Origin of the sequence: Dyadobacter sp. CY323 (genome assembly GCF_021390245.1) — a bacterium.
Taxonomy (GTDB): domain Bacteria; phylum Bacteroidota; class Bacteroidia; order Cytophagales; family Spirosomataceae; genus Dyadobacter.
This window is the reverse complement of record NZ_JAJUXH010000002.1, coordinates 576,715-634,385: the sequence shown is the minus strand read 5'-3', so window position 1 is coordinate 634,385 and position 57,671 is coordinate 576,715. Positions and strand designations below refer to the sequence as shown.

The window sequence follows — 57,671 nt, the reverse complement described above, 5'->3', positions numbered from 1 at the left end:
GTGGGCTGGACTTATGCCGGTGAAATCGCAGGGCAAAAAGACCCGGCGGTCATTTCAATGCTGGACTGGCCAGGGCCATTTTCGCAGTACCACGCTTCCAACTCACAGCCACACTGGATCACCGAACTGATGGTAACCGGAAAAGAGCCATTTAACGCAGAAAGGCTGCTTTTGTCGACCGGGATAACTGCGTACAATATGGAATCAAACTGGGAAAACGGCAAGTATTCCGCCGTCGGACGCCGCATTGAAACGCCGTTTATGAATATCAAATACCGCTCGACGCGAGGAGCGCAATTTAGTAAAGGAGAACGTCCACCCAATGTTCCCTATATGCGGGGTTTTGCTGAATGATTGAATCTTCAATCATTATTTACATTGACACAAAACACAAATCTTACGACGATAAATAGCGAATGAAACGCAGAGACGTTCTAAAATCCCTGACCCTTTTGCCGGTTGCCGGTACTATTATTTCAAAACAATCCCTTTTATCCGTTCCTGTTTCTGGAAATAAACCCTTACCCGACCTGCATCGTGATGCATTTGTGATGGATGGGCATACGCATGTCATGAGCCGCGAGCTGGTGATGAAAACGGATATCGGGCAGCGTTATCCGGATGGGACTGTCGATCTGCCACGTGCAAAAGAAGGCGGACTGGATGCGATGTTCTTCTCGGTTTACACGCCTGAGAATTATTATCCGGGAAGGTTCGAAACCAAGAATACATTCCGTGTGGTAAACCTTGCCTTGGACCAGATCAAAAAGAATCATGCGATGATCGAGCTGGCACTCACGGCTTCGGATATTCAAAGGATTAATAAAAAAGGTAAAATGGCCGCCTTCCTGGATCTGGAAGGTGGTTATGACCTTTATGGTGATCTTGATTTGCTGCGCTCGCTTTACAAGCTCGGCCTGCGCTCGATGCAGCTGACCGCTCACAGTACCACAAATGCATTTATCGATGCCTGCAACGATGTGTACACCTGGGGCGGTATTAATGAGCACGGAAAGGCGGTGATCAAAGAAATGAACGATCTTGGGATGATCATCAATGTGGCCCACGCGTCCAACGACGCCATTATGCAGTCGGTTGCAGCCAGCCGTCATCCCGTGATTTATAGCCACGGCGGTTTTCATAAAATTGTGGATCATCCCCGGTGCATTACCGACGAAGCTGCGAAAGCAATCGCCGCAAAAGGCGGTGTGATCGGCGTGCATTTTGGCAGCCTTTTCAACAATCCAAAATATTGGGCATGGCAGAAAGCAAACAATCCGATTAAAGTGCAGCCCAGTCCGCAGCCTAAAATACCGCGGATCCTCACATCCCAGGTTACCACGCAAACCATTGAGGATGTGGACAAAGAGTTTGCACGCGAGCTTCCATTTACATTCAAAGGGACCATTCCGGATGAGTACTGGATGCATGTGGACCAGCTGGCCAAAGTAATTGATTACGGCGTAAAACTCGTTGGCGAGGATCACATTGCGCTGGGTTCCGATCTGGACGGCGGCCCGGAATTGCCACGTGAGATCAAAGACATCAGTGACTTTCCGCAGATTACTATGGCCATGCAAAAGCTGGGCTACACTGATCAGCGGATCAAAAAGATACTTGGCTTAAACTGGCTCCGGGTAATTCGGCAGGTGACAGAAGGGAAATAAATGGAGCCGATTACCAGGGACTAATTCCTGTTTCCGGCGCGTTGTCATCACTAAAAAACTGACTTGTCGGCCCATCAGATCCTAATGTCGCCGCTTTTACCAATCGGGCTGCTGCGTCTTCAACGGTTCCCGGTCCGCTGTGATGGTTGAAGTCTGTGGCGGTGTAACCAGGATCTACCACGTTTACTTTGAAAGCCGTGTCGCGCAGCTCGTAAGCCAGTACGATCGTGTAGGCGTTCAATGCAGCTTTGGAAGATGTGTAAACCGCACCTTTGACGTGATAGTACTTCCAATCAGGATCATTGTGCAGGGTAAGTGACCCCAATCCAGAGGTTACGTTGACAATCCGAGGCTCCGAAGAATTTTTGAGCAGGTCCAGAAAAGCCTGTGTTGTTTCAATCGCGCCGAAAAAATTGGTCTCGAATACCTGGCGAAAATTGTCAGTATCTGACTCAGCAGCTGTTTGAGGGAAGCTTCCGCTGATCCCTGCATTATTAATCAGCACATCCAGCGATTTGATTTTACTGCCCAAAGTCTGGCGTGCGGCTTTAATGGAATCCGGGTTATCGACGTCGATGACAATGGCTTCGACCTGGTCATATCCTTCTGATTTCAGCTGTTCCGCTGCCTGCTCGCCTTTTTGCCGATCGCGGCTGCCGAGGTATATAAAGTAGCCCATTTGTAACAATTGGCGGGCGGTTTGGAAGCCAATGCTTTTGTTGGCACCTGTGATCAATGCGGTTTTCATAGTTCATCTGTTTTTTGTTGGGACAAAATTAGATTGTCCCGCACCGTCAGATGATATACATTGCGCAGCATCACTGGTACATTTCGCGGGTGAGCGCGCGGTACTCGGCTGGTGTCATGCCGACTTCCCTTTTAAAGAACCGGCTGAAATAGGAAGCGTCCGAAAAACCGAGGTCGAAACCGATTTCTTTTAATGAATATTCGGTGTGGAACAGCATCCGCCGCGCTTCGAGCACCATTCGCTCCTGGATATGCGCGATAGCCGGCTTCCCGCTCTGGCCTTTTACGACCTCCCTCAAATGCCCGGGCGACACATAGAGCAATGCCGCATATTCGCTTACCTGGTGTATTTCGCGGAAATTCTCATCAATCGCTGTCCGATATTTTTTCAACAAAGACTTATCGGTTGAGGACGAAATGCTTTCATACTGCTCGCTGTACAACCTGCTCAGGTAGGTAAGCAGGAGCGTCAGATACGCCGTGATCATCCTCTGCTGCCACTCGCCAGGCTCGTCGTACTCTTTCTGGATTTTTGCCAACATATCCTCGGTGAATGCGACGTCGGCTTCCGATAACACCAATTCATGCGAATTCTGCTCGTTGCGAACGATCGGCAGCCGGGCCAGCGAGGCATTGTCGTGCAATGCGAGGAATTCCTTGTCGAATGCGAATGCCGTGCCCCACATATCTTTCGGCTCCTCTTTTACAATTACCTGGTTCGGCCCGAAGAAATAAAATGTGTTGTCCCTGGTATCATAAGGCGTCATATCAACCCAATGCCGGGAACCACCCCGACGGGCAAATACAAACAGATAATAGTCCTTCCTGTGCGGCACGAGCAGCTCCGACTGATGCGGACGCACCCCCTCGAAATGCCTCATGCTAAACATTTTCCCAGGCAGTACCGGGTCTTGTTCCAGGGAATGTACGGAGACGGTTTGAGTGGTTTTTAGGGTATTCATTGTTAGATGTACGTGGTTGGCGGGAGTTTGGTTCCTGAGTTTGGCTATGATGTCACCCGGCAAATAGCTATCGAATTTGTCACCTTTCTGTTACAACGTAAATGGCCAAATGGTTGTCTTGATTGTTTAAAACAATAAGCTATGACCAGGTTTTTACTATCCATTTTAATACTACTTGCATTTGCGGGATGCAGGAAAGAAAATAATCCCATTCCATTGCGCGAGATCACCCCGATCGTTGGGAAATGGCGGGTGATCGATCAGCGGCAGGTTCGCGGGGATTCGACAATTATAGAACCCGTGCCAAAACAAAATTCCTGGGTCTACGAATTTAGGTACGATGGCGTTCTTTTAAACGAAAGCGGATATGTTCCCTGCTGCCTTCCCTCACAGTACTTTCTGAATGGCCGCGAGTTCAAGCCCAAACCTGATAAGCCTGCTGTCCTGGACCCGGCGTGCGCTTACTCACTCTGCGCAGCATGCCCGGAATTGAATGTCACACAAACCCATCCCGACACGCTGTTCATCGAAACTTGTAAAGGCAATTTTAAGACATTTGTCAGGGAAAAATAGTAAATGTTAGTGGATTAGGGATGGAGACAAATGATTAAATACAAATACGAGAAGTTTGGCCCTGCGAAGCATGGGAAGTTGATTATACCATAGAGATGTATGCCGAATGGATGCGTTGCTAGGTGCTCACTTGGGATTTTTTTAAATATAATATGGGCGCAATCCAGCTGCCTCACGCAAGTAATCAAAAAGAACTCCTGCCACGAAAGCGACGAGCTCGCCAGCTTTATATTCGGCGACGAAGGTTTCGTGATCCACTTTTTCAAGGATGACATTCTGAAAGAAAACGGCGTGAAAGGCGAGTTAGCCGACCTAAGCAAAGGCAACCAAGTAATCTTCACCATCTCAGCCGAAACAGAAGCTTAGGTTAATGAATGGGCAGCAAATGTGGAAGAGGCAGGCGTTTAGGAAGTTTCAAGCTTGGAATGCTGCTAAGTCTGATGAGTTGGAAAACAGAGATCGGAGAAGACTACTTCTTTAAGTCTTGCGGCAATTATTAGCCAAAACGAAACTTCTTCTAGCTAAGTCACCGTTTTTCTGAATTTTCTATTGACTGTTGGCCGGAAGGCTTAGTTTTAACAAAATGAGCAGAATTATATTTGGCAATATTGCGTTTTTAGATTTTTTATAACTACCTTTGAATCGCTCATTCTGCCATACTAGGAGAAAGGAGTTTCGAGGCCCGATACATCACGACATGTACCGGGTCTTGCGGTTTAATGTATATCAGGAAGTCTATTTTTAAGTTTATTCTTGATTTGCTTTTCGCCACCGGGTTCATTCAGATGGTATGCAGTTATGATATAGTAATCTAACTTGGATTTCTGGGGTTCGAGGATAATTACATATTTGTTTTCATGGTCGTAGATGTAAGTTCTAACTCTGTCACGACCATCTACTCTATCCTGAAAACTAAATATCTCAATTGCTGCTGGACTACTTTCAAGTAAGTGATGTTTAATCCAGTGAAGTCTTAACGATCTTGCCATCTCGAAACTTCTTCCTAATTTCTTCCCCTTTTCGTCGTAATCGTCTCTGGTTATTAAATGTCGAAACGTTGCGTCAACAGTGTGCTGCCCGTCTTTTTTTATAGGTCGTATCAGTTTGGTTCTGAAATTCAGCGTGTCGTCAAAGTCTCGTTCAAATACTCTTCGAAGCGATTCAATTCTTTGATGTTCTGTTAGATGACCAATTTCCAACAAATGATTAAATATTTTCAATAGATTGTGCGGCATTCTATTTTAGGTCGATATAGAACAAATTAAACTTACTTTCACTTTTTGGTGTCGACCGCGTAATTGGTGAAACACATCTTGCCTCTATAATTTCTATCAATTTATTCTTTGCAAGTACAGCACTCTTGTCTCTCAGTTTGTAGTTGATAGCTCCCATAATTACATCCGTTAATTGCATAAAGGAGCTTTCATGTGAACGGATAAATTGAAAATTTTTGATTGAAGCGTTCCAGTGGAGCATGTCTTTCAATCGGGCTAATTTTTTATGACTCTTTGTATCCTTTATATCACAGTAGACATTGTAATTGTAGGCCATATTCATCTTGTGATGTAATAATTGATAGTACATCCGAAAATAAAAATCATCATAAGTAAAATCTGGCCGAGCTTCGTCTATCTGTGACTTATCCACTATAACCGCTCTAAAACACATAGATGAGTCAAAGAAATAATGCAAGAGATCCTCATAATATGCTAGCTCCGCATACGAAACCTTGCTCCATTTCGATTCTCCTTTTTTCGAATGCCTGGCCCGCAATTCACGCAATTCGTTTTTATATCGCTTAATATCGTTGGAAGCCACTTGAACATATCCAATGATCATGTAGGGCATTTTGTCATGAGGCAAATGGGTACTCTCGTCGCAGAATATGTTGAATGTTTTTTTTTCGTCTATGGTCATTCCACTAATAGATTATGCTCACTTATTACAAAATAAAAAGGCCACTCCAAGAGCGACCTTGTAACAAATCTAATAAATAATAAAATAATTGAGTGACGGTTGAAGTGCGTATACTTTAAGTTGGATGGTCAACTTGGTTAGGCCGCCGATTTCTGAATCTTACTTTTGAAGCGCTGAATGTTAAAAATGCCCTATATTTGCCCCGCAAACTTTAATAAATTTTTCATGAAGCTATTTTCAAATGTCAGACCAAAATGGTCCTGGAGAGGCATACGGGTGCGAGTCCCGAGACCTGACCGATGTAGTTTCATTCGTTAAAGTTTGCGGTGACCTCTCCTTATTTCTCACTCTTTTTTTCGTGGTCAAATGCAAACTTTAACGAATGAAGAAAGTGTCGACTCGAATTCACATTCAGTCAACCCAACGAATGATGCCCGTCACGCATCAAATGTCGGCACCCCGCTGACGCAATCCCAAGCCGAGTTTTGGTATCTCGTAGAATGTCAGGGCTGCAAGGATCTGGCGCATTCGCTCAAAATGGTCCACGATCTGGCGCTTTATCATTCGGATATTCCGTTTGATACGGCCGAAAAGTCTGCGCTTTTTGATTTGAAGGTGCTTTGGGAGGGCTTCGAGAAGATGGGGGAAAAGGTTTAGTAGTTTGAGGACTGTTGGCGACAGTCCTTTTTTGTTTTACGCATTCAATGCGAAAGAATTCTTCTTCACCGGTTTATTACAGGAACCGGGCAATTTACGGGTCACTTACTGCCGGTGTGATGCTCACTGGTTTTTTGTCGCGGCGTCTGCTTGGGGATTATTCATTCATTAAGCTTTATGTGGGTGATGTGTTATGGGCAATGATGGTGTTTTTCGGCTTGGCTTTTATTTTTTATAAATGGCTAACCTGGAAGGTGGCTGCGGCAGCGCTCGGATTTTCGGTATGCATTGAACTCAGTCAGATTTATCATGCGCCTTGGATTGATGGCATCCGAAATATGCCACTGGGAGGATTAATACTCGGTTTTACATTCGTATGGAGCGATTTGCTTTGTTATAGTGTGGGAGTTGGACTTGGGGTGATTGTTGAAATTTTTGGGATTAACCCTGTTAAAAACTCAGCATTAGGCCAGCATCATAAGTAACTGATTCATTTCCAACATCATTTACTGACGTCTTTGGCAGGCTTTTTATAAGCCCGACGCCGTTTGCTGCTGCCGCACTTGAAGACATTCCTTTAAACACTAAATTCAAATACAATTATGTCAAACCAACAATATGCCCTTGTTACCGGCGCAACGAGCGGAATCGGGCTCGAACTTGCCCGCCTTTTTGCACAGGATAAATACAATCTGGTGATCGTGGCCCGCAGCCAGGACGAACTGGAAAGCACCGCCTCTGCGCTGAGCGGACAATATGGTGTGGAAGTTGTCCCGATTGCGAGTGATATGTTCCGCAGAGAAGCACCTTTTGAGGTCTATGAAGAAGTGAAGCGTCGCGGGATCGTTGTTAATGTGCTGGTCAATGATGCCGGGCAGGGGCAGTATGGCGAATTTATCGAAACGGATATTAACCGGGAGCTCGACATCATCCAGCTGAACATTGGCGCCTATGTCGTTCTCACGAAATTTTTCCTGAAAGAAATGGTTGCCCGGAATGAGGGAAAGATTTTGAACGTCTCCTCCATCGGCGGCGAGCTGCCCGGACCGTTGCAGGCTGTGTATCATGCCACCAAGGCATTTGTTACATCCTTTACAGAAGCAATCCGCAATGAGGTCAAAGAAACCAATGTTACGATCACGGCATTGCTTCCCGGCGTCACGGATACCGACTTCTTCCGCAAAGCCGAGCAGGAGGACGCCAGAATGGTGAAAGAAGGCCCGCTCGCCGATCCCGCAAAGGTGGCAAAAGACGGATACGAAGCCCTCATGTCCGGCGATGACAAAATCGTGTCGGGACTGATGAATAAAGCAATGGTCGCATCAAGCCACATCATGCCGGACACCGCTGTGGCCGCAACCATGCACAAGATGATGGAGCCTGTGGAAGGGAAGAAAGGGGAGGATGAGTAGGTTGTTGTCTTGTTTGGAACTTATGCGATTTTCAGCATTGCATTGCTTTCTGAACACAAAAAAGGTCTTGAAAAATCAGGGCCTTTTTTGTTGAGCGGCGCCACATGGAGGGCAAGGGTGGATTTTTTGCTGGTTTTGGAGTACTCTATCGCGCCCTGAATCGAGCCCTGACAGCGACGGAGAATGAATGTCGCCACGTTGTCCTCGTATCCGTTTGATTTGTCCATTTGCATTCAGATGTTGGATCACAATATTCTGTATCAGATGTCACTCCGCACGCCAAGCAAAAGCAACCCAACCACTCTGTTAACATCCTGCATACTCTGGGCGGAAAAGTCCATTAAGTGCGGCGATTGTTTTTTCTACAATCTTTCTCCCGTCTTCGAGCTCAATGTAAGGATTTGGATCGTCCACGTGAATTTCCTTAATAACTCCCTCAGCCCGTTCCAGTCCGTTGATGTCCAGGATCATTTCTGCTTTTGCTCCACGGTTTTTGCAATCTTTCAGCATTTCCATAAAGGTTTCATTTACTGATAATGTCGTACGTAAGTCCATATATTTTAGTTGGTTATCTGCTTGTAAAATAGTTAAGTAGGAAGTTGTGTCCTTATTTTAAAACGCTCCTGATTAACAATTGATTCAATACTGTTGATCAATAATCGTATCATCGTAGCTTTGCGGCTTCAAAAAATGAGAAGATGATTACAGTTGAGAATTTGGCCGTTGAATTTAGCGGATCTGTCCTTTTTAGCGAAGTTTCCTTCGTTATTAATCCTACCGATAAAATTGCCCTGATGGGTAAAAATGGAGCGGGGAAATCCACCATGATGAAAATTATTGCTGGTGAACAAAAAGCCAATCGCGGGCATGTACGTGCACCGAAGGACGCCGTGATCGCTTATTTGCCGCAACATTTACTCACCGAAGATAACTGTACTGTTTTCGAAGAAGCGGCCAAAGCATTCAAGCAGGTTTTTGAAATGCGTGCCGAAATGGAAAAACTGAATCTCGCGCTCGAAACCCGCACCGATTACGAGAGCGATGAATACATGGCCATCATCGAACAGGTTACCGAAATAGGTGAAAAATATTACCAGCTCGAAGAAGTCAATTATGACGCGGAAGTGGAGAAAGCCTTGAAAGGATTGGGATTCAGGCCGGAAGATTTTCAGCGGCAAACCAAGGAATTCAGTGGAGGCTGGCGTATGCGCATTGAGCTTGCCAAAATACTGTTGCAAAAGCCAGACCTTATTTTGCTGGATGAGCCTACCAACCACATTGACATTGAATCCGTGATGTGGCTGGAAGATTTTTTGGTCAATAAATCCAATGCAGTAATGGTCATTTCCCACGACCGTGCCTTCATCGACAACATTACCAACCGCACCATTGAAGTGACTATGGGACGGATTTTTGACTATAAAGCAAACTATTCGCATTACCTGGTATTGCGTGAAGAGCGCAGGTCACACCAGGTGAAGGCGTATCAGGAACAGCAGAAAATGATTGCTGATAACATGCAATTTATCGAACGCTTCCGCGGCACATACTCCAAAACCAACCAGGTTTCCTCCCGCGAACGCATGCTCGAAAAGCTCGAAATCATTGAAATCGATGAGATCGACAACTCAGCCCTAAAACTGCGTTTTCCACCTTCGCCAAGGTCGGGCGATTATCCGGTGACTGTAAAAGATGTTTCCAAATCCTACGGTGATCAGGTTGTGTTCAAAAACGCAAGCATGACCATTTCAAGAGGCGAAAAGGTATCGTTTGTGGGCCGGAATGGTGAAGGTAAATCTACAATGATCAAGGCCATCATGGGCCAGATCGATGTCGAAGGAACCTGCCAGCTCGGGCACAATGTCAAGGTCGGCTATTTCGCCCAAAACCAGGCAGCCTTATTAGACCCAAATCTGACCATTTTTCAAACAGTGGACGAAGTCGCAGAAGGAGATGTAAGAACCCAGATCAAGAATATTTTGGGAGCCTTCATGTTTCAAGGTGAGGATATCGACAAGAAAGTAAGTGTACTGTCAGGCGGAGAAAAAACGCGCCTCGCCATGGTGAAGTTGCTCCTGGAACCTGTAAACCTATTGATTCTCGATGAACCTACGAACCATTTGGATTTAAAGTCCAAGGATGTTTTGAAAGAGGCACTCAGAAACTTTGACGGAACGCTGGTGCTGGTATCTCACGATCGTGACTTTTTGCAAGGGCTGTCTCAGAAGGTTTTTGAGTTTAAGGATAAAAGGGTAATTGAGCATTTTGAGACTATTGATGCGTTTTTGGAAAGGAATCGGATTAAGAGTATTGCGGATTTGCAATTGGCGAAGTAAAGGGTTAACTCAATAAAAGATCAAAGTGTTATTTGCACATTACAAAAACTTACTATTTTTGTAACTTACAAATAACACTTTGGAAGCTGTTTTCACAAAATATCTGGCCAAGTTGCAGCGTACGTCTACCAAGTTCGTGCGCGATATCGTTCATCAGATTGATTGGGACCACAATCGGCTGATTGGAATCAAAGGCGCACGGGGAGCCGGCAAAACAACGCTGGTACTTCAATATTTGAAGCAAGCACCATTCTCGTCCGGGCAAACATTGTATGTAAGTTTGGATGATCTCTATTTCAGCGCGCATCGCTTGTACGAGCTGGGGGAAACATTCGTGAAAACTGGCGGAAAGTTGCTCGTTCTGGACGAAGTCCATCGTTATGCCAACTGGTCACAGGAAATTAAAAACCTTTACGACGATTTTCCGGATCTGCGAATTGTGTTTACCGGCTCATCCATTATGCATTTAGAGCGCAGTAAAGGCGACTTGAGCCGACGCGCCGTGATGTACCATTTGCACGGTCTTTCTTTTCGGGAATTTCTCCAGATTCAAAATATCGTTTCCTGGCCAGCCATATCGCTGTCAGATCTTCTGAGCGGGCACACCCAACTTGCACTCGATCTTACGCAGACTATCAAACCTCTGGCACACTGGAATAACTATCTGAAACACGGTTACTATCCCTATTTCCTGGAAAACCGAGACGTGTATGCCCAAAAGCTTACCGAGACGATTCAGCTCAGTTTGGAACTGGATTTGCCTGCCGTTTACGGCATCAGTTACGCGTCAGTTGATAAACTAAAACAATTGCTTGTGGTGTTGGCTGAAAGCGTTCCGTTGAAACCGAATGTAAGCAAGTTAAGCGAAACACTTAATACCAGTCGGGCTTTGGTGGTGGAGTATATGCATTATCTTGAAGAGCTGGGCATTTTGATGCTCTTACGTCGGGATAGCTTCGGCATTACCAGGCTGCAAAAGCCGGAAAAGGTATATCTGAGTCACCCCAATCTTCAATACGCGCTGCACCAGAGCAGACCTGATATCGGAACTCTGCGCGAAAGCTTTTTTCTAAGCCAGGTACATCCTCTTCATAAAGTAGAGTATACCGAGAAGGGAGATTTCAAACTCGACCGCCAAATCACAATTGAAGTTGGCGGATCCAATAAGTCACGACAACAGCTTGCCGGTCTGGAAAATGCCTATGTGGCGGCGGATGGAATTGAAGTTGGGTATGGTTCGAAGGTGCCGCTTTGGATGTTTGGGTTGTTGTATTGAGTTTGAATAAATATCGCATAGTCATCATTACAACAAACCATTGGAGTACTGTTATATAAAAAAAGTATAGCTTTACAATGATTCATGTACTCACCTGTTCTGGATTTGTAATGCAATCTTAGAGGGTCGAAACCATGAGTCGCAAGCCATTATAATTGGCACGCACACACCACCAGACTTAATGAATTTCATTTTTTTTTCGATACGACATGGCAAAGTTTATTGATAATATATTAATTGAAAATTTCAAGTCCCTAAAATTCTGTGACATCCAAGGTTGCAAAAGAATAAATCTATTTATCGGGAGACCCAATGTGGGTAAGTCGAATATTTTAGAAGCATTGTCGCTATTTTCAATCCCATATCTCAAAGAAAACAAATCAAAAAAATTGTCCACTTTGATAAGGATGGAAAATGAAGGAGAGTTATTTTACGACGGGAATACAAACCTTGACGTCAGAATCAAAACGAATATTGGTGAATGTTTAATGTTCTACAATCCGAAGGAAGGACTTACCTCTCGGATCGATTTTCGGGATAATGTCTTTGATGACATTAAAATTGATAGTAAACTAATTGTTAAGGGAATTAGCAATTACGATTATTTTGAACCGCCTATAAAACGATATAATTTCAAGCACGATATACAATATAGAAAATCTCATTCGAAATATTTAATTCCTCCATTTGGATATAACTTACTTTCTATCATTGAGGATTATGATACTTTGAAGAAAGATGTTTTAGATCTATTTTCCGAATATAAGCTTAAAGTTGCATTCGATAAGGCAAGCCAATCTATTAAAATAATAAGACCTCACGATGATGATATATTTCTGATACCATATAACTCAATAGCGGACACTTTACAAAGAATTATATTTTATAAAGCGGCGATTGAATCAAATTCTGACAGTATACTTTTATTCGAAGAGCCGGAAGCACATTCATTTCCTCCATACATGACTCATATTACCCAGGAGATGATTTATAAATCGGATTGCCAGTTTTTTGTTGCAACACATAGTCCTTACATTTTAAACGACTTATTAGAAAATGGTCGTGAAGAGCTTGCTGTATTTGTAGTCCACTATGATCAGTTCGAAACTAAATTGAAGAAATTGGAGAGTAAGGAGTTACACGATATTTTTCAACATGGGGTTGACTTATTTACTAACAGTGAAAGCTTTATATAATGGATCACTTCGTTATCCCAGAGTGCTTTGTTGACACTAACTTGATTGAAACTATATCACCTCCGAGAGATCACTATAATCACCAAAAAGGATGCGGTACTGTTACAAAGGTAATGAGAGAAAAATATGGAAATGATTTTGCTGTTGGTATTATTGATAAAGACAAAGTAGAAGTTGACTATCTAAAAGAATTTGATATTGTTCACCAAGACGGATCGCTAGTTTTGCACAAACACCCAAACAAAAATCATTATATAATCCAGATTTGCCCTGCGATGGAGCGATTTATCATGAAATGCGCAACGGATAGCGGGATATCTTTGAAAGATTTTGACTTGCCAGAAGATTTAAACGGATTGAGAAAAGTATCAAAGAAGGTCACCAGTAAAGACGATGTGAAATTCAAGCTTCTTTTTAAAAAGCTAGTAAAAATTAATAATGTTGAAGTGATTAGGCTTCGTGAGTGGATTAACTATCTAAAAAATAATATGTATAATGTGGATCTGAAGACACTCATAAATATTTAGTCATTACTAATGTACTGATTGGAACTGATCTTCTACTGCCAGCCTGACAGGTGAAGACATCTTGTGACCTGACCGCCTTACCGTCATTTATTGGTTGTTCACTATCTTCTCGTGAGCCCACTCAACCAATCTATAATTAGTTTTGAAAGCATCATTCCTGTGATTAACGCTTAGCTGGTAAACCGTTAGTTCATTCCTCTACTTACCCATCCAAATTTTCCCTTATATTTGCCCCGCAAGCTCTTAGTAGAATACGTATGATTAATTTAAAGAAAGCCAGGCCTAAACGGCCTTGGAGAGGCATACGGGTGCAAGTCCCGAGACCTGGCCGAAGTATTCTTCGTTAGAGTTTGCGGTGACCTCTCCTTTTTTCCACTTTTTCAAAACCATTGCCAAATGCAAACTCTAGATGGTTCAGGAGCTGACTCGAACGAAAACCCAGTCAACCCAACGAATGATGCCCGTCACGCATCAAATGTCCGCGCTCCGCTGACGGAATCCCAAGCCGAGTTTTGGTATCTTGTAGAATGTCAGGGCTGTAAGGAGCTGGCGCATTCGCTCAAAATGATCCACGATCTGGCGCTTTATCATTCGGATATTCCGTTTGATGCGGAAGAAAAGTCGGCACTTTTTGATTTGAAGGTGCTTTGGGAAGGCTTCGAGAAGATGGGAGCGAAAGCTTAGGAATTGAAGGACTGCTGGCGACAGTCCTTTTTTATTTTATTTGTGTCAATGCACGACAGTTCTTCTTGGGAGTTGGACTTAGGGTATTGCCGATGTGTATAACATTCATCCTGTTAAAAAACTCAACTAAAATTGCACCAGGCGGCATAGAAGAATAAGCGTCTTGTTGTTTCTTCACGATCTTTCATTTACTTTGCAATACAAAGTACTTTTAATATTGTAAGTAATGAAGATAAAGATGATCCTGCCGGCATTAACCGAAGCTGAAAGCCCCCTGTGGAGGCCAATCAAATATACCCTTTTTCCGCCTCTGGGGCTGGCGACGCTGGCTGCGTTCCTGTCGTCCGACGATGAGATCGACCTGCAGGACCAGCATGTAGAGCAGCTCCGGCTGGATGATGCTCCTGACCTGGTGATGATACAGGTGTACATTACCAATGCGTTCCGGGCGTATCGTATTGCGGATCATTACCGGCGGAAGGGCTGTTATGTGATCCTGGGCGGCTTGCATGTAACATCGCTTCCGGACGAGGCATTGGCGCATGCTGACAGCATCTTCATTGGTCCGGGTGAAGACACGTTCCCGCGGTTCCTTGCGGATTTCAAGAAACGTGCGCCACAACGGGTATATACTTCCGACAACCGCACCCTGGCTGGCATCCCACCCATCCGGCGTGACTTGATCAAGCGCCATCTGTACCTGGTGCCCAACTCGATTGTCGTTACCCGGGGCTGCCCGCATCATTGTAATTTTTGTTACAAAGATGCCTTTTTTGAAGGTGGAAAGACTTTTTATACCCAGTTGGTCGATGAAGCGCTTGCTGAAATTAACCGGTTACCGGGCCGACATTTATATTTTCTGGATGACCACCTTCTAGGGAATGCGAAGTTTGCCGAATCACTTTTTGAAGGTATGCGCGGGATGAACCGTGTTTTTCAGGGCGCCTCGACCGTAGATGCGATTTTAAGGGGAAACTTGATCGAGAAGGCAGCCGATGCAGGCTTACGCAGCCTTTTCGTTGGCTTCGAAACCTTCTCTTCAAAAAATCTGAAACAAAGTAACAAAAAGCAAAATCTTGAAAAAGACTACACTAAGGCCGTAGACCGGCTGCATTCCCTTGGCATTATGATCAACGGAAGTTTTGTTTTTGGGCTGGACGACGATGACGGTGATGTTTTCAAGCGAACCGTGGACTGGGGAGTAAACCACGGCATTACTACGGCCACCTACCATATTTTGACACCTTATCCCGGTACGGCATTATACAGAAGTATGGAGGTTGACGGCAGGATCCTCACACGTGACTGGGATCGCTACGACACGCGGCACGTAGTTTATAAAACCAAAACCCTGACTGCGCAAGAACTTGAAGCAGGGTATTGGTGGGCATATAATACATTTTATAGTTGGCAAAATATTGTGAAGTCCAGCCTGTACCATGATTCCGTAAAGCATATTGGCAAGCATTTTTTGTATACCGGAGGCTGGAAAAAGTTTGAACCACTCTGGAATTTCATGATTAAAACAGGCGGTTTAAATTCCATGTTGCCGTTACTGGAATCCATTTTATCTCAAGTAAAACCACAGAAAAGCGGCGGCAATGTTCTACCGCATTCAGAAAAAGAGCTTGTTGGTTTAGTTGATTAGCTAGAAGGTGACATCAGGATGATTGAGACGAAGTCAAGACTTTCATTGCGATTAGTCTCGAACCGCATGATAGTAGTGGTTCTCTCCCTCGTCTTCAAATTCCTCAATAAGCAACAATCCTGATGCAACTAGCAACGCTTTGTATTTCTCCGCACCAAGCGATACCGATTCCACAGCTGTAATGGCATCTTCCCATTCCATTCTTCTAGCGGGTGCCGTAAATAACAGCTTTCCGCCGGCGTACAGTGCATTTGCCATGTTTTGAATCACAACTTTCTGTGTTTCTTCCGGCAAAAGGAACAGTAGCCCCCAGGCAATGACGGCATCGAATTGCCGGTTGAAGAACGACGAATCTTCTGCAGCTTCACAGACAACGGGACTATCCGGGAAGTTCTGCTTGAAGATTTGAACCATTGAAGGTGAGGCATCAATCCCATAAACGATCAGGCCTTCATCTATCAATGCCCTCGAAATCGGGTCGCCTGCTCCACAACCCACATCCAGAACTGTCGCATTCGGCGGCAGTGACCTTGCCCAATGCCGAACGGATGACGCGCCGACTCCATCAATGCCCTTCGAGCGACAGCGAATGAATGTCGCCGCATTGGCTTCGTATCCGTTTGATTTGTCCATTTGCATTAAGACTGGTCGATTTCTTGCTCGTGCAATGTCATAACAGTTGAGTACGGCCTAACCTCGATTTTCCCCTTTGTTGGTGTCATGTTTTTCCACACCCAATTATAATGGTTGATGACTTGTTCTGCGTCCATGAACGGGCGGATTCCCGTAGTATGGCCGTCTTCTACCACCAAAATATCAAAGTCTTTCACAAGCGCTGATTGGATTGTGGATTCTACACAGAAATCTGTTGCACAGCCTGTTATTACAAGTTCGTTTATATTTAGCTCTTTCAACTTAGCTTCAAGGCTGGTATTGTAAAATACGTCATTTGCGAATTTCTCAACCATCAAATCCTGTTCATAAACCTTCAAATCGTCCAGTAATTCCCAATCGGGAGTATTGGGTATAAACTCGTCCATCGCGCTTCCATTGTGCTGCACAAACGCAACAAGCCATGAGTTTCTCCGGAACATTGCTGCAAGTGAGTTGATTTTTTGGATAATCGCATCCGTTTCATACCGGGGCGTGTCGGGCGTAAATGAGCCCTTTTGCATATCGATTACCAGAAGGCATTTTTGTGATTTCATCAGTTGAAGATCGTTGTATCCGAATTTAAGATTTGTTTGGCCGCGCTCGGCTAATGATTGTTGAAAATACAATTTGGCCAGCGAAAAGTGAGCGCAGATTAATTTTTTGTTTCGATCAAATCCCACAGATTGCCGTAGAGGTCGGCAAAGACTGCCACCGTCCCATAATTCTCTTCTGACGGTTGCCGGATTATTTGAACACCATTTGCAACCAAGTTTTGGTAGTCGCGCCAAAAATCATCCGTGTTCAGAAACAGAAAGACCCGTCCGCCAGTCTGATGGCCTATACACGCCCGCTGTTCTTCCGTGCTGGCCTTTGCGAGCAGCAAACAGCATTCAGCCGCACCACTCGGCGCGATACGTACCCAGCGTTTGGTTTCGCTTAAAACGGTATCTTCGAGGAGCACAAAGCCAAGCTTATGAACGTAGAAGGCGATCGCTTCGTCATAGTCATCGACCAATAAGCTTATCAGGGAAATGTGCCGTTTCATCTGAGATTGAATTTCGACTAGTTTGTGATCCAAAATAATTGATAGTTGTTTCTAATGAGTAGGACGCTTAGCAACAACCGGATTGTTGTTAAGAACCGCGATTAGCAGCCGAGACGTAACCGCAGGAAGATGAAGCAAATGGGGGTGAGAAGGTTTCGTAATGCGTATTTCCTTGAGATTGCCTGATACAGAGTCAAACTTTCCGGCGATAAATCCGATTTGTTGCCGAAAGTTTGTGAGTGCGTATCAATGTATTAATCTGGCAGCGATATTTCCAGCTTATACCCCTTCCCGTGAACATTCGTTATTCTCAGCTCGGGATCGAGGCTTAGTTTCTTTCGTAGTTTCGACACAAACATGTCCAGGCTGCGACCGGTGAAGACCCCATCATTGATCCAGACTTCCTGCATCAGCGTTTCGCGGGGGATCAGTTCACCGAAATTTTTGTGGAGCAATTCCAGAACCTTGCATTCTTTGTCTGTAAGACTAATCGCCTCGTTTCCCAAAAGCAAGCGCTGCGCCTTTACGTTGAATAAAAAACTGCCGAGCGCAGCCAATTCCGGAACGGGCTCTTTTATTATCGCGTAGTCTTGATTTTGCCCGGGCACCGGTTTTGAATTTTTCCCAAAATGCCCAATCAACAAGGTAGCACCCACCAACACAAGAATGCCGCCATAAACCACATGGATTAATGGAAAGTCAAAGGTTGTCGTTTTTAATTTTTCAGCCCGTTGGTCGATGTCAGAGTCGAAGGTTGCCGTTTTTAATTCTTCAAGGTTTTGATTGACTACCTGAGTATCCACTTTAACTGATTCAGTCAGCTGGTCGTTGTCAGCTTTCTTCCGTTCTACTTTCTCATAAAAATCCGGAAATGTAAATTCGATTGTATAACACCCTGAGGGCTGACTTCTGCCACTGCAAGCCAGGATATCCGGCGAGGTATTATTTACCTGGAAACCATAGACAATGCCGCCTTTCATGCAATCATTCACGGTAACGGTGTAACCAGAAGGGAACTGTGTTTTGGGAAGTAAGCGCTGTGACAGCGCCATGAGCGAATCGTGGTTAAAAACGAATTCATTTTCGAACTTGAGCAGAAACGTGCCTTCTTTAATCTCGGTAACGGGCAATACGCGTGAGGTTGAGTCACCTGCCTGCAACAGCAGCCGATGACCAGTTTGACGGATCATGATGTTCACTTGCTTCACCCGTAAGTCGCGGCCGGAATGTTCCGTGAAAGACGAGGCGATAAAAAAAATGGCAAGCAGCACCATTGCAATGCCGGACCCAAGCATCAGCCGTTTAGTGAAAAAGCCAGTAAAAGCCGAATTTACACGCATTTACATTTCTTTTTACAATTGATTAACAAGATTTTACAGTTGATTTACAAGCATGGCAACGCGGGCGCCTACATTTGGATATGTGAAGTTAAAAACAATTTTATTCTATTATTTCACCAAACCAATGTTAGTCATGAAATTCCATAACCTTGCTTTTTTGCTCCTTTTTCAATTCTCATTTGCCTTTGATCAGGCTTTAAAATTCCCACAGTCATCCTCACTCCCGGATAGTAAGCAAAAACAAAAAAGTGATAAGGCAGTAGCTGCAAACATCATTTTTAAGTCTGCTGATGGCGGACAAACCTGGCAGGATATTAGCGAAGGGTTGCCTGTAAACTTGCTGGAAGACGGTATCCCGAGAGATGGTTTCCTTGCAAATGATAGTGGAATCTATCTGCGCACTGGAAATGGGATGTATTACAGCAAACCAAATTCCACTGCTCCTTTTTGGGAAAAGGAGATTTCTCCAGACAACCTTAGCAGCATCGTCCCTGGCAAGACCGGAATGCTTGCATTCAATTACGGTGGCCAGTTTTTACAAAAATTAAATGAAACGGGTTTATGGCTGCCGATATATGAGGATTTTCAAGGGAAAAGCGTTCGCACCGTTTTTGAAACTGGTAACACCGTTTTTGTCGGTTGCGATTGGGGGCTTTTTAAATCTGATGACAGTGGAAAAAGCTGGGAGCGAGTCTACGACGGAGGCTGGGTAATGAAATTGGTAGAGTCGGATGGCGTGCTGATAGCGACCAGCCAGAGCGGTATAATTCGGTCGACAGATGGTGGTGAAACCTGGGTTAATGTGATTAGTGAGGGTGGCGTGGGCATTGCTGTAGAACGCATCAAAGGTGGATTTGCCGCGATTACTTGCAGTACAGAGACGGAGACAAGAAGAGTGCGCACATCATATGACGGCGGTAAAACCTGGCAGCCGATTGATGCTGACCTTCCGGAAAGTCTCAATATCGCCTCAATTACCGAGGTTGGCGGATACCTGTTCTGTGGTCACCCAGCCGGTATTTACAGATCCTCGGACAAGGGAAAAACATGGAAACTTTTACTTCCTGCTATACAAGATAAAGTTTTCAACTTATCTGTTTCGGGCAACGTGATCTATGCCATACCAAGAAGTGGAGGATGTTGAAGGTTGATATTCGTTGGTTTCAATAATTAAATTAAATAAAAAATGAAAAAATCACTTGTGTTTATTCCAGCTATCCTTCTGGTATTATTGCTGCTAAATTCTTTTATGGTAAAAGAAAAGGAAGCAAAAAAGAAGCCAATTAAAGAGGACAAATCAGCGGGGATTGTCAACATCATTTTCAAATCTGCTGATGGCGGACAAACCTGGCAGGATATTAGCGAAGGATTGCCTGAAAAATTGCAGAGAGAAGGTGTGTCGAGCAATAGTTTACTTGCAAATGACGGTGGGCTCTATTTGCGTGCTGGAAATGGTATTTATCACAATGAACCAAATTCCACAACTGCTTTTTGGACAAAAGAAATTTTCTCTGGTACACAACGTAACATTGTTCCTGGCAGGAATGGGATACTTGCATATGATATCAGGGGTCAATTTTTAAAAAAAATAAACGGAACGAGTGATTGGTCGCCCACGTACACGAATTTTCAAGAGCAAGCCGTACGCTTAGACAGCACGATAGATTGGATGTACAAGACTTATAAAGAGAAAGAAGTACGCACCATTTTTGAAACTGCCGGAGGCACAGTTCTCATTGGCTCCAACAACAGTCTTTTTAGATCCACTAACAATGGAAAAACCTGGAAGCAACTGCATGTTGGAGACGGCAGAATGAAATTGGTAGAGTCAAACGGTGTACTCCTGACTACCAGCAAAGATGGAATATTAAGATCGACCGATGATGGTCAAACCTGGGACCGTGTAGTTAGTGAAGGGGGGCTTGGCGTCGCTGTGGAACGTATCGATGGAGGATTTGCTGCCATAGTAAATAACCCGATAACCCAAACTAACAGCATACACATCTCAATGGATAGCGGAAAAACGTGGAATGCCATAGGCGAAGACCTTCAACCTTCCCGGAGTAGTCTATTGATGAAAAAAATGGGCTTACTTCAATCTCCACCGGATATTTTATCAATTAAACAAATGGGTAAATATTTAATATGTGGCCGCACAGATGGGATATTCCGATCATCTGACATGGGCAGAACATGGCAACAACTGTTACTTCCTGATGTAGAAAATTATGGCTTCAATCTATCTGTTTCGGGCAACGTGATGTATGTCATACCAAATAAAGGATGTTGAAAGGCTCCAAACTGATGAAACAATATATCTTTAACGTACTCGCTACCTTGTTTTTCACACAAGAGGGAAGTACCCAACCTACCGGCAACTTCACTGACGTGCGGGATGGTCAAACGTATAAAACGATCAGCTTTAAAGATTCTTCGACGGGCAAAACGGTTACCTGGATGGCTCAAAACCTGAACTATAAGGTGGCAGGTAGCTATGCTTATGATGACAATGAGAATAATCGAAAAGAGCTGGGCTTGCTTTACACTTGGGAGGCAGCGAAGAAAGCCTGTCCCCGCGATTGGCATTTACCGACGGATAGCGAATGGGCTATGCTTGTGAATCAGTTTGGCGGTACTGACAAGGCCGGTGATGCTCTAAAAAGCGTCAAAAGCTGGAATGAAGAGGGTAACGGCACGAACAGCAGTGGTTTCGATGCGCCTGCGGGAGGTCACCGAAGACCTGATGGTAGTTATTTGACGCAAGGTATTCTCGGTGTCTTTTGGACGTCCACGCCTACTAATTCCGGTGATGCAGCCTGGGGGTGGAACTTTCACTACGGTGGTCCTCCCAGTAGCAATAAGAAAAATTTAAAGAAAGCGTTCCGTTGGAATGTCGGAGTTTCTTCCGGACTCTCGGTTCGTCTGGTACGGGATTAAGTTGTTTAGGATTTCGGAATAGTTTAATTTGTTAAAACCTATTCCAATAGCATACACATGCAGCATTACGACGAAATAGCAACAACCATCCTATCTACTGCCATTCATCGGGGCGCTGAGAAAAGTACTTGTCCGTCTGAAATTGCACGCATGTTATTTCCTGACGACTGGCGTAAGCATATGGAAGATGTCCGCGAGGTAGCAATTGATTTGCATAATAAAGGTAGCGTAGTAATAACACAAAAGGGAATGCCTGTTGATGTTGAGAATATCAAGGGCCCGGTGCGTATTAAAATTGTCTAGAAATTGATCCTTTCTACTTTGAAAACTTTTCAAGAGCCTAGGAGGGAGACGGGTCTCGAACTTTGCCTTTAATCGACTCGTAATCAAGGTTTTGTCTCCTTTATTTGAGGTAAACTACACGAAAGACTCACTATTTTTTATACATATAGTACAACAGTATATTTGTTATGTATAATTCTTTTAGCGAAAATTGCTCGGTTTAGGGGTGGATTTTCGCTAGTTTTTGAGTGAGTTTTCGGGTGGTTTTTAGGTGTTCAAAGTTTGGAAAATGCCTGTGGATTTGGTGGTGGCAACTGCGATTTTGTTAGGTAAAAATACGAACTTTAAAATTCTTTGACAACGGGTTTGTTGTATGTAAAATGAGTACTTCGCTACGATAGTTATTTTCTGATTCCCATTTCAGAGTAAGCGTGCCTTTCGCAATAGGCGAGTCCCTGAAGAGTAAGTTTTGCACAGCCCTGCCATATACACGGCATAGTTGTAAATCCTCTCGTTTTTACTAATAACTCGATTTGCAACTCTTGCGAATTGTAGTTAGCCCAATCATTCTTGGAAGGAAGTTTGACAAAAAATAGCTCTTGCAGCTTATCAAATCTATCTAGTCTCCAAAAGCTTTGATCATAATTATACTGATAAAGCTCATACCAGCCAGCACCATCGATAAATGTAAAGTCAGCACTAATCACTGCTTGTATAGTAACGTCGGCATAGTAAATGTATTCTGTAAGTCGCTGCCCCTGGTATTTATTCATTCCGATTTTAGTACACGTGTTTTATTCTTTTAACCGGCAAGCACCGATTGAATTTTTGCTTGTCCATAAAACCTTGTCATTTCCTCTTTCTCATCATTATTCCCGCGTTCAAAGACCCTTTCAATAACAGCCTTTGCTTGTTTCTCCCAATCAATGCGGTCAACGTCGGTATCCCAGAACAGTGACTTTCTTAATATCATCAAATTAGGAGTCAGCTTTAATTGTTTTTCCTTCTCCTTCTTGATGTCATAGTATGCTTGAAGCATTACAAATGTACCCTCGTCAAGATCTAGCCCCTTTTCGATTTTAAGTGCCAGCGCGGTACTCAGGCTGCGTTTTCCTTTGATAATAGCGTTAAAGCTCTGTGGATGTTCAGCAATAGATAGGGCAAAAGGACGCTGCTTGATTGATCGCTTTTTTAGTTCGCGCTCAAGAACGAATCCTGGGTGTATACCCTTGTATTTTTCAAACTGCCTATCCATATATGAATATAAACAATTTTGCTTACATTTTCGATCAAGCCATTTCACTGGTTCATTGCGTCAACTGATATTCTTTCTCTCCTAATTACCGTCTGAGATCTGCCACCCACTTCCTTCCGAGTAGCGATAGAACCTAATTAACCTTATCAAATCGAAGCGTTTTCTTCCCTTGTTCCAAGTCGCGAATAAAGCGTAGACCGACACCTGCTTTGAAAGCAAGTTCTTCCTGCGTAAGTCCAACTGCTTTACGCCCTTCTTTAAAAAATGCTTGGAAGCTAGACAAACATATACCTGATAAGGTATAAAACGTACCCATTTCGTTGGATTATACCTGATCAGGTACAGTTCACTATTCAAGTTATTCCTTTCCCGCATCATCTAATAAGACTATCACAACGCGATTTAATAGAAATACCACAACGCGATTGAATAGTATTGACACAACAACATTCAATTGATTAACCACCGCATGATTTGGTAGATTGATATGGCAACACCACGAGGAGATTTGCAGAGGCCATTCACTTCCTGCACGATGTGCCGCAAAAACGGATTGCGGTCATTCTGAGTCATTGGAAAAAGCCAGTGTGGAACAGAACATTGAACCGTTTGCTGCCTTTCTTGGTCGTCTGGTCAGCGAGGGAATGCGGGGTAGAGTTGTTGCGACACTACCCGGTGCTGATTGGAAAGTGGTTCGACCTAACGCTTTTCCGCAGAATAGTAATGGTTGTCCCCTTCATCCTCGAATTCCTCGATGAGCGAAAGTCCCGATGCAGCTAGTAATTCATTGTATCTCTCCGCTCCAAGCGATAGCGATTCTATTTCTGTGATGGCATCGTTCCACTTCATTTTCTGAGAAGGAGCCGTAAATAGCAACTTTCTTCCCGTGAACAACGCATTTGCCATTTTTCGAATCACCATTTCCTGTATTTCTTCCGGCAAAAGGAACATTAGCCCCCAGGCAATGATGGCATCAAACTGCCGGTTGAACAACGAGGAATCTTCCACGGCCTCACAGACGACGGTACTATTTGGGGAGTTCTGCTTGAAGATTTGAACCATTGAAGGTGAGGCATCGATGCCATAAATGTTCAAACCTTCATCTACCAATGTCTTCGAAATCGGGTCGCCTATGCCACAACCTATATCCAGTACCGTCGCATTTGAAGGTAGTAACCTTGCCCAGCGCCGCACCGATGCCGTACCGACTCCATTGATGCCTTTCGAGCGGCAGCAAATGAATGTTGTAGCGTAGATTTCGTATCCGTTTGATTTGTCCATCGGCAATTGTGTCAAAGTTCTATTTTACCTTTCCTTTTTTCAAACTTCGATTATTTTTCGATTCAGCGCAATCTATTCAGCCCATCTGGCTTTTAGCTGGTATGTTTATGTCTGCTTACAGAAGCCACCGTCTTCGCAAACCTAAAAAAAATTCATTTAAGCGTGCAGAGATATGGGATAGTATTCGCGTTGGTTTTGATTGGATTTTCGGCTGATCTAGTCACTCGCTACATCGCGACTCATCTTGGGTATTTCCACATTCTCCTTACTGCCAGCTATCAAGGCATATTCATCCAGTACTTGCTGGAGGTTTTGAAGATTGTTTAAGATATGCGACAAATCGATCTCTTCGTCAGAAGCCGATGGAAAAGCATTCACAACAATCGCGAGCGTCGATGTATTCCCTAGACTAAATTTTTTGGGCCTGGCGACCAGGAGTCCATGTCTAGACGCTAATTCTCCTAGCTGGGAACATAGCTGGTTTAAATAGTCGATACTTGGTGCCTTGCCTTCAATTTTGATTTTGACCTGTAAATCAACCTTAATCTTATTTTCAATCTGGATATACAATTTAAAGTCATTAATCTGTACCCAGTGATACCAAAATCCCCAAAAACCGCCAGTAGGATTCGATACATAGTTCCAATCAGTCCATTCAGGGATAATCTTTTGTAAATTAAGGTAGAACCCTTGGGCGGCACTTTCGTCAGTGTTTATTGCCCTAAGATTAGAGCACGAATTCGTTAACTCCTGCAATTGTGTCAAGTACGATCGAAAGTCGTTGAAGATATCATTGTTTACCTGACGCCTATTAAGTATTTCTAGTACTATCGCCCTGTCAATCGTCTCATATCCCTCTTTGTTAGCAATTAGCCCTAGAGATGAAAGGCTTTCATTCCCAGTTTTTAGATATATAAATATGAGCGTATGCGGCTTGCCATCGTACTCGTCTTCCACAAGCTTTTTGTAACGGGTGAGTTGATTAGAGTGCCTGCTAGTGTTGGTTTTATCTTCTATGCATATGAAATACTCACCATTAACTTCTGCCCATACATCTATATTGTGCCATTGCCTACCAGCTACTACCGTAGTAACGGCGTAATTATCGGTTTGTCCAATCAGCCTCCTCACGAAATCTTGAGCAGTATGATTCAAGTCACTATTAATATGTTCAAAGTTTTGATCGGCCCATTGCAATAGCCATGCAAAAAAGCCATCTTGGGATAATTCCTTTGTGGCCAATCTAAAGATATTTGGGGTTTGAGTTTCTTTCATAAGTTTTGCAGAGAGTAATATTTAACTCAATCTACGTTGTTAAGACCAACCAAACTGACTCTTTGTCAAATTGTTTTTTGCAACATTAGCTAAGTACTTTTCCAAACCCGCCCCATGCAGCAAGGCCTTTACGAGAATTTGATCACCAAGCTCATCGCTTCAAAGATAAGCTCCCTCGATAAACAACAATTCTTTGTAAAGGAAACACCTGTCGAAAAGAGTGAGGTCGCTCGCGTGCTTAGTCAGCATGTAAGTCGCCTTTTGAACTACGGTCTAAGTTTGATATCGGGAGATGATAGTATTGAATATCAAATCGAATTGTCAAACAAAATCATCAGGGTACTTCGAACCGAGTTGGATCACACAGATTTCGATGATGATTTGGTTTCGATAAATGGGAAAATCCTGAATGCTGTATTCGCGAAAATGGATGCCCCTTTCTCTGATTTTGAAAACCATATCAAGGAAATAACCCCATTTACAGGCCTAGGACAAAGCGAGTTATTCACAGGTTCCAATGTCGGGCTTTCGCTCGAAAGTGAGTTGAAAAAAGAAATACTGTCAGCTGATAAGATATACTTCCTTGTTTCCTTCATTAAATGGTCGGGTATTAGAATTTTCCAGAAGGAACTTGAAGAATTTACCCGTCGAGGTAACCCTCTTAAAATCATCACCACCTCCTACATGGGTGCAACAGACTTGAGAGCAGTGGAGTTTTTAGCGGGGCTACCTAATTGCGAGGTGAAGATTTCATATAACACAAAAAATGAACGGCTACATGCCAAATCTTACCTATTCTTTCGAAACACTGGCTTCAATACCGGCTACATTGGCTCAGCCAATCTTTCTAGGACTGCATTAACCAGCGGCTTAGAATGGAACTTGAAAGTGACGACTCAGGAAGTTGGCCACATCATCGACAAGTTTGCAAAAACTTTCGAGACGTATTGGCAAGACCGAGAGTTCGAATACTTCCGACGAGGAGAACATTCCAAGAAATTGAAAGTAGCACTCGGTAGAGAGAAGAACAAAGGTCAAATCGAAAGGTCTTTTTTCTTTGATATAACGCCTTTACCATTTCAGGAAGAAATTTTAGAAAAGCTTCAAGCGGAGAGGCAAATTCATAATAGGAATAGAAACTTGATTGTCGCTGCGACCGGTACAGGCAAAACGGTAGTCTCGGCATTTGATTTCAAGAACTTTCTTAAAACGCAGCCCCACGCGAGACTGCTTTTCGTTGCACACAGAAAGGAGATACTGATGCAGGCAAGGGCAACGTTTGCGGGCATTCTACGTGACAACAACTTTGGCGATCTCTGGGTTGACGGCATTGAGCCAGACAACTACGATGTTGTGTTTGCCTCCGTGATGACTCTTGCAAATCGCATTGAGGAGCTACCGCTTTCGGAAAGCTATTATGACTTCATTATCGTTGATGAAGTGCACCACATTGCCGCAAATAGCTACCGCCCAATTCTAAATAAATTTGAGCCGAAGGTGCTTCTTGGCTTAACCGCGACTCCCGAACGTACAGACGGGGCTGATATTCTGGCGGATTTTTGCGATACAATTGCAGCCGAAATTAGGTTGCCCGAGGCGATGAACAGGAAATTGCTTTGTCCATTTCAATATTTTGGCATTAGCGACAGTACAGATTTATCTAATGCGACCTGGCAGAATGGACGCTATCTCCCAAGCGAGCTGACGAAAATTTACACGCACAATGATCTTCGCGTGGGAGAAATAATTAATCATTGCAGAAACTATCTCACAGACTATGAGGATGTCAGGGCACTGGGTTTTTGCGTAACTCGGGAACACGCCATTTACATGGCGGAAAAGTTTTTATTGGCTGGGCTAAAAGCGGATTACCTGATCAGCGGAGGCGACCGTGAAGAACTGAGATCCACCATCAAATCTAAATTGTTGCGAAAGGATATCAATTACCTCTTCGTAGTTGATATTTTCAATGAGGGTGTCGATATCCCGGAAATTGACACAGTGCTGTTTTTACGACCTACCGAAAGTTTGACCGTGTTTCTTCAACAACTTGGTAGGGGTTTGCGACTGGCAGAAGGTAAGGAGTGCCTGACTGTTCTTGACTTTGTTGGCAATGCCCGGCCGGAATACGATTTTCAAGGTAAGTTCAGGGCGCTCATAGGTAAAACCAATACTTCCACGCTGGAAGAGCTCGAACGTGATTTTCCACATCTGCCGTTGGGATGCTCCATTGTTTTGGAAAAGAAGGCAAAGGAAATCATTCTAAAAAATATACGGTCAGCGACCCAGCTCAATACGAATCAGCTAGTTGCCAAAGTCGCCAATTTTCGGCATCAAACCACACTGCCTTTATCGCTTAAAAACTTTGTCGCGTTCCATAACATTCCGCTGCAAGCGATTTACAAGCGAGCGACTTGGAGCAGACTCTGTCAGTTGGCGAAACGGTTGGATGTTCTTTCGCCAATCAATGAGGAGGAGACAAAGCGCACGATACTGAAAAAATGGCTCTGCTGTAATTCATTTAGCTATTTGTCATTTATTCTAAGGATGGCGAAGCAGAAGTTTCAGGTAGATGTAAATGCGTTGCCCGATCATGAAAAGTTAATGCTCACCATGCTTCACTACGACTTTTGGCAAAGCCCAGGCGGAGCAGAGGACCTATCGGCAAGTATTGCAAAAATTGGAAGAAATGAACAGCTAGTCAGTGAAATGGCCGAGCTGCTCGAACTCGTTATCGACAGAATTGCGCACATCGAAATGGACGCTGATCTGCCTTTCGTTCAACCGATCAAAGTACATAGTCGATATTCGAGAGAACAGATCTTGGCCGCTTTCGGAGAAAGCACATTTGAAAGGAAATCCAGCAACCGGGAAGGGGTCGTAAACCTGGAAGCGAAGAATGCCGAATTGCTGCTCATAACGCTAGAAAAGACAGAAGCAAATTACTCTCCGACCACATTGTATAACGATTACGCGGTCAGTGAAAAGATCTTTCACTGGCAATCTCAGAACACCGCCAGGCCTGAAACCGGCAAGGGGCTGTCATATGTAAAACAAAAGCAAACGGGAAAATCGATTCTTCTTTTTGTGCGGGAGAAGAACAATGATGAATTCAATAATACAGTTGCCTATGTCTTCCTTGGCCTGGCGTATTATATCGACCATTATGGAGCGAAGCCTATGAGTATCAATTGGGCATTGCGCGAGTCAGCTCCGCATTATATCTGGAAGGAGATGGCGAAGATGGCGGTTGGGTGAGGTGACTTCATTGTAAACAGTGCGGGCATCACCTTCGGCAGTTATTATGGTAAAATGTATTACCGCCAATACACTACTTGGTCGCCATGGCCAGGCCGAAGACATTGCGAAAGCAGCAGTATTTCTTGCTTCCGATGATGCGGGGTGGATTACTAAGGAGCAGCTTTCTGTTTTGGTGGATGTATGGGTTTAGATGAAATGGCTTCCGCAGCAAAAGTGCCCGCAAACCGTAAGTAATAAAACAGCTATGATACTTTTAGTATCGAAGCTATTTTATGTTTGGCATTTTTCACGGACTAAAGATTTTTTTATGCTATTACCTCAGATAGACATTACTCAGCGACTCGGAATCGATGCCGTGTCGGCATTTTTCTCAAAGTTGGGATGGATGTTTAGAGAGCAACCAACATTGGATACCGGAATAGACGCCCATGTCGAAGTTGCCCGCGATGGTTTTGCTACTGGAAAAATAATAGGTATCCAAATCAAGACAGGAGCAAGTTATTTGAAGAATGTTGGTGGAAAATGGGTATTTTATGGAGATCCGAAACACCATGATTATTGGTTAAATCATTCTCTACCAGTAATCCTAGTGTCGCATGTTCCTGAAACAGACATGACTCGCTGGGTGCAAATCGATAGGAAATCTGTTGAATTAACTGACAAGGCTTGGAAGGTAGTCTTTCCTGACAATCAGTTTTTGAACAGAGAATCCATCAGTAAATTAGTTGATATAAGCGATGGATCGGATGAGGCGATTAAAAATCGGAAATTGTTTCTGGATAAGCCGATGATGAGCGCATTGCAAGAAGGCAAGACAGTTATAGTCGAATTTTTCGAGGATCTGCACAAGACCTTGAAAAAGGTTATTATACAGGTAAAAGTTTTGGACGGCTCGGAAGTACTATTTACGAAGGAATGGGGAGTGGCTTATGCAGGTTCCGAAGCACATGACGTAATGACTAGCTTTTTTCCTTGGGCTCAAATTGAAGTTGATCATCACTATTATTCAAAAAATTTAGACAGGAAGTCATTGGAATATGTATTTGATTTCAATGACATTACTTCGAAGCCGATATATCCATATGATATTCAGTTCGGAGAATTTGGAAGGTATCGAATTAAATTGTTTTTGAATGATTTGGGGAAGTCCTTCTTGTGTTATGCCGATTTTATTGAGAGCGGCACCAGATCAAAAATGTGGGAAAGGTAATGTTAGGCATGGAACGATCTGCTAGCCATTAGCAAGCCTGTATCTGGTGGAGTCTGCTGATGTAGATACATAAATGAAGCAAGATGCTGACTACATGTCTTTCACAACCTGATTGAGGACGTCGTTAAGTAAAGCAAATCTAGAGATCTAACTTTGACGGATAATTTGAAGAAGGGATTATAACTAAATGATTTATAATTATAGCGTGCTAGGAATAGATATTTTAGACGACGAATTCATCTGTGCTGACCATTTTAGTGATCAGCATTTAAGAAATTTTATCCTCAGTGGTGCTGGCACACAGCGTTGCAAGTATTGCGAAACGCCAAAGGCTTGTTCAAGTCTAACTAGACTCGCCCGGCATATAGAAGAAGGGATTCGATCTGAGTATGAGGATCCCTACTTACGAGGTGTTGCATATGACTCGGATGCAGAATTTTATGAAGACCGTTTTCCAGGTGTGCATGTTCACAGTACTATTCACGTTTTAGAGTCAGAAATTGAGGTTGACGAGTTTGAAATTCTTGAAGATATCAGTGCTTTTTTTGAAAACGAATATTGGTCAGAACTTGACAATATGTTTTCACTTAGTAAGCATGACATCATGTATCAAGGATGGGAGGCATTCAGATATATTCTGAAACATGAGGTGAGATATCTGTTTTTCTCTGAGAGCTGGAAAGAGACAAATTCCGTTGACTACGGTGATGACATTAATCCATATTTAATTCTTGATGAGGTTGCTGGTGCAATTGAGAGGTTAAATCTTTTTAGAAAATATCCCATTGGTAGATTTCGAGTTTTCAGGGGAAGGCAACATGATAAAGAGATAAATAAGAATGCTCACGACCTAGGCTCGCCACCCAGAGAGAATGCCCGCGCCAATCGAATGAGCCCGTCTGGTATACCAATGTTTTATGGCGCGTTTGATGTGACTACATGTGAACTTGAAGTAGTTGATTTATCTTGGGGCAATTCGAGAATCACTATTGGCGAGTTTATAAATTTAAGTCCATTAAATCTTATTGATTTTGGTAAATCTTCATTCATACCTAGTTTATTTGATTTGGATGAGAGAAAGCATAGAGCTGTTGGTCGGTTCATCGAGTCCTTTGTTAGCGATCTTAGCATACCAGTTAGCCTAGATGATAAAGATCACCTTGAATATGTTCCAACTCAGGTCGTAACAGAGTTCCTTAAGACTTTTTTTAGTAGAAATGGGAAGGTTGATGGAATTATTTACAATAGTGTTAAAAACCCGCCTGGAAAATGTGTTGTACTTTTTTGCCCAAATGGATCAATTACTGATATAACAGATTCAAGCATGGAAAATTTACTTTCAATAAATTCCAACTTAACAGAACCATTCGTTTTAGGCTTAAATACTCGAAACTATTTCTACGACATACAAATTACCCCAGATGATTCAAATTCTGAATAACGATTTTATCATCGACCGTTAGGAATTGATTTTAGTGTCTGCCTTCCAATGGCTTGTACTCAATACTAGTAGCGCCAGTTGCTGTTTTTTAAGTTTAACGTATAAATTTGAAAACTTAACACGTATCAAATGGAGAGACATGTCAAAAACCAACATTATGTTCCACGATTTTTATTGAGGAATTTTAGTAATGACTGTGAAAATAAGATTTGGTGTTATGATAGAGCATGGAAAAAGGCTGGAAATCGCAGCATTAGTAATGTAGCTAGTGAAGATTATTTTTATGATGAGACGCCTGGAAAAAAGGATGGAAGTTTGGAATATTTCTTGGCCAATGCTGAATCTTTTGCCGCACCTTTGATGAAAAAGATTATTGAACAAAAGGATTTAAAGTTACTCAGTCAAGAAGAGAAAGATATTATTGCAACATTTCTGTCCCTTCAGTATAAGCGGACAAAAGTTTCGCTGGCTAGAACTGAAAATATTAATCAACAATTAATGGATGGAATTAATAACTGGATGCAGGAAATTGACTCTGAAATCAAATTTGATAGTTTGTCTGGGAAAGACTTGTGGAGATCGGCGTTTTCAGCAGCATCTGACCTTACCTCAATACTTGTTAACAAGCACTGGGCTTTAATAGAATCCGATAACAAGTTCTATACCTCCGACAATCCACTCGTTTTATATAATGCACTACCTAGCCCAGTCAGAGGAAATCTTGGACTAAATTCAAAAGGTATCCAAATGTTCCTTCCTTTAAATCCTTCGATTATTCTTGGCCTTTTTTGTGAGAAAATTTACCAGGCTCCGAAAGAACTAAATCGTTGTGGACAGTCAGAAATAGATTTTGTGAATTCACTTCAAGTAATTTCAGCAGATCGTTTTGTTTTTTCCGTTGATGGTGATTTTTCACTAGTTGAGGATATGCTCAAAAATCCCTAGAAACTTTCCTAGAATAACTGTAATTACAATATTCACTGCAATCAAATCACTCTAAATCGGAAATTGCCTCCTGAGCCAAATAACGTCTTGTATTTTTGATAAGTAATAATAAGAAGTTCCAGACCACGCGTCCGTCGCCTCTTAATAAAAATGGGGGCGAAAGCTTAAGAATTGGAGGACTGTTGGAGACAGTCCTGTTTTTGTTGTAGCTCAGAAAAATACCTGCCAGTGACCCAAATCCATTCACCAGCATAAATCTGGGTGATTTTTCCTGCTCCAAACGAACATTGCTTTCCCAAATACTTTTTTCACCTCAGCGCAATCGCCCATTCCTATTCAAAGCGAAAAGTGACGGGGTTCACCCCTTGGCTACAAATCCATGAGGCGGTTTAAGGAGCGGCGAGAGCCGCGGTAAATAGCCGCATGGATTTGCAGTCGTCACTTTTTGCTTTGTACCTTTCGTTGCGCTGTGGTTCAAGTGCAATTCTTCAATAGTCAAAATCCCATTGAAAACCCTTTCTGCTTCTTCCGTTTCGGCTTCTTCAATTGATGCGGCGTGTACTCTCCATCTTTAACGGGAGATAACAAAGAATCAAGAGACCTATCATTCTCCAACGAACTACCATTTCCGGCATGGTACAAATTTCCTGCACTGGCAGCCTGGCCTAAATCCATCCCTATCCTTTGAGACTTTTGCTGATGAAGAGAAAGAGGATCCTCGACGCATCGCTCGGTAATTCCCTTCGCGCTATACTGCTTACCCAATGCACTTCCGTTGAAGACGGATCTCGTACGATGATCACAGTATGTGATCCCGTACAGCAGGCCTTCTTCATTTTTTCGGATTACGGTATCTATCCCGTCTTTTTGAAGAATATTGATCAGCCTGGGCAATGACACGTTTTGTTTGCCATACAAAGTAAAATCTATACTATTCCTAATCCGTAACGAATCCTTCGTACGGTTCGGATTCATCTCGTTATACAGAAAACGCACTTTCAGATTTCTATGTGTTGGCTTGAAATGAAAGTCGCTTGCTTTAATAGGCACCCCAACCCGGTTGCCATCTTTATCCAGCACACGGTATAAGATGCCATTGTTCTTTCTGATCCTCGAACCCTCTGAGCCAATATCCGCCGCAACGTTATATTGGTTAAGCACCGCATTCAATTCTCCTATCGTAGTGAACTTGTATTCGTTCAGAACCTTGTCGAGCACATTGGCAATGGCCTTCTTAGTTTCTGACTTTCCATACTCCGCTTTGATGCTGACTGGTTTCAAAGTAAACTCCTGCGCTTTTCGATCTTTTGCCTTCACCAATCCAAAATCTATCTCAATCTCCTTCCTGGTTTTCTCCGATTGGTTTTTGCCCAGGTTGTGTAGCGAGATCCGACTACCATCTGCTTTGATGTTGGTCGTCACAATATGCACATGCGGATGACCGGCATCTCGGTGCTCGTATACGAGAGCGGGTTGTTTCTCAAATCCAATTCCCTTTAAGTAAGCTTTTGAAATCTCCGTGAGCTGTTCTTTGCTGAGCTTTTCCGACGGATCAAAGTTTAAGGAGACGTGAACCGTATTGACCTTTGTCCTTTTGTTCAAAGCCAGTTGCCGCTGAATCCGGTTCAGCTTTTGATCGAAACTCAGTGCATCCGCATCCTTCGGATAATTGATAGCCGAAATGCATTCCGCATGACCCCGTTCCAGCTTGTTCTCATTGTATCGCAGCACTGACCGAAGTCGGCTGCTGGTTTGGATCACTGCAACCATCGATCTGCCAGTTTATCGGTTTGCGATTTAATCTTGTCCAGGATTGAAAACAAGAATGTCTTTTCAGCTTCGTAGCTGGCGATCCAATTTCTAAATTCTGAGATTTGGTTGACGGCATTGAGGCGTTTGGTCGCCTGGTTGAAGTTGTTGCCCAGCCGGTTTAGCTCTTCCCGCAGCTCGGACAATTCGCCAATCATCTGATCTTGCGAACCGTTCCTTTCGATCACAGTTACCGGTCGGTTAAAGATCAAAAGCCTTAAAAATTCGCTCAATTTCCGGCAAGTTGTGCGGCCGCGTTTGGCTTCCAATGTGGCGTATTCTTTGGGTGTTAACCGGAAGATTACAAGCTTTGTCTTGTTCGATTTTTCTTCTTTCATCACGATCCTATCTACACTTTCAAACATTAAAAACTCCTTCAAAAACCTGGACCGACTTTGGAGGGGAAGGCCAGATCGGGTGCGCAGCAACCGGCGATTGTATTACAATCGTACATCTGGCCAGACGCGCAAAGCAGGCGGCTCATTTGGATTTCAAAGTTTCTGAAACCGAGTGCTGAGCCGATTTGTGAATCTAGTTTATTGAAATGGGATTTACCTATCCTGTGTAAATTTGACTTAGGATCGCGAGAGTTTCAAGTTGGTAATAGTCTGTTCGAAAATATTAGCGTTTGTTCGAAAAAGTAGAGAATGTTTGTGTTTGTTGGTTAATATTTAAATGCTTGAGTTGTCCGGGACAGGCATCTTAAATTTCTTTAAGAGCTCTGCTAGTAACCTACCGAGAAGTTTTATATAAGTTTGGGAAGCCCTTCTTGCACAGACTAGAGTTAATGGCCAAAGCCATAATTAATATATTACCTTTCTTGTCTGCAATAAACTTTTACCCGTATGGTAAAATTAGCACCTGCGAAAGATATTGAGAAATGTCATCAAAGCTCAGGGCCGCCCGCTTTAAAGACAATGAACATGCTTTGGAGGACTATCCTAATCAACGGATAAGCCTCACCTGCATTTTGTCTTTGACAGCGTAACATTGCCGCATCTACGCAAGAGACCATTGTCTTAGTCCTATCACGGGCCGCAACTGCAAGAAAGGCTTAAATAGTTATGGCTCTTTGAGCGATCCTGCCATGTATTGTTGCCCAATTTTAGTAAAATACGATACCTGGATCAAGAAGTCCCTAAACATTTTGCAGATTTCGTTTTTTTATCTACTTTAACTCCATAAACCCTGTTATTGTGATAACAAAAAAAACTGTAAGTGAAAGCAAATCTACGCAGAGAAAAAAAACTCAAATACATGTATTACCTGCATACCACGGAGACTGCCTGATAGTAAAGACTTTTGATCACGAAGGAAATGACTTCAATATCCTGATTGATGGAGGAACAGCGAAAACATTCGACACCCCGTTAAAATTAATCATTAAAAATCTTCCTTTTATTGATATTGTAGTACTGACACATATTGACTCCGATCATATCGGAGGCTTGATTAAATTTGTGAAAAGTGACTCCTTCAATGCAGACAAAATTGGACAATACTGGTTCAATTCTAAAAATATCAAGTTCATATCGGCTGGGGAAAATATCAGCTATGAGCAGGCTAAGACATTCGAGCAATTACTCATTGATAAAGGAGCAATAAAAAATAAGTGGTCTGATGATGTTTATGTTGGAAAAATGCCTTCACTACCTCAGGGGTTAGAGATAGAAGTTTTGTCTCCCACAAACGAGGTACTTACCAAGTTAAATGAGCATTGGCCTGAAATAAGTGATGACTATAAAGATAAACTTCAGGACATCACTATATCCGGCATCAAACCTTCACAGCTAGGACGAGGCAAATTGGAAGATCTCGCGCTTGCAGATGATACTCCTGACAAAACTATATTAGCAGACCTGGCTAATAGCTCTTCAATTGCCTTCGTATTAAGAACGCCCGATTTAAGTATTCTGCTACTTGGCGATTCACATCCATGTTTAATTCAGCAGTCCATGAGAATGGCTGATTATTCGACGGAAAAAAAACTGAAGGTTGATATTGTCAAAGTATCCCATCACGGCAGTAAAAACAATACAACTAATGATGTCCTGGATATGATTGAATGCGATAGATTCATCATATCTACGAATGGCGGAAATTCCAAGCACACCCATCCCGACAGAGAAACCATCGCAAGGATTATACATCATCCTGAAAGGACAAGGCTTAAGTACCCCTCCACCCGCAAAATATATCTGAACTATCCAATAGCTACTGTCGAGGAAAAAGCCGGAAAGCTTCTGGACAAGGAAGATTTCACTACCGGAAACTGGGAGCTTATAGACAGTGCAAATTTGTTAGAGCATGAATGAGGATTTACTGTATCGCCCATGCGTCAGGGTGTCAATTTACGTAAGCGGCGAGAAGGTAAGTCACGGTTCCGGTACGCTCGTAAAAGGAGCAGGCAGTTTTTTTGTTGTTACTGCTTATCACTGTGTTTTCGGGGATAACGATCAATACGCGGAACTGGGTATTGAATCAATAGTTGTGCAGCAGCAAAAAACTTTCAACTCGACGTTTACTCAAATTAGCGTAATAGAAGTTACCGGCAAGAACAGGATTCAGGACTGGGTCCTATTGAAAGTTAACTACGATGAAGGCAAGGAAAGCTTTCCTTCTATCCTAGCCGGTTGTTCATTCGGAAAAGACATGCCAGTCAATTTTACTGGATTTCAAGATCGCAATAAAGATGAAGCAAGACCCTTTAACAGTCGGGTCTTAAATGGTATTTCAAACAATGAGTTTCGTATAACGCTTTCGGGACAGGATGCATTTAAAGGAGGAACAGATGATGCGAAGGGCCTCTCCGGAAGCGGTGCATTTATCATAGATAGAGGCAAGTTGTATCTCATAGGAATATTAAAAAGCGTTAAAGGTGATGATGCATTGAATAATGATATCAAATGCTGTCCTTTGACCGACATGATAGCAACTATTGGAATCGAGTCCTATGAGATTTCTACGGAAACTTTTGGCGATGATTGGGCCAGCGAAAAATTCGGGGTACTAAACGTTACAGACCCCAGAAACCTGATAGAAAAATTACAGGCCGTTAACAATACCATTTCCGATATACGGATCAATCGATATTGCCGGGATCTGGCCCTCGGCAAGTCAGAGCTTTCGAATATATTAGATCGGGACCTTAGCGCAATCAAGTATCGGGTTTTTGAAGCCTGCCAGAAGGAGTTGGTAGAATTTGTAGACAAAACGGAACAAACGCAATTGTCGAATGATAATATTAGGGAACTGATAGCATCCTTTACTAAAAAATCTATTGAAATTATCGAAATCAAGTCAAAGACTCATAAGTATCCTATCATTGATAGCGACCTGATGGAAAAAATTGTACTTGATCTGATCAACGATTGTTATCTTTCATTTGATGAAGCGGGAATTTATGAATAGAAATGCTGCAAAGAAAAGGCTGATGTTTATTCAAAAGGAAGACTACAACTTCCTTGCGTATAACACAATTATCCTTCTGGATGCACTCGGCTGCACATCGGAACACAAAAAATTCAAAGATTTCAGAAAGATAGCTTATCTGATTGATTTGATAAACGAAGGGGGGGACCCTACCAAATTCGATCAAATCCGATTAAGCAAGATTTATTCAAGGGCTCAGATTAAGAAAAAGCTTCTTCATCACCTGCTGATTATACTTAAAAATAAAAATTTCATCGGTGTCTCCGTGAACAGTACTTCCCATACAATAGATCTGTGGCTAAATAAACCGGAATTACCTGAAAGTTTTTTGGATAAGCATATTTTCAGCGCCGAGCTGTCTAACATTCAATCTCTTAAATCTGCTGTGCATTCTTTGAGAATTGTTACTATAAAAACATTATCAGACAGGATATTCGCAGACAACAATGTAATTACATGGGAAGTCTAATTATAAAACAAGTTATTTACTCCGGCGATGCTTATTATTATGCCTCCCCTGAGCTAAGTAAAGGGATAAATATTGTTGTTGGGGATAATGGGTCAGGAAAAAGCACATTCAGCTATTTTATTGAATATGGACTGGGCGGCAAAATAAAACCCTTCAGCAATAACGAAGACAGTTCAAAATATTCCTTGATCATCAATGATACCAACAATTACGTCCAGTTAATCATACTTATAAATGATGTCGCATATTCCCTAAAAAGATTTATCGGCGCCCAGGATATTTTTGTAAAGCACAATGAAGAAGTAGATTCATTTCCGCTTGAACGGGATAAAAAAACAGCTCCATTTATCTTCTCAGACTGGCTGCTGGGAAAACTCGGAATTCCAGTATTTGAACTACACATCGGTGTAGCACACTGGTATTTCAACTTCAGCGATTTATTCCGCTTACTAAATTACGACCAGAATACGGAACCTAGGAAAATCTACAAAGAACCGGTAGCCGAAAACTTTATCGCGGATTCAATCGTAATCCGAAAATCTATTTTCGAGATATTACTAGGAATGTCCTCTGCTGATTATTTCAAAAAATTAGATGCCGCAAGGGCTGCGTTGAAGGCGAAGGACATCGCGAAGGGCCTATTGGAAAGCTTCACCGAAAATCATGAGATATCAGGAGACTCCGATAAACTAAGCGATCGGAAAGATTTTGTTGAAAAGGAGATATCAGCGCTAGAAACCCAAAGGAATGAATTGCTTAAGATAAGTACTCATTCAAGCGATAAAACAGGAGAACTTGCAGAAATACAGTCAAAGCTGGTTGGACTGGAACTAAAAGCTTCTCAAGACAGAATAAAAATCACAAACCTTGTTAACGAGCAATCAAAAATTGCCATACTACATGACAGCCTGATACAAGAAATCAATCAGATCGAAAAAATCATATTTACTCATGAAAAACTGGACCTCTTTGCAATGGAGATCTGTCCGTTCTGTATGACTGAAAAAAATGTTGATAAAGGATTTTGTATATGTGGTTCAAAATTCAATGACGACGACTACGAGAAATTTGTGTACAACACCAGTGAATATAAAGATATTTTATCCTATAAACAGAAAAGTATCAAGGCGATTACTCTGGCAGTTCAAACTTATCAGGTGGAAGTCAAGGTTTTAACAGCGGATTTGCAGCAAACAGATCAATCAATTGAGGAATATACCGGTAAGCTAAAAAAGATAATTCTTACGGCCCAATTTGCAGGAAATTCGACCCGTATTGATGATTTTAATGACAGAATCATTAGACTAAAAGAGGAATTGGTGCAAATAAATTTTGGCTTAAGAAATATTGATCAGGAGCAAAAGCTGAGAACAGACTTTAATTTAAAGACCAAGGCATTTGTTCTGGCGCAAAACAGCCTGAAATCAGCTAAGATAGCGTACGATGAAAACAATGCCGATACGATTGGACACTTTAACAAAGTCTACAGTACCCTGCTCGCAGAGTCCTCCTACAAGAGTATCACCGCATATATAGACGATGACTATATGCCTTATGTAGACAATGGCGAATACAAGGCTAACAGCAGCGAAGTGCCTAAAAGGCTTATGTATTATTTTACAATATTGAGTCTGGCCTTGCAACTGGAATCGGTAAAGCATCCAAGATTTTTATTGATTGACACACCTGAAGCATCCGGAATTGACACAGACCATCTGAATCAGAATCTACTGTTGCTAGAAAAGGCTATTGAAATTGGGATGGAAGACCCTGAGAAGGCGAAAGATTATCAGGTTATATTAACTACTGGGTACGGCAAACTACCGGAAGAATTCGTTAAGTATATCATCGAAAAATTTTCAACAAAAGAGAAAAATTTTATTCTCAAACCAAAAACTGATCAATCATTGATTTTGAAGGCCGAATAGTCTTCCAGGAATGATAAAGCAGGCTTCTCTTATATTTTGGTATACAAAGTCCAACTAGAAAGTTGTGTGTTATAAAATGTAAAATAGATTCTTTCATTCAAAAGTATAGCAGATTTTGCGATCCTGTGTTCCCAGTAACCCTGCAACTCCGCTTTCATGAGTAATAAAGATCCACGTTCCAATGATATTGAATACCGCTGGCTATGACTCTCCCTGCTACTCAAATTGACCAAATAATGTTTCTTGTATAACTACATAACATGCTAATATACGCCTTTGGCAGTAAGCGAAGCGCCAAGTCATACAACTTGACGCTTCGCTCTCACTGTCCTACATCCCCTTCAACCGCTCCCGCAAGCCCTTCATATCCTCACTAATCTTCACATCCAAGATCTTCGCATAAATCATAGTCTGCTTCAAAGACCGATGCCCGAGCATTTTAGAAACCGTCTCAATCGGCACCTTATTACTCAGCGTCACAGTGGTCGCAAACGTATGCCGCGCAATATGAAAAGTCAAAGTCTTCGAAATCCCGCACAGGTTCGCAATCTCCTTCAAATAAGCATTCATCTTCTGATTGCTCAACACCGGCAGCACAACACCAGCAGCGCAGCATTGTGGATGATCCCTATACTTCTCAATAATTTCCAGCGCCGTATCCAGCAGCGGAATACGTGTAGGCGCATCCGTTTTCTGCCGAGTGGTATCAATCCATGGCTCGCCGTCCATACCTATGACAATATCACTCGTCTTCAATTGCTTCACATCCACATAAGCAAGTCCAGTGTAGCAGCAGAACAGAAAGATGTCCCGCACCTGGCCGATTCGTTCAACTTCAAACACTTTCTCAGTCAACCGTTTCAGCTCGTCCCTGGACAGCGGATTCTTCACAACTTCTTTTTTCGTCAGCTTAAAGCCATGAAACGGATCCTTCTTCAACCATTTGTTATTAACGCATATCAGCACAACCTTTTTCAGGTTACTCATGTATTTGATCGCGGAATTGTGATTGCAATCGCGTGCGCTACGGAGCCAGAAGTTGAATTCAGTGATAAATTCAAAATTGAGGTCTTTGATCGGCATGTCGTCCTTCTTGTATTTCCACTTGATGAAGGAAGCAGTATGCTCCTTGGCGGTCTTGTAGCGTTTCAGTGTGAGCGGAGCGAACTCTTTGCCGACTAATGCTTCCATTTGCTCGTTGTGGTGCTGAAAGACTTCAAGAATGGTGCGGGTTTCATTGCTCTTGCCTAGGAGAATGTTTTTCAGTCTTTCTGCGGTAATCTCTTTGTCATCCTCGGTAAGCATTTTCTTGGCCTGGTAAACTTTGGCCGTGAGCAAGTCCAAATATGCGTTAAGCGTCTTTGCATCTTCCTTGTTTCCGGCAGGTCGGCCAACTGAGGAATTCCACCTTTCGGTATTCCATAACTTCTTGGTAGATAGCTCGGCGACTTTGCCGTCGACGGTAATTCGTAGATAGATGTAGCGAACTGTTCCTTTTTGATTTCTGGCGGGCTTTAAATAGAAAAGCAGACCAAATGTTTTCTCCAACATAACACAAGCGTTTAAAAGTGGTTAAATATCGAATTACCACGCTTGCCAATCAAGATGTTTACGCTGTAAACATCTTGCTATCAATTTGTTATGCCGTTTCCAGTGAGTCTTTTTCTCAAAGTGAGTGAACTACACGAAAGACTCACTGAAAACATGGGAATTTTTGCATTTTTTGATATGATCTGAAAAACAAAAATGCCCGCAAATCATTGATTTACAGGCATTTTGTTTGACTTTGAACTTATTTCAAGGGAGGGAGACGGGTCTCGAACCCGCGACCTCTAGAACCACAATCTAGCGCTCTAACCGACTGAGCTACAACCTCCGTTCTTGGGGGAAAACCCCTTTCGAGGACACAAAATTAGGAAAAGGTTTGAAGGTTGCAAGGCTAATCGCGCAATTTTTATCGACCTCCAAACCTTTTCTGATATTCTTAAACCTTATTTCGCTGCAACGTAAAGAGCGTCAGCAGCTTTCCAATCCACTACATTCCAGTATGCTTCGATGTAATCAGGACGCTTGTTTTGGTATTTCAGGTAATATGCGTGCTCCCACACATCCAGACCGATAACTGGTGTGCCTTTTACTTCAGCTATATCCATCAAAGGATTGTCCTGGTTTGGAGTAGAAGTAATCGCAACACCGTCGCCTGATTTGATTAACCATGCCCAGCCTGAACCGAAACGGCCGATGGCTGCTTTTTTGAACTCGTCTTTAAATGCTGAAAACGAACCGAATTTGGCGTCGATTGCTTTTGCAAGTTCGCCGGTTGGTTCTCCGCCGCCTGATGCTGAAAGAGATTTCCAGAAGAAAGCGTGGTTCCAATGTCCGCCGCCATTGTTGCGAACTGGTGCCGGTGCTTTGCTGATGTTTGCAATGATTTCTTCTATCGTTTTGCCTTCTAGCTCAGTGCCCGCTACTGCTGCATTCAGGTTGGTAACATAAGCCTGGTGGTGACGGTCATGATGTATTTCCATGGTCAATGCATCGATATGCGGCTCCAATGCATCGTTTGCGTAAGGTAAGGGATCAAGTGTAAATGCCATTTTCAGGTGTAGTTTAATGAATAATTTAGTTTCAGTACTAGTAGGCTAACAGCAGAAGAAGGGTTTATGTTCTTAATCCCCTAAAAAATTTGAGCAGCAATTCCTGCGATTCGAGCCCCAGAACTCCTTTGATTAGCTGCGTTTTTGGGTGTAAAATGGGTTTGCCAAGATTTGAAAAACCACGTTTTTCGTCGGACGCACCAATCACCACTCTTTTCATTTGTGTCCAGTAAAGTGCGCCTGCACACATCACGCATGGTTCCAAAGTCACATAAAGTGTGCAATCCGGAAGATATTTGGAGGCCAGATTGTCGGATGCAGCCGTGATCGCGATCATCTCCGCATGGGCTGTGACGTCATGGAGCCGCTCTGTCTGGTTATAGCCTTTGCCGATAATGCGTTCGCCAATCACCACGACGGCGCCAACCGGAATTTCACCCTCATCATAGGCTTTGCCAGCCAGGCGCATCGCTTCCGCCATGAAGTAATTGTCAAGAATATCTGCCTGTAAATCCAAATTGCGAGTTTTTTAATGAAAAATGGGACACCGAAGCAAAGCAACAATGTCCCATTCTATCTTCTTTAACTTTTATATTAGGGCTTCATCACGCGCTGAACGGTATTTGAGTTCCCGTTTTGAATGCGCAACAAGTACAATCCGGATGGATAGTTTCCCAAATTGACTTCGGTAATCTTACCTTGAATGGCTTCTTTAGCTCTTGGTCTGCCGTTTAGGTCAATCACTTCCACACTCGCTTGTTTCGGAGAAATTACGCCGGTGATCTCTATGGTAACACGGGAGTCAACTACGGTCGGATACACTTTCACCCAGTCGGAAGCCGGGGGCTCCACGCCGAGAATAGGGTCAACCTGTACCCTCGCTACTCCTACACCGGTACCGTTTCCGCAACCATTTGTAACTTTGGTGATAGCAAACGTGGTTGTAGCCTTTGGGGTAACTGTGAACGTGAATGGGGTGGCAGTTGCGGTGATCAGTGAATCTTTTGTGCCATTGTTCAACGTGATCGTCCACGGTCCTTTACCGGTAATGTCAGCTTTTAATGTGGCACTTCCACCTACTAAAATTGTTTGCGTACCTGTTAATGTCGCCACAGGAAGCGGACTTGCGATAATGGTTATTGCACTCACACTACCTTTTACGGTAAATTCAGGATTGGTTCCCGAGCTGATCACACGGATGAAATAGCTTCCGCCCGAAGTAGTGTCCGGGAAGGTAGCATTCACGGAATTTCCTGAAATGACAGATGGGATTGTCTTAAACTGGGCATCCACATTGGTTTTCGAGATCTGAACTTTAAATGTGTTTCCGGTCGGGAAATCACCGGATTGCTGGAACGGTACGTTAAACGTTTTCCCAGCACACGCTTCCGAAACAGATGGATTACCCGAATTAATAGTAGGTACTTTAACGGTTACGACTGCGCTGCCGATCGGGATACCTTTTCCGCATGCGTTGGAAACCTCCGTCACAAGATAGGTGGTCGTAGTAGTTGGTTTTACCTGCACCTGGTGCGTCGACTGGTCGGTCGTATTGGTCACGCCATTTGACAAAGCATAACTCCAAGGTCCGTCTCCGGTAAACTTGATCGTAAGATTTGCGGTATTACCCAGCTCAACGGTAGAAGTACCTGATATGGTTGCCGACGGAAGGGATTTGATATGAACTTTGATCTCCTCTTTCGGACTTTCGCAGCCATTTGTTGTTCCGGTTTGGGTTACATAAAAGGAGTAGTCTGAAACCTTCTCGGTGAATGGCGTAAAAGGTACACCCTGCCATTCTGTTCCGTCTGCTTCGCGATACCATTTCAAAACGGTGCCGGTTGCGCTCAAAACCGGAGCAACTGCATTCTGGCAATATTCCAGATAGGTTGTAGTAGTTGGTTTTGGTGTCGTATTGATCTTTACGTCCACTTTCGCGCGGTCGCTGATACAGCCTTCAAGCGTTTGTGATACGTAGAATGAAGTAGTTCCGCCTTCCGCAGTAGATGGTGTAGGCGCAGTGGCACTTGGGGTTCCTCCGGTGCCGGTATTGTACCAGTTCAAGATTCCGTTTGTTGCCGGAGTTGCTGTCAATGGGTTGGCTTTGATAAACTGGCAGTATTCGATCAGTGATTTTTCAATGGTTGGCAGGCCGGGTAGTGGTTTCACCCGTACTTTCTGAATCACTCTTGTTGCACTCTCGCAGCCTTTCCCTGATAATTGTGTGGCGTAGAAAGTGAACTCTCCGGGTGTTTTTGCATTCAGAGTTGGCGTTGCCGCCGAGGCAGTTCCGCCCGTTGCCGCTGTATACCAATTAAGTGTATTTCCTTGTGACGCTGCTGTTGGGAATTTATATGTTGAATCACCTTTTGACTGGCAGAAAACATCGGATAATGTAGGCAGTGGCGCGGGTGTGGCATTTACGATCACATCCTGTTTTGCACGCGGACTCTCGCAAACGAGCGATCCGTAAGTGGATGATTGGGACAAATAAAACGATGAGGTACCCGGTGTGGTTGTCGCAGGTAGAGGCCCGGTAGCTGAGCCGGTACCTCCCGACGCTAACGTATACCACTTATAGTTACCACCGGCTGGCGTTAATGCTGTTGCTTTTTCGCCCACGCAATAGTCAATGGGCGTAACGGTCGGCATAGCCGGTGTAGCATTAACGACCACATCAATTTTGACCCGCGCACTTTCGCAGCCAGCTGCTGATACCTGTGAAACATAATAACTGGTAGTGCCCGCAGTGGCAGCATTTGGAATGATAGCCGTAGTCGATCCGGTTCCGCCTGTCGCGCCTGTATACCATCTTAATGTATAGGTGTTATTTGTCGGTGTTGCTGTTAATGCTGAGGCTGTCGGTGCCTGACAAATATTCAGCGGGGTCGCAACGGTTGGTAAAGGTATCGTGGCGGGGCATGCGGCAACCGTTACTACGATCTGCGCTCTTGCACTTTCACAACCGCTTGCATTGGTTTGGGAAACGTAATAATTAGTAACGCCGGCAGCTGCTGTAGACGGAGTTGGCGCAGCGGTGGTTGCCGTGCCTCCTGTTGCCACTGTGTACCATTTTAATGTATGTGTGTTATTTGTTGCCGTCGCGGTTAATGCTGTTGGAGTTTGGCCCAGGAAATAATTTACATTCGCCACAGTAGGTGCGGCTGGCGGAGTACAGGCAGATATGGTAACTACGATCTCCACTCTTTCACTTTCACAGCTATTTACAACCCGGGATACGTAATAGCTTTTTGTTCCCACAGTTGCAGTTGATGGCGTAGGTGCCGTCGTGGACCCTGTTCCGCCGGTTGATGCAGTATACCAAAGCAATCCGGTGTTCGGATTTGCTGTTAGTGGATCTGCGACTTCGCCTACTGTATAGTTTTTATTTGCAACCGTTGGTTTTGCAGGCGGCGTACATGCATTTACGGTAACTATGATCTCTACTCTTTCACTTTCACAGCTATTTACAACCCGGGATACGTAATAGCTTTTAGTTCCTGCTGTTGCGGTTGACGGCGTAGGAGCAGTGGCCGATCCGGTTCCGCCGGTAGATGCAGTATACCAAAGCAATCCGGTGTTTGGAGTTGCTTCTAATGGCCCCGCAGCGTCACCTACTGTATAGCTTTTGTTTGCAACCGTCGGTTTTGCCGGCGGCGTACATGCAGTGACCGTAACTATGATCTCCGCTCTTTCACTTTCGCAGCCGCTGACAACTTGAGATACATAATAACTTTTAGTTCCTGCTGTTGCCGTTGACGGCGTGGGAGCAGTGGCCGATCCGGTTCCGCCGGTGGATGCAGTATACCAAAGCAATCCGGTGTTTGGAGTTGCTTCTAATGGCCCCGCAGCGTCACCTACTGTATAGCTTTTGTTTGCAACCGTCGGTTTTGCTGGCGGCGTACATGCATTTACTGTTACTACAATCTCCGCTCTATCGCTTTCGCAGCCGCTGACAACTTGAGATACATAATAACTTTTAGTTCCTGCTGTTGCCGTTGACGGCGTGGGAGCAGTGGCCGATCCGGTTCCGCCGGTGGATGCAGTATACCAAAGCAATCCGGTGTTTGGAGTTGCTTCTAATGGCCCCGCAGCGTCGCCTACTGTATAGCTTTTGTTTGCAACCGTCGGTTTTGCTGGCGGCGTACATACATTTACGGTAACAACAATTTCCGCGCGTTCACTTTCGCAGCCACTCACAACTTGTGATACATAATAACTTTTTGTTCCTGCTGTTGCCGTTGACGGCGTAGGTGCCGTGGCCGATCCTGTTCCGCCGGTGGAGGCAGTATACCAAAGCAATCCGGTGTTTGGCGTTGCTTTTAATGGTTCTGCGGCTTCACCTACTGTATAGCTTTTATTTGCAACCGTTGGTTTTGCTGGCGGCGTACATGCAGTGACCGTAACTATGATCTCCGCTCTTTCACTTTCACAGCCACTCACAACCTGTGATACAAAGTAACTTTTGGTTCCTGCTGCTGCTGTTGATGGTGTAGGTGCCGTGGCTGATCCCGTTCCGCCGGTTGATGCAGTATACCAAAGCAATCCAGTGTTTGGAGTTGCTTCTAATGGCCCCGCAGCGTCACCTACTGTATAGTTTTTGTTTGCGACCGTTGGTTTTGCCGGCGGCGTACACGCATTCACCGTCACATCAATTTTAGTACGTGCACTTTCGCAACCTGCTGCGGATGTTTGGCTTACATAATAACTTTTTGTTCCGACCGTCGCGGTGGATGGGACCGGGATTGCGCCTGAACCTGTGCCGCCATTATCAGCGTCATACCAAAGTAAACCAGTACCGGTTGCGCTCAGTGCAACGGCCGTTGCACCCTGAGTATAAACTACCGGCGAAGTTGCAGTCGGCGCCGCTGGAATGGCATTAATTGTAAATGGATTACTTTCGGTGCCCGTGATGGCCGGAGTAGCAGAGATTACTCTTGCTTTGTAACCTGTACCCGCAGCTGCATTAGCAGGTATGGCGACACTGATCGGGCTGGCGGTACCGGTAGCTGTTGCAGCCGGTGTTGCGAAAGAACCCGCGGCATCAGAGAGCTGGGCTGTAAAAGTAGTCCCTGCCGGAACGGTTGTAGGTTTGAATTTAACCGAAACTGAACTTCCGGGACATACAGTAGCAGGAGTAACTTCAACCTCTGTAATCGTCTGTCCGAATGAGAAAGCCACAGAGAAAATGGTGGCCAGAAGTGTAAAAAGAAGGCTTGAGTGGGTAAATGGTTGTTTCATGTAATCGTCTAAATATCTTTCCGCTAACCTGTTTGACTGGTAAAGTTAGAGATATTTTTGAAATACACTTTATGTCCATTAAGGAAGCTGGCTTTTCCTTTCCAGCAACGAACTGTAAACAATGTCCTGGATTTTTCGGCGGGTACGTTGTGTCGTAATACTGCTGTTATCGGGATCCGGATTCACACGGTTTGACAAAAATATGAAAAGGAGATCTTCCTGTGGATCCATCCAAACCATCGTTCCCGTGAAGCCGGTGTGGCCAAACGAATTGACCGACGCCTGAGGTGAAACGTATGAACTGTTCCCATCAAGCGGTGCTTTGTCCCAACCCAATCCACGGTGGTGCGACTCGTCATACACGCGCGAAAAGAATGGAACAGTAGCTTGTTCAAAATAGCGTTTTCCTGCATAATTGCCTTTCCACAGGTTCATTTGGAATAAAATGGCGAGATCTCTGGCCGTTCCAAACAATCCGGCGTGTCCCGAAACGCCACCCATGATCGCCGCCATTTGATCATGAACTGTTCCCTGCAACAACTGACCGCGGAACCGGTAATCGTTTTCAGTAGGTGCAATTTGTTTGTAGGGAAACCGGGAAAGTGGGTTAAATCCAAGATAACCGAGGCCGAGCGGTTCGTAAATATTGGATGCGACGAACACATTCAAAGGCTCGCCGGTAACACGCTCTACGACTTTCTGTAGTGTGAGGAATCCAAGATCACTGTACAAAAACCCATAGTTACCAGCCCGGTCTTTTCGGTTGTTCATCGGCGATTCGATCACCCATTTCCAAACGGAATCACGCAAAGCGGGCTTGGCAAAAAGCTTCGGAGCAACTTGCAAATAGTAGGCGGTATCCGACTTTGAACTATAATATTCAGGTAGCAATCCTCCTGCGCTGGTTTTTGTTCTGTCCCAAAGCGGTGGATAAAATGAAATGAGCCCGGAACGGTGCATCAGCAGGTCACGGATCGTGAAGTTCTGTTTATTGGTTCCTACTAATTCGGGTAAGTAGGTCGAAGCCTTTGCATCCAGGTCAATTTGTTTGCGGTCGTAAAGCAGCATGATCGCCTGCAATGTGGCCGAAACTTTGGTGACGGACGCCAGGTCATAAATCGTTTCCGAAGTTACTCGTTCCGGAGTACGGTAATTAAGACCGCCGAACTGTTTATCATAAATGATCTTACCACCTCTCGCAACCAATATCTCGCATCCGGGAAACACACGGTCATTCACTGCCGCAGTCGCTACTTCATCGATTTTTTTTAGCCAGTTTCCATTCATCCCAACACTTTCCGGCGTGCCGAATGCAATGCGGTTGATGGTCGTCGTGGTTACGCCGGTGCCTGATTTGAAGGAAGATACCGAAACCGGAAGCTTTCCCTGCGAGCTCATCGCCCCGAAAATGATCTGCGGGACAATCTCCTGTTGATCTTTCCCATCCTGGTTGGCACAAATGAGCACATCCGTTTCCGGGAAGAACTGAATGCTATATGGTGACCCGAAAAGACAAAGAATGACTTTTTTATTCTGTTGTTTTAATTGCGAAACAAAATCGGTCATGCCCTGGGTAATGCCGTAATTCCGTTTTGGGTTAGATGCAATGCCATGAATATCAACGATTACCGTATTGTAGCGTTGCAGGTAAGTCAGCATTTCCGAGATTTGCTCCTGAGAAGAAGGACCTTCATAAAAAGCGTAAGACCGCATGGGTTTGTAAGTCGAAAGCATTTTCTGAAATGCCACACCGCTGCCGTCGCCAAGGCTCACAGAAGCCATATTGTTGTCGATCACCGAGCCAACCGGAAGCAGGTTATTGTCGTTTTTCACAACTGTTACCGATGCTTCGCAAAGTGCGCGGTAGAGTTCTTTGCTGCTTTCCGGATTGAGGTCATTGTACAGATTGTTAACATCCACCGGTTTGTACTGGCTCAGCCCCGACCAGTATTTGGCCTGCAATATTCTTTTGACCTTATCATCAATAATTTTTTCGCTGATCAACCGATCCTTTATCGCGTCCTTGATTTTCGCAACCGTTTCGGCAATGCTTTCAGGATATAACAAGACATCATTTCCCGCCACAATCGCTTTCAGGTTCACGTCTGCGGCTTTGCCGGTTTTCAGTACCCCTTTCATATTCATGGCGTCTGTAAACACCAATCCGCGGAATCCCAGATCTTTTCTTAAAAGTCCATTAATGACTTTTTCCGAAAGTGAGCTGGCCTGATTTGGCGTACTGTCGAGCGCGGGAATATTTAAATGCCCGCTCAAAACGCCCATTAAACTATCCGCAATCATCGCGCGATATGGGTACAAGTCCGTTTCGTGAATTTGCTCCGCAGAATGCGTCAGTACGGGTAATGTAAAATGGGAATCCGCGTCGGTATCTCCGTGGCCGGGGAAATGCTTGGCAGTGGCAATCACCTTGTTATGCTGCAAACCTTTCATGTACGCAATGGCTTTGCGCGTCACATTATCGCGGTCCTCGCCGAAAGAACGAATGCCGATCACCGGGTTTGCGGAATTGCTGTTAATATCGGAAACGGGGGCAAAATTGATCTGGATCCCGAGGCGCGTGCATTGTCTGGCAATATCACTGCCCATTTTATAAATAAGCTGATCGTCCTGGATCGAGCCTAACACCATTTGTTTTGGGTAGGAAAGTGTACTGTCCAAACGCATTCCCAATCCCCATTCGCCGTCAATACCGATAAATAGCGGGATTTTGGATTGCGCCTGGTACCGGTTTGTAAGCTGAGCCTGACCCACCGGGCCACCCTGAAAAAAGATCAGGCCACCGATATGGAATTCGTTGACCAGGCGGTCGATGTATTTATAATGAGAATCGTCGCGGTTTGAATATGTAGCGACCATAAACAACTGGCCAATCTTTTCATCGAGACTTAGTGATTGGAGGGTACTGTCGACCCAGGCGTTTTCAGGAAGTACGAGCACCGGTTCAGCCCGCTTTTTAAGAGCTTTTACGGCTGGTTTTTTAGTTTCATGAACAGCAGTAAGTACTGGCTTGGTATTGGCCGTCATTCGCTTCCAGGCTACGGAAGCGACCGAGGTCAACACGACCAGTACAACAATACCAATAACTACGCGCAAACGGCTAAAAAACCAATTTTTCATCCTTTAATCACTGACTTTAACGAGGGAATTGTTAGGCTTGCTGTATTTGACACAGTATTCAGAGTTTATCAACAGTTACAATAATAACAATTTGAACACGCTTTAAATCCAATAAAATGAAGTTTTAAGGCAATTCTAATAATTGTTTAAACCACTATCGTCTGAACAAATACCAGGGTCAAACGAACTTAGCTGGTGAGATTCCGGAACACTTCTTCCAGCGAATTTCCCGATGCCCGAAGCGCCTCGAGCGAGCTGTCGTTGACCACTTTTCCTTTGTTAATGATGATCACCCGGTCGCACAAAGCTTCCACTTCCTGCATGATATGGGTCGAAAATAATACCGTTTTATCCTTTCCCGCCGAGCGGATCACTTCCCGGATTTCCTGTATCTGGTTAGGGTCCAGGCCGGTGGTCGGTTCGTCGAGGATCAGTACCTGCGGATCGTGCAGGAAAGATTGCGCAAGTCCGACCCGCTGACGGTATCCTTTGGAAAGCTGCCCGATCTTTTTTCGTTTTTCCGGTTGGAGCCCGCACATCATGACCACTTCTTCTACCCGGGATTTTAATGCCGCTCCGCTCATTCCATACAGTCCGCCGGAAAAAAGCAGGAATTCGGTGACGTACATATCCAGGTAAAGCGGATTATGTTCCGGCAGGTAACCAATGGATTTGCGGGCCGGCATAGGCTGGTTCACCACATCAAAGTCGGATACTTTGGCGAGGCCGCCGGTTGGTTTCAGATAGCCCGTCAGTATCTTCATTGTAGTAGATTTCCCCGCGCCATTAGGCCCGAGAAATCCAACTATCTCCCCTTTTTTCAGTGTAAACGAGATACCATCAATCGCCCGCTGCTGCCCATAAACCTTCGTAAGATTGGTAACTTCAATGGACATTTATATAATGAATGAATGATTAAACGACAGAATACATCTCACATCTCACTTTTCACATCTCACAAACTACACTTTCAAAAACAACTTATTCCTATACAGCAAATACATAAATGCCCATTGGACGGCGATGAATGCGAGGACTTCTCCTACTGCTTCAACTGGTTCAGGGAAGTAGCTCAGAATGCCTCCGAAAAGTGCTTTTGCTGTAAAACCGAATGAGATGAAACTGCCGATCATATAGATAACAATGGAGTTCATTCCGATTACGACAAAGAAAAAAGTCCATTTGCGGTAGTTGAGCACATCCACGATCCAGTAAAATAATGCAAGAAGCAACGTGCTGAAACCGCCTGCACACAGCACAAACGAACTCGTCCATAAATTCTTGTTGATCGGAAAGAAGTAATCCCATACCAAACATACCAGCAAACTCACGATTCCCGCAAACAGCAGATAAACCACTTTTGTGTTTTTCGAGATGATCTCTTCGCTGGTTCTTAAAAGTTCACCGGCAAAAATACCCATCAATCCCGTTGCAATGGCTGGTATGGTGGAAACCAAACCTTCGGGGTCGTGTATTTTGAGATGCAGCCTGCCGGGAATAAGCATTCTGTCGATGTAGCTCGCCGGGTTGCATTCCATGGTAAGCAGGCCGGCGCCGCAGCCCGGAACGGGATAAAACATCATGAACAGGTAATAGCCGATCAGCAAACCGGCGAACCAGATCCAGCGTGCCTTTTTTCCGGTGTATAAATAAATGATCTGCGCGAACATTCCAGCCAATCCGATCCGGGCCAGAACGCTAGGATAACGCATGTTATGCCATTCGGTTTCGAAAATTCCATTGTTATAAATGATCCCTAAAAAGACCAGGATAAATCCCCTCTGAACCACCTTGCGGATCAATTCGGAAGGCGGTATTCCTTTTTCCAGGCGACTTCCCAGCGAAAATGGCGTGGAAACTCCGGCCATAAATAGGAATGTCGGGAAAATGAGATCGTAAGCCCGGAAACCATTCCAATCGGGGTGTGTGAACTGGTGCGCTAGAAAAATGGCCCAGGACCAACCTGTTACTTTTGCCAGAATGTGAAAAACTTCTTCACCACCTGAAATCCAAAACATATCAAAGCCACGCAAGGTATCCAGAGACAACAACCTTTGTGGCGCGGAACTATCTTTCATCTAATAATTGAGGGTAAAAGGAAATAATATTTGGAAAATGGAATGCACCTTGGAATAAAAGCTAACAACACTACTGTAAAGATGCTAAAAAATACCATTTCTAACTTTCAGCCAAATCACATTTATTTGAATAAGTCTATTTGTCGTTCGGATGTTCCTAGAAAAATGCCGGCAGTTGTTTTTATAATCTTCGGCCACACCCCGGCGTTATAAGCTTCGACATTTTAACCCCTGAAAAATCCGATGAAAAGATCCCTGATACTTTGCTTTTTGGTTGCAACATTTTGGCTGGGCGGCTGTGCCACTTCTCAAAATTCCGGTTCTTCCGATCATGACGAAAACTACCGGACCGAAGAGCCCGTGGTTAACAATAAGCTCAACAACCGCAGACTTGAGAAGAACCTGGACCGTTTCGCAGAAGAACTAAACCTTTCAAAAAGGCAGCAAAAGCAGCTCAAAAAGATCGATCGGAGATATGCAAGAATGGAGCGTAAACTTTCCAGACGAGATGATACCAAACGTCGTGACAAGAAAAAACTGGCCGAAGAAAAACGAATCGAAATGATCGAAGTCCTGAACCCATCGCAGCAGCAACAATTGGAAGCATTAGCTAAAAAAGGAAGATTCAGCCTGGATCAGATTTTTGGGAAGTAAGTTGGAAATCATAATATAAATGGATTTGAATCCATAATAATCATAATATAAATGGATTTGAATCCACGTAGGTTATGATTAAAATGGATTTGAGTCCATTTTTTGTTATTTTTGTTGAAAATGGCAGGTCATGATCGACAGAAATCAACTTCAATATGCTCTGAAACACCTTTTTACAGGTAAAGCCTTTATTATTTATGGTCCCAGACAAGCTGGAAAAACGACATTTTCTGAAAAGCTACTGGATGTTGTTGGGAAAAAGGCCCTTCGCCTAAACGGGGATGATGCGGATATCAGAGAGCTTTTTACCAAACCCAATGCAACCTTGTTGGAAAGAATTATCGGTAATAATGAAGTAATTTTAATTGATGAAGCCCAACGAATAAATGATGTGGGTCTTGTCATTAAGATAATGGTTGATCAGTTCAAGGATGTTCAGGTTATTGCGACAGGTTCTTCATCTTTTGAGCTTGCAGGCAACATTAATGAGCCATTGACTGGCAGGCGATACGAGATGCAGCTTTTACCGTTATCTTATGGTGAACTCGTAGGTCACACTGATTTCCTTACGGAGCAGCGACTTCTGGAACAAAGACTCATTTATGGATCATATCCCGAAATTATCATCGACCCCGACAATGCCGAAAAACACCTCAAACTGATCGCCAATAGTTATTTATATAAGGATCTTCTGATTCTTGAAGAGATAAAGAAGCCGGTTTTGCTGGAAAAGATTGTGAAGGCGATTGCCTTGCAAATTGGAAGCGAGGTAAATATTACGGAACTCGGCAGGTTGGTTCAGGCAGATAATAAGACGATTGAGAAATACATTGATTTACTTGAAAAAGCATTCGTTCTTTTTACTGTTCCGGCTTTTTCGGGAAATGTTCGTAATGAGATCCGTAAGGGAAGGAAGATATATTTTTATGATAATGGAATTGTGAATGCAGTTACCAGCAACTTCAATAAGCTTGCAAACAGGCGTGACGTAGGTGCATTGTGGGAAAACTATATGATCAGCGAGCGACGAAAATTCCTGAATGAACAAGGTATAGATGCGAAGACATACTTCTGGAGAACAACTCAGCAGCAGGAAATCGACTACATTGAAGAGACGGGCAATGAACTTAATGCAGTGGAATTTAAATGGAATCCGGAAGCTAAAAAGCGTTTTCCTACTACTTTCCTTTCGTCCTATCCGCAGGCGAAAATTCAAACAATAAGCCCGGAAAACAGGGATTCATTTTTAACTAAATAATCTTCCTACTTCAAACCATCAACCCACGCCTGAACTGTCGGGCCGCTGATATCGAAGAGGAGTCCGGGTAGTATGCCGAGGAGGATGGTTAAGAGTACCAGTGGAAACAACATTCCTTTTTCACGGACGGTGAGGTCTGTAAGAATGTGGGTGGGGCCGTTTTTATACCAAAAACTGCCGAAGAACATGCGCTGGTAAGTCCACAGGAAATAGGCGGCGGCAAGGATGATCCCGATCGTAGAAAATGCCGGTATCCAAACAGGCAGCAAATTTGATTGAAACGCACCCATTAAGGTGAACAATTCTCCGACAAATCCAGAAAAACCAGGCAAACCCAGCGACGCGAAAAATGCAATTCCGGTAATAATGGTGTACTGCGGCATGACCTGGATCAACCCCCGGTAATGCTCAATGCGACGGTCGTGGGTGCGGTCGTAAATGACACCTGCGAGCAAAAACAGCATGGCGGAAAGTACGCCGTGGCTTACCATTTGATAAATCGCGCCATTAATCCCCTCAGCCGTGAATGCGGCGATGCCGAGTAAGACAAAACCCATGTGTGACACGGAAGAGTAGGCGATCATTTTTTTGAGATCGTGCTGTCCCAATGCATTAAAACCTCCATATACAATGGAGATCATTCCTAAAATGGCGAGCGGAATGGTACTGTATAATGCCTCAGCCGGAAAGAAACCGTCCACAATCCGGATAAATCCATAACCACCAATTTTCAGAAGAATACCGGCGAGAACGACCGAAATGGGCGTCGGGGCTTCTACGTGCGCATCGGGCAGCCAGGTATGCACGGGAAACACAGGTAGCTTTACCGCAAAACCGATAAACAGGAACCAGAATGCGAGCAGCCGAATTGGGATATCAGCAATGAAATACCCGGCGGATGCGCTAAGAAGCGAGCCGGGAATGTAGTTTCCCAGATCAGCGAGATAGGCAAACCGGAACGTGTGCACGAGTTGCTCGGGCGCGATCTTTCCATCGATCAGCCATTGTTGTATCTGAGGAATGAGATCCGGGTGAATCATGTCTTCGCTTCCCAGAATGCCCACCACTTTTGCCGTTTCCAAAGGATCGATGACGGAAAGGTACAGTCCAATCATCACGATGAGGATCAATAGGGAGCCTAAAAAAGTGTAAATGAAGAATTTGAGCGCTGCATATTCCCGCCTCGGCCCGCCCCAAAGTCCGATGAGAAAGTACATTGGCAGGAGCATGAATTCGAAGAAAAGGTAAAACAGAAATAAGTCCTGGGCCAGGAAACAACCGATGACACTTCCGGTAAGCAGTAAATAAAGTGAAAAGTAGGCGCGCGTTTTCTGCCCCATATTCCACGAGCTGATCACGCCTACGAACAAAACGACGACCGCCAGCAGAACCAATGGCAGACTGATCCCGTCCACCGCCAAAGCGTAATCTATGGAGATAATGCCCAGAGAACCAATGGGTAGCGTGATCCAGTCAGAAACTTCGCCCAGCTGATAACCCCCATTTTGTTTATCAAAAATAAAATAGAGGGAAATGGCGGTCAGAAATTCGAGAATCAATGCAGATAATGCGATCAGCCTGAAATTTTCGGGACGTTGGGATGGCCAGACGGCAACCGCCACTGCACCAAGTAATGGGAAGGCAATCAGTAAGGAGAGTATATGATCAATCATCAAGCATTAATTTAAAAATAGCATTAGCACACACTACATGACGACCAGCCATAAAATCAGTAAAAACACGCCCATTGCAGTTACAATAAAATAGGACTGAATTTTCCCGTTTTGGGCGCTTCTTACAGCCTGCCCGGCCGAACGTATTGAAAAGACCGTCAAATGAACCCCACCGTCAACAAAAGTCCGGTCGACCCAGCTGATGACGTGTGCAAAAACCACGCTGCTTTTCGCAACAAGATCGACAAACCGGTCCACGATCCGTTTTTCAATCCGCATTAAATAGTTTGTAATAAAACTGAATGGGATGATAAAGTAATGTTCCTGGGAATAGTCGCGAAGCCAGCTAAGTTTCTCGGTTTCAGGAGCTGTTTTAGAACCATTTACTCCGAATGGATCTGGTGCTTTCATTTGTCTGTAAGCCAGAAAAATAGCGAGAAATGTAGTAGCACTGGCGATAATGGGTACCCATGATAAATGCGCAGCTTCATTCACACCAATGAAATGCAGGAACCAGCCAGATGCATTAAACGGGTTGAATGAGAACCAGAAAAATATAGATAATGCTGATAAAACACCCATTGGAAGCCACATCGCAATTGGAGATTCGTGTGGATGGACATTTGGGGAAGCATTAAATCTTTGATCACCGAAAAACACCAGCCAGATCTGCCTGTTCATATAATAGGCGGTGAGGCCGGCCGAGAAAATAACGAGTACCGGGAACAGGTAACCGAACAATCCGAAGTTGGAGGCCCACAAAAATCCTTCGGTAATGATGGCGTCTTTGGATAAAAAACCGGAGAAGAAAGGTAATCCAGCTAATGCAGCGGCGCATATCGAAAAACACAAAAAGGTAATCGGTA

At 43.9% G+C, this 57,671-nt stretch carries 53 protein-coding genes and 1 tRNA gene (2 of these 54 only partly in view); 27 read left to right on the top strand and 27 right to left on the bottom strand.

Features of this window, described 5'->3' with window-relative positions:
• Positions 1 to 354 carry the 3' portion of a hypothetical protein gene (locus tag LZG72_RS06035; protein ID WP_233868822.1) on the top strand. The gene continues 951 nt to the left of window position 1, outside the view, so the window shows 354 of its 1,305 coding nt (coding positions 952-1,305); its start codon lies off the left edge, out of view; the stop codon is at positions 352 to 354.
• Positions 355 to 416: 62 nt separating this feature from the next.
• Positions 417 to 1,667, top strand: coding sequence for a dipeptidase (locus LZG72_RS06030; protein WP_233868819.1), 1,251 nt, complete (start codon positions 417 to 419; stop codon positions 1,665 to 1,667).
• Positions 1,668 to 1,677: 10 nt separating this feature from the next.
• Here LZG72_RS06030 and LZG72_RS06025 read toward each other — a convergent pair whose 3' ends face one another.
• The gene (locus tag LZG72_RS06025) at positions 1,678 to 2,415 is read right to left on the bottom strand and encodes an SDR family oxidoreductase (protein ID WP_233868817.1); all 738 of its coding nucleotides are present in this window, start codon (positions 2,413 to 2,415) and stop codon (positions 1,678 to 1,680) included.
• 70 nt (positions 2,416 to 2,485) lie between these two features.
• Positions 2,486 to 3,376 carry a helix-turn-helix domain-containing protein gene (locus LZG72_RS06020; RefSeq protein WP_233868814.1) on the bottom strand — a complete coding sequence of 297 codons (891 nt, stop codon included), beginning with the start codon at positions 3,374 to 3,376 and terminating at the stop codon, positions 2,486 to 2,488.
• A gap of 141 nt (positions 3,377 to 3,517) precedes the next feature.
• Between LZG72_RS06020 and LZG72_RS06015 the strand changes: the two genes are divergently transcribed.
• Positions 3,518 to 3,949, top strand: coding sequence for a hypothetical protein (locus tag LZG72_RS06015; protein ID WP_233868812.1), 432 nt, complete (start codon positions 3,518 to 3,520; stop codon positions 3,947 to 3,949).
• Positions 3,950 to 4,048: 99 nt separating this feature from the next.
• Positions 4,049 to 4,315, top strand: coding sequence for a hypothetical protein (locus LZG72_RS06010; protein ID WP_233868810.1), 267 nt, complete (start codon positions 4,049 to 4,051; stop codon positions 4,313 to 4,315).
• A gap of 350 nt (positions 4,316 to 4,665) precedes the next feature.
• Here the strand turns inward: LZG72_RS06010 and LZG72_RS06005 are convergent, their stop codons facing one another.
• Both LZG72_RS06005 and LZG72_RS06000 read right to left on the bottom strand, forming a co-directional pair.
• Entirely contained in the window at positions 4,666 to 5,184 is a 519-nt protein-coding gene (locus LZG72_RS06005; RefSeq protein WP_233868808.1) for a hypothetical protein, read from the bottom strand.
• Position 5,185: 1 nt separating this feature from the next.
• Positions 5,186 to 5,866 (bottom strand): DUF3800 domain-containing protein, encoded by a 681-nt coding sequence (locus tag LZG72_RS06000; protein ID WP_255700913.1) that lies wholly within the window; start codon positions 5,864 to 5,866, stop codon positions 5,186 to 5,188.
• 366 nt (positions 5,867 to 6,232) lie between these two features.
• Between LZG72_RS06000 and LZG72_RS05995 the strand changes: the two genes are divergently transcribed.
• The 3 genes from LZG72_RS05995 to LZG72_RS05985 all read left to right on the top strand — a co-directional run bounded on the left by LZG72_RS05995 (position 6,233) and on the right by LZG72_RS05985 (position 7,935).
• Complete coding sequence (locus LZG72_RS05995) at positions 6,233 to 6,523, top strand: hypothetical protein (protein ID WP_233868804.1); 291 nt, start codon at positions 6,233 to 6,235, stop codon at positions 6,521 to 6,523.
• Between the two features lie 47 nt (positions 6,524 to 6,570).
• On the top strand, positions 6,571 to 7,008 hold the full coding sequence (locus LZG72_RS05990; RefSeq protein ID WP_233868802.1) for a DUF2809 domain-containing protein: 438 nt from the start codon (positions 6,571 to 6,573) through the stop codon (positions 7,006 to 7,008).
• 117 nt (positions 7,009 to 7,125) lie between these two features.
• Positions 7,126 to 7,935 carry an SDR family oxidoreductase gene (locus LZG72_RS05985; RefSeq protein WP_233868801.1) on the top strand — a complete coding sequence of 270 codons (810 nt, stop codon included), beginning with the start codon at positions 7,126 to 7,128 and terminating at the stop codon, positions 7,933 to 7,935.
• Positions 7,936 to 7,955: 20 nt separating this feature from the next.
• Here the strand turns inward: LZG72_RS05985 and LZG72_RS05980 are convergent, their stop codons facing one another.
• Together LZG72_RS05980 and LZG72_RS05975 are read right to left on the bottom strand one after the other, a co-directional pair.
• Positions 7,956 to 8,162: a hypothetical protein gene (locus LZG72_RS05980; protein WP_233868800.1), complete on the bottom strand. Its 207-nt coding sequence runs from the start codon at positions 8,160 to 8,162 to the stop codon at positions 7,956 to 7,958.
• Positions 8,163 to 8,241: 79 nt separating this feature from the next.
• Positions 8,242 to 8,490: a hypothetical protein gene (locus LZG72_RS05975; RefSeq protein ID WP_233868799.1), complete on the bottom strand. Its 249-nt coding sequence runs from the start codon at positions 8,488 to 8,490 to the stop codon at positions 8,242 to 8,244.
• Between the two features lie 143 nt (positions 8,491 to 8,633).
• Here LZG72_RS05975 and LZG72_RS05970 point away from each other — a divergent pair, with 143 nt between their 5' ends.
• From LZG72_RS05970 to LZG72_RS05945, 6 genes are all read left to right on the top strand, one after another.
• On the top strand, positions 8,634 to 10,271 hold the full coding sequence (locus LZG72_RS05970) for an ABC-F family ATP-binding cassette domain-containing protein (RefSeq protein WP_233868798.1): 1,638 nt from the start codon (positions 8,634 to 8,636) through the stop codon (positions 10,269 to 10,271).
• A gap of 79 nt (positions 10,272 to 10,350) precedes the next feature.
• Positions 10,351 to 11,547, top strand: coding sequence for an ATP-binding protein (locus tag LZG72_RS05965; RefSeq protein WP_233868796.1), 1,197 nt, complete (start codon positions 10,351 to 10,353; stop codon positions 11,545 to 11,547).
• A 209-nt stretch (positions 11,548 to 11,756) separates the two neighbouring features.
• On the top strand, positions 11,757 to 12,743 hold the full coding sequence (locus LZG72_RS05960; protein WP_233868794.1) for an ATP/GTP-binding protein: 987 nt from the start codon (positions 11,757 to 11,759) through the stop codon (positions 12,741 to 12,743).
• The gene (locus tag LZG72_RS05955; RefSeq protein WP_233868792.1) at positions 12,743 to 13,270 is read left to right on the top strand and encodes a hypothetical protein; all 528 of its coding nucleotides are present in this window, start codon (positions 12,743 to 12,745) and stop codon (positions 13,268 to 13,270) included. The genes LZG72_RS05960 and LZG72_RS05955 overlap by 1 nt, the downstream gene beginning before the upstream one ends.
• A gap of 396 nt (positions 13,271 to 13,666) precedes the next feature.
• Entirely contained in the window at positions 13,667 to 13,954 is a 288-nt protein-coding gene (locus LZG72_RS05950; RefSeq protein ID WP_233868790.1) for a hypothetical protein, read from the top strand.
• A gap of 226 nt (positions 13,955 to 14,180) precedes the next feature.
• Positions 14,181 to 15,602, top strand: coding sequence for a B12-binding domain-containing radical SAM protein (locus LZG72_RS05945; RefSeq protein ID WP_233868787.1), 1,422 nt, complete (start codon positions 14,181 to 14,183; stop codon positions 15,600 to 15,602).
• Positions 15,603 to 15,653: 51 nt separating this feature from the next.
• Here the strand turns inward: LZG72_RS05945 and LZG72_RS05940 are convergent, their stop codons facing one another.
• The 4 genes from LZG72_RS05940 to LZG72_RS05925 form a co-directional block, all read right to left on the bottom strand.
• Positions 15,654 to 16,235: a bifunctional 2-polyprenyl-6-hydroxyphenol methylase/3-demethylubiquinol 3-O-methyltransferase UbiG gene (locus LZG72_RS05940; protein ID WP_233868784.1), complete on the bottom strand. Its 582-nt coding sequence runs from the start codon at positions 16,233 to 16,235 to the stop codon at positions 15,654 to 15,656.
• Between the two features lie 5 nt (positions 16,236 to 16,240).
• Positions 16,241 to 16,810, bottom strand: a complete 570-nt coding sequence (locus tag LZG72_RS05935; RefSeq protein WP_233868781.1) for a cysteine hydrolase family protein — start codon at positions 16,808 to 16,810, stop codon at positions 16,241 to 16,243.
• Positions 16,811 to 16,908: 98 nt separating this feature from the next.
• On the bottom strand, positions 16,909 to 17,301 hold the full coding sequence (locus LZG72_RS05930) for a VOC family protein (RefSeq protein WP_233868778.1): 393 nt from the start codon (positions 17,299 to 17,301) through the stop codon (positions 16,909 to 16,911).
• Between the two features lie 254 nt (positions 17,302 to 17,555).
• Positions 17,556 to 18,641 (bottom strand): winged helix-turn-helix domain-containing protein, encoded by a 1,086-nt coding sequence (locus LZG72_RS05925; protein ID WP_233868776.1) that lies wholly within the window; start codon positions 18,639 to 18,641, stop codon positions 17,556 to 17,558.
• A gap of 82 nt (positions 18,642 to 18,723) precedes the next feature.
• Between LZG72_RS05925 and LZG72_RS05920 the strand changes: the two genes are divergently transcribed.
• Genes LZG72_RS05920 through LZG72_RS05905 form a run of 4 tightly spaced genes read left to right on the top strand, consistent with a single transcriptional unit; the run spans position 18,724 to position 21,881 of the window.
• Positions 18,724 to 19,785, top strand: a complete 1,062-nt coding sequence (locus LZG72_RS05920) for an exo-alpha-sialidase (protein ID WP_233868774.1) — start codon at positions 18,724 to 18,726, stop codon at positions 19,783 to 19,785.
• 42 nt (positions 19,786 to 19,827) lie between these two features.
• Positions 19,828 to 20,931 (top strand): exo-alpha-sialidase, encoded by a 1,104-nt coding sequence (locus LZG72_RS05915; protein WP_233868772.1) that lies wholly within the window; start codon positions 19,828 to 19,830, stop codon positions 20,929 to 20,931.
• Positions 20,932 to 20,945: 14 nt separating this feature from the next.
• Positions 20,946 to 21,578, top strand: coding sequence for an FISUMP domain-containing protein (locus tag LZG72_RS05910; RefSeq protein ID WP_233868770.1), 633 nt, complete (start codon positions 20,946 to 20,948; stop codon positions 21,576 to 21,578).
• Positions 21,579 to 21,635: 57 nt separating this feature from the next.
• Positions 21,636 to 21,881: a DUF3253 domain-containing protein gene (locus LZG72_RS05905; RefSeq protein WP_233868768.1), complete on the top strand. Its 246-nt coding sequence runs from the start codon at positions 21,636 to 21,638 to the stop codon at positions 21,879 to 21,881.
• A 380-nt stretch (positions 21,882 to 22,261) separates the two neighbouring features.
• Here the strand turns inward: LZG72_RS05905 and LZG72_RS05900 are convergent, their stop codons facing one another.
• From LZG72_RS05900 to LZG72_RS05880, 5 genes are all read right to left on the bottom strand, one after another.
• On the bottom strand, positions 22,262 to 22,633 hold the full coding sequence (locus tag LZG72_RS05900) for a hypothetical protein (protein ID WP_233868766.1): 372 nt from the start codon (positions 22,631 to 22,633) through the stop codon (positions 22,262 to 22,264).
• Positions 22,634 to 22,662: 29 nt separating this feature from the next.
• On the bottom strand, positions 22,663 to 23,115 hold the full coding sequence (locus tag LZG72_RS05895; RefSeq protein WP_233868764.1) for a DUF6922 domain-containing protein: 453 nt from the start codon (positions 23,113 to 23,115) through the stop codon (positions 22,663 to 22,665).
• Between the two features lie 133 nt (positions 23,116 to 23,248).
• Positions 23,249 to 23,431 carry a helix-turn-helix domain-containing protein gene (locus tag LZG72_RS05890; protein WP_233868761.1) on the bottom strand — a complete coding sequence of 61 codons (183 nt, stop codon included), beginning with the start codon at positions 23,429 to 23,431 and terminating at the stop codon, positions 23,249 to 23,251.
• Between the two features lie 383 nt (positions 23,432 to 23,814).
• Positions 23,815 to 24,396 (bottom strand): bifunctional 2-polyprenyl-6-hydroxyphenol methylase/3-demethylubiquinol 3-O-methyltransferase UbiG, encoded by a 582-nt coding sequence (locus LZG72_RS05885; RefSeq protein WP_233868759.1) that lies wholly within the window; start codon positions 24,394 to 24,396, stop codon positions 23,815 to 23,817.
• A 216-nt stretch (positions 24,397 to 24,612) separates the two neighbouring features.
• Entirely contained in the window at positions 24,613 to 25,671 is a 1,059-nt protein-coding gene (locus tag LZG72_RS05880; RefSeq protein WP_233868756.1) for a PD-(D/E)XK nuclease family protein, read from the bottom strand.
• 114 nt (positions 25,672 to 25,785) lie between these two features.
• Between LZG72_RS05880 and LZG72_RS05875 the strand changes: the two genes are divergently transcribed.
• The 5 genes from LZG72_RS05875 (at position 25,786) to LZG72_RS05855 (ending at position 32,528) form a co-directional block, all read left to right on the top strand.
• Entirely contained in the window at positions 25,786 to 28,929 is a 3,144-nt protein-coding gene (locus LZG72_RS05875) for a DUF3427 domain-containing protein (protein ID WP_233868753.1), read from the top strand.
• Between the two features lie 46 nt (positions 28,930 to 28,975).
• Positions 28,976 to 29,122 carry an SDR family oxidoreductase gene (locus LZG72_RS05870; RefSeq protein ID WP_233868750.1) on the top strand — a complete coding sequence of 49 codons (147 nt, stop codon included), beginning with the start codon at positions 28,976 to 28,978 and terminating at the stop codon, positions 29,120 to 29,122.
• A gap of 54 nt (positions 29,123 to 29,176) precedes the next feature.
• Entirely contained in the window at positions 29,177 to 30,142 is a 966-nt protein-coding gene (locus tag LZG72_RS05865) for a DUF4365 domain-containing protein (RefSeq protein ID WP_233868748.1), read from the top strand.
• Positions 30,143 to 30,329: 187 nt separating this feature from the next.
• Positions 30,330 to 31,583: a HEPN-associated N-terminal domain-containing protein gene (locus LZG72_RS05860; protein ID WP_233868745.1), complete on the top strand. Its 1,254-nt coding sequence runs from the start codon at positions 30,330 to 30,332 to the stop codon at positions 31,581 to 31,583.
• A 129-nt stretch (positions 31,584 to 31,712) separates the two neighbouring features.
• A complete protein-coding gene (locus LZG72_RS05855) occupies positions 31,713 to 32,528 on the top strand; it encodes a DUF4238 domain-containing protein (RefSeq protein WP_233868742.1) in 816 nt (271 codons plus the stop codon).
• A gap of 495 nt (positions 32,529 to 33,023) precedes the next feature.
• Here LZG72_RS05855 and LZG72_RS05850 read toward each other — a convergent pair whose 3' ends face one another.
• Positions 33,024 to 34,298 (bottom strand): relaxase/mobilization nuclease domain-containing protein, encoded by a 1,275-nt coding sequence (locus LZG72_RS05850; RefSeq protein ID WP_233868739.1) that lies wholly within the window; start codon positions 34,296 to 34,298, stop codon positions 33,024 to 33,026.
• Positions 34,286 to 34,702: a plasmid mobilization protein gene (locus LZG72_RS05845; protein WP_233868736.1), complete on the bottom strand. Its 417-nt coding sequence runs from the start codon at positions 34,700 to 34,702 to the stop codon at positions 34,286 to 34,288. The genes LZG72_RS05850 and LZG72_RS05845 overlap by 13 nt, the downstream gene beginning before the upstream one ends.
• 831 nt (positions 34,703 to 35,533) lie before the next feature.
• Here LZG72_RS05845 and LZG72_RS05840 point away from each other — a divergent pair.
• The 3 genes from LZG72_RS05840 to LZG72_RS05830 all read left to right on the top strand — a co-directional run bounded on the left by LZG72_RS05840 (position 35,534) and on the right by LZG72_RS05830 (position 40,166).
• Entirely contained in the window at positions 35,534 to 36,652 is a 1,119-nt protein-coding gene (locus LZG72_RS05840; RefSeq protein ID WP_233868734.1) for an MBL fold metallo-hydrolase, read from the top strand.
• Positions 36,645 to 37,748, top strand: a complete 1,104-nt coding sequence (locus tag LZG72_RS05835; protein WP_233868732.1) for a S1 family peptidase — start codon at positions 36,645 to 36,647, stop codon at positions 37,746 to 37,748. Before LZG72_RS05840 ends, LZG72_RS05835 begins: the two co-directional genes overlap by 8 nt.
• Before the next feature lie 477 nt (positions 37,749 to 38,225).
• Entirely contained in the window at positions 38,226 to 40,166 is a 1,941-nt protein-coding gene (locus LZG72_RS05830) for an ATP-binding protein (protein WP_233868729.1), read from the top strand.
• 330 nt (positions 40,167 to 40,496) lie between these two features.
• Here LZG72_RS05830 and LZG72_RS05825 read toward each other — a convergent pair whose 3' ends face one another.
• The 8 genes from LZG72_RS05825 to LZG72_RS05790 all read right to left on the bottom strand — a co-directional run bounded on the left by LZG72_RS05825 (position 40,497) and on the right by LZG72_RS05790 (position 53,220).
• Positions 40,497 to 41,717 carry a site-specific integrase gene (locus LZG72_RS05825; protein WP_233868726.1) on the bottom strand — a complete coding sequence of 407 codons (1,221 nt, stop codon included), beginning with the start codon at positions 41,715 to 41,717 and terminating at the stop codon, positions 40,497 to 40,499.
• Positions 41,718 to 41,967: 250 nt separating this feature from the next.
• Positions 41,968 to 42,043, bottom strand: a tRNA-His gene (locus tag LZG72_RS05820).
• A 114-nt stretch (positions 42,044 to 42,157) separates the two neighbouring features.
• A complete protein-coding gene (locus LZG72_RS05815; protein WP_233868723.1) occupies positions 42,158 to 42,763 on the bottom strand; it encodes a superoxide dismutase in 606 nt (201 codons plus the stop codon).
• 64 nt (positions 42,764 to 42,827) lie between these two features.
• Positions 42,828 to 43,244, bottom strand: a complete 417-nt coding sequence (locus LZG72_RS05810; protein WP_233868901.1) for a nucleoside deaminase — start codon at positions 43,242 to 43,244, stop codon at positions 42,828 to 42,830.
• Positions 43,245 to 43,357: 113 nt separating this feature from the next.
• The gene (locus LZG72_RS05805; protein WP_233868718.1) at positions 43,358 to 48,004 is read right to left on the bottom strand and encodes a T9SS type A sorting domain-containing protein; all 4,647 of its coding nucleotides are present in this window, start codon (positions 48,002 to 48,004) and stop codon (positions 43,358 to 43,360) included.
• A gap of 78 nt (positions 48,005 to 48,082) precedes the next feature.
• Positions 48,083 to 51,142 carry a glycoside hydrolase family 3 N-terminal domain-containing protein gene (locus tag LZG72_RS05800; protein WP_233868715.1) on the bottom strand — a complete coding sequence of 1,020 codons (3,060 nt, stop codon included), beginning with the start codon at positions 51,140 to 51,142 and terminating at the stop codon, positions 48,083 to 48,085.
• Positions 51,143 to 51,330: 188 nt separating this feature from the next.
• Positions 51,331 to 52,038 carry an ATP-binding cassette domain-containing protein gene (locus LZG72_RS05795; protein ID WP_233868712.1) on the bottom strand — a complete coding sequence of 236 codons (708 nt, stop codon included), beginning with the start codon at positions 52,036 to 52,038 and terminating at the stop codon, positions 51,331 to 51,333.
• A 66-nt stretch (positions 52,039 to 52,104) separates the two neighbouring features.
• Entirely contained in the window at positions 52,105 to 53,220 is a 1,116-nt protein-coding gene (locus LZG72_RS05790) for an acyltransferase family protein (protein WP_233868709.1), read from the bottom strand.
• Between the two features lie 243 nt (positions 53,221 to 53,463).
• Here LZG72_RS05790 and LZG72_RS05785 point away from each other — a divergent pair, with 243 nt between their 5' ends.
• Together LZG72_RS05785 and LZG72_RS05780 are read left to right on the top strand one after the other, a co-directional pair.
• Positions 53,464 to 53,874, top strand: coding sequence for a hypothetical protein (locus tag LZG72_RS05785; protein WP_233868706.1), 411 nt, complete (start codon positions 53,464 to 53,466; stop codon positions 53,872 to 53,874).
• A 130-nt stretch (positions 53,875 to 54,004) separates the two neighbouring features.
• Entirely contained in the window at positions 54,005 to 55,132 is a 1,128-nt protein-coding gene (locus LZG72_RS05780; protein WP_233868703.1) for an ATP-binding protein, read from the top strand.
• 5 nt (positions 55,133 to 55,137) lie between these two features.
• On the opposite strand, the gene LZG72_RS05775 is transcribed toward LZG72_RS05780, so the two are convergent.
• A complete protein-coding gene (locus LZG72_RS05775) occupies positions 55,138 to 56,805 on the bottom strand; it encodes a NuoM family protein (protein ID WP_233868700.1) in 1,668 nt (555 codons plus the stop codon).
• Between the two features lie 33 nt (positions 56,806 to 56,838).
• Positions 56,839 to 57,671, bottom strand: the 3' portion of a protein-coding gene (gene nuoL / locus LZG72_RS05770; RefSeq protein ID WP_233868697.1) for an NADH-quinone oxidoreductase subunit L. Its footprint extends 1,120 nt past the window's final position; the window shows 833 of its 1,953 coding nt (coding positions 1,121-1,953); the start codon falls outside the window, past its right edge; the stop codon is at positions 56,839 to 56,841.

Coding starts and splice junctions, on each gene's coding strand:
- LZG72_RS05900 (WP_233868766.1), bottom strand. CDS start 22,633: ATGAATAAATACCAGGGGCAGCGACTTACAGAATACATTTACTATGCC.
- LZG72_RS05930 (WP_233868778.1), bottom strand. CDS start 17,301: ATGAAACGGCACATTTCCCTGATAAGCTTATTGGTCGATGACTATGAC.
- LZG72_RS06015 (WP_233868812.1), top strand. CDS start 3,518: ATGACCAGGTTTTTACTATCCATTTTAATACTACTTGCATTTGCGGGA.
- LZG72_RS05775 (WP_233868700.1), bottom strand. CDS start 56,805: ATGATTGATCATATACTCTCCTTACTGATTGCCTTCCCATTACTTGGT.
- LZG72_RS05910 (WP_233868770.1), top strand. CDS start 20,946: ATGAAACAATATATCTTTAACGTACTCGCTACCTTGTTTTTCACACAA.
- LZG72_RS05955 (WP_233868792.1), top strand. CDS start 12,743: ATGGATCACTTCGTTATCCCAGAGTGCTTTGTTGACACTAACTTGATT.
- LZG72_RS05885 (WP_233868759.1), bottom strand. CDS start 24,396: ATGGACAAATCAAACGGATACGAAATCTACGCTACAACATTCATTTGC.
- LZG72_RS05915 (WP_233868772.1), top strand. CDS start 19,828: ATGAAAAAATCACTTGTGTTTATTCCAGCTATCCTTCTGGTATTATTG.
- LZG72_RS05975 (WP_233868799.1), bottom strand. CDS start 8,490: ATGGACTTACGTACGACATTATCAGTAAATGAAACCTTTATGGAAATG.
- LZG72_RS05800 (WP_233868715.1), bottom strand. CDS start 51,142: ATGAAAAATTGGTTTTTTAGCCGTTTGCGCGTAGTTATTGGTATTGTT.
- LZG72_RS05790 (WP_233868709.1), bottom strand. CDS start 53,220: ATGAAAGATAGTTCCGCGCCACAAAGGTTGTTGTCTCTGGATACCTTG.
- LZG72_RS05940 (WP_233868784.1), bottom strand. CDS start 16,235: ATGGACAAATCAAACGGATACGAAGCCAATGCGGCGACATTCATTCGC.
- LZG72_RS05845 (WP_233868736.1), bottom strand. CDS start 34,702: ATGTTTGAAAGTGTAGATAGGATCGTGATGAAAGAAGAAAAATCGAAC.
- LZG72_RS06020 (WP_233868814.1), bottom strand. CDS start 3,376: ATGAATACCCTAAAAACCACTCAAACCGTCTCCGTACATTCCCTGGAA.
- LZG72_RS05850 (WP_233868739.1), bottom strand. CDS start 34,298: ATGGTTGCAGTGATCCAAACCAGCAGCCGACTTCGGTCAGTGCTGCGA.
- LZG72_RS05865 (WP_233868748.1), top strand. CDS start 29,177: ATGATACTTTTAGTATCGAAGCTATTTTATGTTTGGCATTTTTCACGG.
- LZG72_RS05960 (WP_233868794.1), top strand. CDS start 11,757: ATGGCAAAGTTTATTGATAATATATTAATTGAAAATTTCAAGTCCCTA.
- LZG72_RS05875 (WP_233868753.1), top strand. CDS start 25,786: ATGCAGCAAGGCCTTTACGAGAATTTGATCACCAAGCTCATCGCTTCA.
- LZG72_RS05795 (WP_233868712.1), bottom strand. CDS start 52,038: ATGTCCATTGAAGTTACCAATCTTACGAAGGTTTATGGGCAGCAGCGG.
- LZG72_RS05835 (WP_233868732.1), top strand. CDS start 36,645: ATGAATGAGGATTTACTGTATCGCCCATGCGTCAGGGTGTCAATTTAC.
- LZG72_RS05995 (WP_233868804.1), top strand. CDS start 6,233: ATGCAAACTTTAACGAATGAAGAAAGTGTCGACTCGAATTCACATTCA.
- LZG72_RS05855 (WP_233868742.1), top strand. CDS start 31,713: ATGGAGAGACATGTCAAAAACCAACATTATGTTCCACGATTTTTATTG.
- LZG72_RS06030 (WP_233868819.1), top strand. CDS start 417: ATGAAACGCAGAGACGTTCTAAAATCCCTGACCCTTTTGCCGGTTGCC.
- LZG72_RS05870 (WP_233868750.1), top strand. CDS start 28,976: ATGGTAAAATGTATTACCGCCAATACACTACTTGGTCGCCATGGCCAG.
- LZG72_RS05895 (WP_233868764.1), bottom strand. CDS start 23,115: ATGGATAGGCAGTTTGAAAAATACAAGGGTATACACCCAGGATTCGTT.
- LZG72_RS05805 (WP_233868718.1), bottom strand. CDS start 48,004: ATGAAACAACCATTTACCCACTCAAGCCTTCTTTTTACACTTCTGGCC.
- LZG72_RS06010 (WP_233868810.1), top strand. CDS start 4,049: ATGCCGAATGGATGCGTTGCTAGGTGCTCACTTGGGATTTTTTTAAAT.
- LZG72_RS05830 (WP_233868729.1), top strand. CDS start 38,226: ATGGGAAGTCTAATTATAAAACAAGTTATTTACTCCGGCGATGCTTAT.
- LZG72_RS05825 (WP_233868726.1), bottom strand. CDS start 41,717: ATGTTGGAGAAAACATTTGGTCTGCTTTTCTATTTAAAGCCCGCCAGA.
- LZG72_RS05990 (WP_233868802.1), top strand. CDS start 6,571: ATGCGAAAGAATTCTTCTTCACCGGTTTATTACAGGAACCGGGCAATT.
- LZG72_RS05925 (WP_233868776.1), bottom strand. CDS start 18,641: ATGCGTGTAAATTCGGCTTTTACTGGCTTTTTCACTAAACGGCTGATG.
- LZG72_RS05935 (WP_233868781.1), bottom strand. CDS start 16,810: ATGAAATCACAAAAATGCCTTCTGGTAATCGATATGCAAAAGGGCTCA.
- LZG72_RS06005 (WP_233868808.1), bottom strand. CDS start 5,184: ATGCCGCACAATCTATTGAAAATATTTAATCATTTGTTGGAAATTGGT.
- LZG72_RS05815 (WP_233868723.1), bottom strand. CDS start 42,763: ATGGCATTTACACTTGATCCCTTACCTTACGCAAACGATGCATTGGAG.
- LZG72_RS05810 (WP_233868901.1), bottom strand. CDS start 43,244: ATGGCGGAAGCGATGCGCCTGGCTGGCAAAGCCTATGATGAGGGTGAA.
- LZG72_RS05890 (WP_233868761.1), bottom strand. CDS start 23,431: ATGGGTACGTTTTATACCTTATCAGGTATATGTTTGTCTAGCTTCCAA.
- LZG72_RS05780 (WP_233868703.1), top strand. CDS start 54,005: ATGATCGACAGAAATCAACTTCAATATGCTCTGAAACACCTTTTTACA.
- LZG72_RS05970 (WP_233868798.1), top strand. CDS start 8,634: ATGATTACAGTTGAGAATTTGGCCGTTGAATTTAGCGGATCTGTCCTT.
- LZG72_RS05980 (WP_233868800.1), bottom strand. CDS start 8,162: ATGGACAAATCAAACGGATACGAGGACAACGTGGCGACATTCATTCTC.
- LZG72_RS05985 (WP_233868801.1), top strand. CDS start 7,126: ATGTCAAACCAACAATATGCCCTTGTTACCGGCGCAACGAGCGGAATC.
- LZG72_RS05785 (WP_233868706.1), top strand. CDS start 53,464: ATGAAAAGATCCCTGATACTTTGCTTTTTGGTTGCAACATTTTGGCTG.
- LZG72_RS05905 (WP_233868768.1), top strand. CDS start 21,636: ATGCAGCATTACGACGAAATAGCAACAACCATCCTATCTACTGCCATT.
- LZG72_RS05945 (WP_233868787.1), top strand. CDS start 14,181: ATGAAGATAAAGATGATCCTGCCGGCATTAACCGAAGCTGAAAGCCCC.
- LZG72_RS05860 (WP_233868745.1), top strand. CDS start 30,330: ATGATTTATAATTATAGCGTGCTAGGAATAGATATTTTAGACGACGAA.
- LZG72_RS05880 (WP_233868756.1), bottom strand. CDS start 25,671: ATGAAAGAAACTCAAACCCCAAATATCTTTAGATTGGCCACAAAGGAA.
- LZG72_RS06000 (WP_255700913.1), bottom strand. CDS start 5,866: ATGACCATAGACGAAAAAAAAACATTCAACATATTCTGCGACGAGAGT.
- LZG72_RS05950 (WP_233868790.1), top strand. CDS start 13,667: ATGCAAACTCTAGATGGTTCAGGAGCTGACTCGAACGAAAACCCAGTC.
- LZG72_RS06025 (WP_233868817.1), bottom strand. CDS start 2,415: ATGAAAACCGCATTGATCACAGGTGCCAACAAAAGCATTGGCTTCCAA.